At 57.6% G+C, this 57,671-nt stretch carries 45 protein-coding genes and 1 pseudogene (2 of these 46 cut by a window edge); 9 read left to right on the top strand and 37 right to left on the bottom strand.

Features of this window, described 5'->3' with window-relative positions:
• The 7 genes from H7B67_RS07710 to H7B67_RS07680 all read right to left on the bottom strand — a co-directional run.
• Positions 1-659, bottom strand: partial view of a polysaccharide deacetylase family protein gene (locus H7B67_RS07710; protein WP_185119192.1) — the 5' portion only. It extends 166 nt beyond the left edge of the window; the window shows 659 of its 825 coding nt (coding positions 1-659); its start codon is at positions 657-659; its stop codon lies beyond the left edge, outside the window.
• 23 nt (positions 660-682) lie between these two features.
• Positions 683-1,366, bottom strand: coding sequence for a DUF1961 family protein (locus tag H7B67_RS07705; protein WP_185119191.1), 684 nt, complete (start codon positions 1,364-1,366; stop codon positions 683-685).
• Positions 1,363-3,957, bottom strand: a complete 2,595-nt coding sequence (locus tag H7B67_RS07700) for an exo-rhamnogalacturonan lyase family protein (protein ID WP_221468684.1) — start codon at positions 3,955-3,957, stop codon at positions 1,363-1,365. Before H7B67_RS07700 ends, H7B67_RS07705 begins: the two co-directional genes overlap by 4 nt.
• 181 nt (positions 3,958-4,138) lie before the next feature.
• Positions 4,139-6,478 carry a helix-turn-helix domain-containing protein gene (locus H7B67_RS07695; RefSeq protein WP_245363263.1) on the bottom strand — a complete coding sequence of 780 codons (2,340 nt, stop codon included), beginning with the start codon at positions 6,476-6,478 and terminating at the stop codon, positions 4,139-4,141.
• Positions 6,479-6,624: 146 nt separating this feature from the next.
• Positions 6,625-8,232 (bottom strand): extracellular solute-binding protein, encoded by a 1,608-nt coding sequence (locus H7B67_RS07690; protein WP_185119190.1) that lies wholly within the window; start codon positions 8,230-8,232, stop codon positions 6,625-6,627.
• Positions 8,233-8,306: 74 nt separating this feature from the next.
• A complete protein-coding gene (locus H7B67_RS07685; RefSeq protein ID WP_185119189.1) occupies positions 8,307-9,191 on the bottom strand; it encodes a carbohydrate ABC transporter permease in 885 nt (294 codons plus the stop codon).
• A gap of 35 nt (positions 9,192-9,226) precedes the next feature.
• Positions 9,227-10,204, bottom strand: coding sequence for an ABC transporter permease (locus tag H7B67_RS07680; RefSeq protein WP_185119188.1), 978 nt, complete (start codon positions 10,202-10,204; stop codon positions 9,227-9,229).
• A gap of 302 nt (positions 10,205-10,506) precedes the next feature.
• On the opposite strand from H7B67_RS07680, the gene H7B67_RS07675 reads away from it, so the two are divergent.
• The gene (locus H7B67_RS07675; protein ID WP_185119187.1) at positions 10,507-12,510 is read left to right on the top strand and encodes a beta-galactosidase; all 2,004 of its coding nucleotides are present in this window, start codon (positions 10,507-10,509) and stop codon (positions 12,508-12,510) included.
• Positions 12,511-12,713: 203 nt separating this feature from the next.
• Here the strand turns inward: H7B67_RS07675 and H7B67_RS07670 are convergent.
• The 4 genes and pseudogenes from H7B67_RS07670 to H7B67_RS07655 form a co-directional block, all read right to left on the bottom strand.
• Positions 12,714-14,980: pseudogene (locus H7B67_RS07670) on the bottom strand (rhamnogalacturonan lyase).
• Between the two features lie 267 nt (positions 14,981-15,247).
• Entirely contained in the window at positions 15,248-16,216 is a 969-nt protein-coding gene (gene pfkA, locus H7B67_RS07665) for a 6-phosphofructokinase (RefSeq protein WP_185119186.1), read from the bottom strand.
• 36 nt (positions 16,217-16,252) lie between these two features.
• Positions 16,253-17,278 carry a tetraprenyl-beta-curcumene synthase family protein gene (locus tag H7B67_RS07660; protein ID WP_185119262.1) on the bottom strand — a complete coding sequence of 342 codons (1,026 nt, stop codon included), beginning with the start codon at positions 17,276-17,278 and terminating at the stop codon, positions 16,253-16,255.
• Positions 17,279-17,359: 81 nt separating this feature from the next.
• Entirely contained in the window at positions 17,360-17,710 is a 351-nt protein-coding gene (locus tag H7B67_RS07655; RefSeq protein WP_185119185.1) for a hypothetical protein, read from the bottom strand.
• Between the two features lie 141 nt (positions 17,711-17,851).
• On the opposite strand from H7B67_RS07655, the gene H7B67_RS07650 reads away from it, so the two are divergent.
• Positions 17,852-19,192 carry a multi antimicrobial extrusion protein MatE gene (locus tag H7B67_RS07650; protein ID WP_185119184.1) on the top strand — a complete coding sequence of 447 codons (1,341 nt, stop codon included), beginning with the start codon at positions 17,852-17,854 and terminating at the stop codon, positions 19,190-19,192.
• Positions 19,189-20,349 carry an MFS transporter gene (locus H7B67_RS07645; RefSeq protein WP_185119183.1) on the top strand — a complete coding sequence of 387 codons (1,161 nt, stop codon included), beginning with the start codon at positions 19,189-19,191 and terminating at the stop codon, positions 20,347-20,349. Before H7B67_RS07650 ends, H7B67_RS07645 begins: the two co-directional genes overlap by 4 nt.
• 77 nt (positions 20,350-20,426) lie before the next feature.
• Here H7B67_RS07645 and H7B67_RS07640 read toward each other — a convergent pair whose 3' ends face one another.
• The 4 genes from H7B67_RS07640 to H7B67_RS07625 all read right to left on the bottom strand — a co-directional run bounded on the left by H7B67_RS07640 (position 20,427) and on the right by H7B67_RS07625 (position 25,008).
• The gene (locus H7B67_RS07640; protein ID WP_185119182.1) at positions 20,427-21,770 is read right to left on the bottom strand and encodes a hemolysin family protein; all 1,344 of its coding nucleotides are present in this window, start codon (positions 21,768-21,770) and stop codon (positions 20,427-20,429) included.
• Positions 21,771-22,033: 263 nt separating this feature from the next.
• Positions 22,034-23,359, bottom strand: coding sequence for a replication-associated recombination protein A (locus H7B67_RS07635; protein ID WP_185119181.1), 1,326 nt, complete (start codon positions 23,357-23,359; stop codon positions 22,034-22,036).
• Between the two features lie 90 nt (positions 23,360-23,449).
• Positions 23,450-24,505, bottom strand: coding sequence for a CotH kinase family protein (locus tag H7B67_RS07630; RefSeq protein ID WP_185119180.1), 1,056 nt, complete (start codon positions 24,503-24,505; stop codon positions 23,450-23,452).
• A gap of 170 nt (positions 24,506-24,675) precedes the next feature.
• The gene (locus H7B67_RS07625) at positions 24,676-25,008 is read right to left on the bottom strand and encodes a hypothetical protein (protein WP_185119179.1); all 333 of its coding nucleotides are present in this window, start codon (positions 25,006-25,008) and stop codon (positions 24,676-24,678) included.
• A gap of 353 nt (positions 25,009-25,361) precedes the next feature.
• On the opposite strand from H7B67_RS07625, the gene H7B67_RS07620 reads away from it, so the two are divergent.
• The 3 genes from H7B67_RS07620 to H7B67_RS07610 all read left to right on the top strand — a co-directional run bounded on the left by H7B67_RS07620 (position 25,362) and on the right by H7B67_RS07610 (position 27,426).
• Positions 25,362-26,051 carry a flagellar hook assembly protein FlgD gene (locus tag H7B67_RS07620; RefSeq protein ID WP_185119178.1) on the top strand — a complete coding sequence of 230 codons (690 nt, stop codon included), beginning with the start codon at positions 25,362-25,364 and terminating at the stop codon, positions 26,049-26,051.
• Positions 26,052-26,133: 82 nt separating this feature from the next.
• Entirely contained in the window at positions 26,134-26,793 is a 660-nt protein-coding gene (locus tag H7B67_RS07615) for a DUF2642 domain-containing protein (RefSeq protein WP_185119177.1), read from the top strand.
• A gap of 117 nt (positions 26,794-26,910) precedes the next feature.
• A complete protein-coding gene (locus H7B67_RS07610; RefSeq protein WP_185119176.1) occupies positions 26,911-27,426 on the top strand; it encodes a ferritin in 516 nt (171 codons plus the stop codon).
• A gap of 78 nt (positions 27,427-27,504) precedes the next feature.
• On the opposite strand, the gene H7B67_RS07605 is transcribed toward H7B67_RS07610, so the two are convergent.
• From H7B67_RS07605 to H7B67_RS07520, 18 genes are all read right to left on the bottom strand, one after another.
• Positions 27,505-28,287, bottom strand: a complete 783-nt coding sequence (locus H7B67_RS07605; protein ID WP_185119175.1) for a tRNA threonylcarbamoyladenosine dehydratase — start codon at positions 28,285-28,287, stop codon at positions 27,505-27,507.
• Between the two features lie 72 nt (positions 28,288-28,359).
• Positions 28,360-30,186, bottom strand: a complete 1,827-nt coding sequence (aspS, locus tag H7B67_RS07600) for an aspartate--tRNA ligase (RefSeq protein ID WP_185119174.1) — start codon at positions 30,184-30,186, stop codon at positions 28,360-28,362.
• A 35-nt stretch (positions 30,187-30,221) separates the two neighbouring features.
• Positions 30,222-31,472, bottom strand: coding sequence for a histidine--tRNA ligase (gene hisS / locus H7B67_RS07595; protein ID WP_185119173.1), 1,251 nt, complete (start codon positions 31,470-31,472; stop codon positions 30,222-30,224).
• An 824-nt stretch (positions 31,473-32,296) separates the two neighbouring features.
• Positions 32,297-35,293: an S-layer homology domain-containing protein gene (locus H7B67_RS07590; protein WP_185119172.1), complete on the bottom strand. Its 2,997-nt coding sequence runs from the start codon at positions 35,291-35,293 to the stop codon at positions 32,297-32,299.
• A gap of 197 nt (positions 35,294-35,490) precedes the next feature.
• Entirely contained in the window at positions 35,491-35,667 is a 177-nt protein-coding gene (locus tag H7B67_RS07585) for a hypothetical protein (RefSeq protein ID WP_185119171.1), read from the bottom strand.
• Positions 35,668-35,736: 69 nt separating this feature from the next.
• Positions 35,737-36,180, bottom strand: a complete 444-nt coding sequence (gene dtd / locus H7B67_RS07580) for a D-aminoacyl-tRNA deacylase (RefSeq protein ID WP_185119170.1) — start codon at positions 36,178-36,180, stop codon at positions 35,737-35,739.
• A 38-nt stretch (positions 36,181-36,218) separates the two neighbouring features.
• Positions 36,219-38,411 (bottom strand): RelA/SpoT family protein, encoded by a 2,193-nt coding sequence (locus H7B67_RS07575; protein ID WP_185119169.1) that lies wholly within the window; start codon positions 38,409-38,411, stop codon positions 36,219-36,221.
• 120 nt (positions 38,412-38,531) lie between these two features.
• Complete coding sequence (locus H7B67_RS07570; protein WP_185119168.1) at positions 38,532-39,983, bottom strand: sensor histidine kinase; 1,452 nt, start codon at positions 39,981-39,983, stop codon at positions 38,532-38,534.
• Entirely contained in the window at positions 39,980-40,663 is a 684-nt protein-coding gene (locus H7B67_RS07565) for a response regulator transcription factor (protein ID WP_185119167.1), read from the bottom strand. Before H7B67_RS07565 ends, H7B67_RS07570 begins: the two co-directional genes overlap by 4 nt.
• Positions 40,664-40,689: 26 nt before the next feature.
• A complete protein-coding gene (locus H7B67_RS07560; RefSeq protein ID WP_185119166.1) occupies positions 40,690-41,856 on the bottom strand; it encodes an ABC transporter permease in 1,167 nt (388 codons plus the stop codon).
• On the bottom strand, positions 41,853-42,557 hold the full coding sequence (locus tag H7B67_RS07555; RefSeq protein ID WP_185119165.1) for an ABC transporter ATP-binding protein: 705 nt from the start codon (positions 42,555-42,557) through the stop codon (positions 41,853-41,855). Before H7B67_RS07555 ends, H7B67_RS07560 begins: the two co-directional genes overlap by 4 nt.
• Complete coding sequence (locus H7B67_RS07550; RefSeq protein WP_185119164.1) at positions 42,557-44,140, bottom strand: efflux RND transporter periplasmic adaptor subunit; 1,584 nt, start codon at positions 44,138-44,140, stop codon at positions 42,557-42,559. Before H7B67_RS07550 ends, H7B67_RS07555 begins: the two co-directional genes overlap by 1 nt.
• A 704-nt stretch (positions 44,141-44,844) precedes the next feature.
• Positions 44,845-45,357, bottom strand: a complete 513-nt coding sequence (locus H7B67_RS07545) for an adenine phosphoribosyltransferase (RefSeq protein ID WP_185119163.1) — start codon at positions 45,355-45,357, stop codon at positions 44,845-44,847.
• A 130-nt stretch (positions 45,358-45,487) separates the two neighbouring features.
• A complete protein-coding gene (recJ, locus tag H7B67_RS07540; protein WP_185119162.1) occupies positions 45,488-47,941 on the bottom strand; it encodes a single-stranded-DNA-specific exonuclease RecJ in 2,454 nt (817 codons plus the stop codon).
• 122 nt (positions 47,942-48,063) lie between these two features.
• A complete protein-coding gene (locus tag H7B67_RS07535; RefSeq protein ID WP_185119161.1) occupies positions 48,064-49,008 on the bottom strand; it encodes a cation diffusion facilitator family transporter in 945 nt (314 codons plus the stop codon).
• A gap of 45 nt (positions 49,009-49,053) precedes the next feature.
• Positions 49,054-49,962, bottom strand: a complete 909-nt coding sequence (gene secF / locus H7B67_RS07530) for a protein translocase subunit SecF (RefSeq protein WP_185119160.1) — start codon at positions 49,960-49,962, stop codon at positions 49,054-49,056.
• The gene (secD, locus tag H7B67_RS07525) at positions 49,952-51,202 is read right to left on the bottom strand and encodes a protein translocase subunit SecD (RefSeq protein WP_185119159.1); all 1,251 of its coding nucleotides are present in this window, start codon (positions 51,200-51,202) and stop codon (positions 49,952-49,954) included. Before secD ends, secF begins: the two co-directional genes overlap by 11 nt.
• 157 nt (positions 51,203-51,359) lie before the next feature.
• Entirely contained in the window at positions 51,360-51,638 is a 279-nt protein-coding gene (locus H7B67_RS07520; protein ID WP_185119158.1) for a post-transcriptional regulator, read from the bottom strand.
• A gap of 176 nt (positions 51,639-51,814) precedes the next feature.
• Between H7B67_RS07520 and spoVB the strand changes: the two genes are divergently transcribed.
• Positions 51,815-53,392, top strand: coding sequence for a stage V sporulation protein B (gene spoVB, locus H7B67_RS07515; RefSeq protein WP_185119157.1), 1,578 nt, complete (start codon positions 51,815-51,817; stop codon positions 53,390-53,392).
• Positions 53,393-53,402: 10 nt separating this feature from the next.
• On the opposite strand, the gene H7B67_RS07510 is transcribed toward spoVB, so the two are convergent.
• Positions 53,403-53,765, bottom strand: coding sequence for a YetF domain-containing protein (locus H7B67_RS07510; protein ID WP_245363262.1), 363 nt, complete (start codon positions 53,763-53,765; stop codon positions 53,403-53,405).
• A gap of 190 nt (positions 53,766-53,955) precedes the next feature.
• Between H7B67_RS07510 and H7B67_RS07505 the strand changes: the two genes are divergently transcribed.
• Both H7B67_RS07505 and H7B67_RS07500 read left to right on the top strand, forming a co-directional pair.
• Positions 53,956-54,360 carry a TIGR04086 family membrane protein gene (locus H7B67_RS07505; protein ID WP_185119156.1) on the top strand — a complete coding sequence of 135 codons (405 nt, stop codon included), beginning with the start codon at positions 53,956-53,958 and terminating at the stop codon, positions 54,358-54,360.
• Positions 54,361-54,435: 75 nt separating this feature from the next.
• Complete coding sequence (locus H7B67_RS07500; protein WP_185119155.1) at positions 54,436-55,308, top strand: phosphatase PAP2 family protein; 873 nt, start codon at positions 54,436-54,438, stop codon at positions 55,306-55,308.
• A gap of 129 nt (positions 55,309-55,437) precedes the next feature.
• Here H7B67_RS07500 and yajC read toward each other — a convergent pair whose 3' ends face one another.
• The 3 genes in view from yajC to queA are tightly spaced (at most 32 nt apart) and all read right to left on the bottom strand, a layout consistent with a single transcriptional unit that may run on beyond the window.
• Positions 55,438-55,773: a preprotein translocase subunit YajC gene (gene yajC, locus H7B67_RS07495; protein WP_185119154.1), complete on the bottom strand. Its 336-nt coding sequence runs from the start codon at positions 55,771-55,773 to the stop codon at positions 55,438-55,440.
• A gap of 23 nt (positions 55,774-55,796) precedes the next feature.
• Entirely contained in the window at positions 55,797-56,936 is a 1,140-nt protein-coding gene (tgt, locus tag H7B67_RS07490; protein WP_185119260.1) for a tRNA guanosine(34) transglycosylase Tgt, read from the bottom strand.
• 32 nt (positions 56,937-56,968) lie between these two features.
• Positions 56,969-57,671, bottom strand: partial view of a tRNA preQ1(34) S-adenosylmethionine ribosyltransferase-isomerase QueA gene (queA, locus tag H7B67_RS07485; RefSeq protein WP_185119153.1) — the 3' portion only. The gene runs 347 nt beyond the window's last position; 703 of the gene's 1,050 nt are visible here — the last part of the coding sequence; its start codon lies beyond the right edge, outside the window; the stop codon is at positions 56,969-56,971.

Raw genomic sequence — 57,671 nt, 5'->3', positions numbered from 1 at the left:
ACGATCTCGATGTTGGTCGCGTACCAGATCTCTTCTCTGCCCCCGACATAGGAGCAAAACCGTTCGATCTGCTCCCAATTGCCGTCGTTGTCGAATTCATAGCTATGCCCCCAGACGTACATCAGGTATAAATATTGCCGCTTATGCAAGCCGACGAACGTCTCGGCCAGTTCCATCAAGTCGCCGTTATGATGGCAAGTCGGCTTCCACTCCAGCCAATCGTCCGGCAAGCCGAATTGTCCCGTGCTCGGAACGACGCGGGCGTACTCGATGCCGAGCCCGGGAAGCATGGCTTGAATCCGGCGGTCGTAGGAGCCGTTCGGGTAAGACATTCCCCGAACCGCGTAGCCGACGATGCTCTCCAGCCGCCTTCGATCCTCCATCACCTCGTGAACGATCGTTTCGTTGGGACAGCGCGCGATGGTCGGGTGGGTAACCGTATGCGCGGACACCTCATGCCCCGAGTACAGGGAACGCGCTTCCTCTTCCGCGATGCGATCGTCCGTGCCCAGCAAGCCGGAATTCAGGTGGAACGTTCCCTTGATGCCGTTGCGGTTAAACACCTCGACCAGTCGGCGATCCGCCGATCTTCCGTCGTCATAGCTCATCGTCAGCGCTTTGTGCCTGCCTCCGGGGAAGCACAGCAGAACCTTGTTCATTCGATCCTCTCCTTCGCCCCGCTTTAAGGGGCGTAAACTTTGACATTCGCGTATTCGGCGATCAGAGGAGCCATCTGGCGGAAACCGATTCTCCCTCTGCCGTGCGGGGGTCCTCCGAGCGAAGAGTCGTCCTTCCAGCGGAAAAGAGGCAGCTCGTTCACCGAGACGGCAATTCCGGTTCCCTGTTTAACGATCAGCATGCGGTAGGGCTCCTTCACGTCCGCCGTGCCCGGTATCGGATCCGCCCCTTGGGCCGCCAGATGGAAGCCGTAGCTCTTGCGCAGGTTGCACGTATGAAGCTTCCGTTCTTCCTCCCGCATTCGGCGGAAGTAGGAGAGATGATAAGCATGGATATCCCCGTGGTGGTATTGGTCGTAGATCCCCGTTCTCCTAGCCAGCGCGGGATCGAACAAATCCATTCCTCCGTTCCCTCTCGCGCAGAAGAACAGAATCGCGAGGCCTGGCTCCCTTAGAGGGAGGAACTCCCAGGAGATCGCCAGCTCTTCGGGAAACTCTTCGGGGCACCAGAACACCAGATTCGCGAGCTGTCCCTCGGCCGGATCGCGCAAGCTCTCCAGCCGCATGCGGCCCAGCGGAAACGATACCGCGCCGTCCCCCTCCATTCGGAAGCCTTCCGCGTCGGACGGAGAGCTCAACGGATTGCGGTAAATCAGTCGCCATCCGTCCGGAATACGACTTTCGTTCATATCCCGCTCCTCCCTTCCGGAAGCTCGCTTGCGATGAGCTCCAACGCGATGATCGTATTGAGCGACCACTGCGCCGCCTCGTTCGTGTTGATCCAGTCGATCTCGCTCAACCGATCGACGTGCGCGACCTCGCGCGTCTCGCCCTGCAGGTCGATTACGGCATACTCGTTGGCGAGCAGAATGTCCCATACGGTCTTCGCCGTCTCGCTATCTTGCCGATAATAAGCGCCGAACGCCGCGATTCCCGCGCTCAGCACGGGATGCTCGAAGCGCGTCCCGCTGACGGCTCCCTTCGTCAGAAGGTCCTTCCGCTCCTGCGTCTGATTGTAATAAACCCCGAATTCGGCGAGCATGTCCTCCCACTCCGGATCCCGAAGCATGTCGGCCAGCTCGAACCACGCCTGCGGCCCTCCCATGCAGATGGCCAAGTGCCGCCCCCAATTGTCGTCGCCCATCGGCGTCAGCTTGCTCGTAACCGGATCGTAGCCGTAGGTCGGGCCGGAGATCAGCCGGAAGTTCGCGCTCTTGAGGCAAGCGATGCCCGTCAGGATCTTGTCGCGGTAGACGGTATCCTCGTAGCGCTCCCAACGGGTCATCCAGTTCGAGCTGAAGGCCGCCCAGTCCGGTCCGACTCGAATATGGGTGGGATGTTCGTCCGGGGGGAAATAGGCTCGCATGGGATCGAGCCGGACCGTGGCGAAGTCCGCGTCCTTGACGTCGTCCAGCAGGTCTCCCGTGCGTTCGTCCGCCGTCAAATAATAATAGTAGCGATGCAATCCGGCCATCGCGATGCGCGCTTCCTTGCATCCGCAGCCCCAATGGACGACGTTATGCCTTGAGCCCAACCCCGCATACTCCCCGATGTGGTAGGCGTCCACCTCGCTCGTATGGCGCGTCATCGCCTCGGCCATGCGGAACAGATCCTCTCGGCCGGAGCGGAGAAACATGGCCCATAGCCACATGTTCGGAGCCAGCTCCGTATTCTGCCACGCGCAGCCGCCGAGATCGTAATTCCAGACATGGCGGACGGGATCGTAGCTGTGCATGACATCCCCGAAATCCCAGAAGCCGTACCAATCCCTCTGCTCGATCTCCCTCTGGTAGTAAGCGACGATGCCGTCCAGCCTCTCCTCCAGCCTCGCCAGCTCCGGCTTGCTTCGGTCCGGAAGGCTCCATATTCCGAACGCCTTGGCCTCGTGATAGTAAGAAGGCTCGCAAACGAGCAAGGAGGGATTGCGGCACTCCCGCAGCATCCTCTCAAGCCGTTCCTCGGCCGGCGTCTCTTCCTCCGCCCATAACAGCAGCTCGCTCGTATTGGCGATGCCGTAAGGGGTGGCGCGCAGCTCTTCGGCTCCCTCGTAGGACGATTCGACGTGCGTCTCGGTGTCGTAATGCCGCAGGTCCATCGCCGGGCCGTCCGGAGACCAGAACCAAACGGCGAAGTCGGCCCTCAACCCCGCCGCGCCGCTTATCTCGAAGCCTGACGGATTCTTCTCCCAGAAACGGCGGAGGCCGACGGCGAGACCTCCTCCTTCGCCTCCGGCATAGGCAAGGCCGCCCGCGCGCCGGCCGTCGGCCGCCTTGACCCAGCTGCAGCCCGGCTTCGTCCGTTTCGAGATTCGGTAATGCCGGGCGGAATGCTGAGCGAGCCGGAAGCTGTCCCAGGTTGCCGAGTCGTCCAGCAGGCCGAGGAAGTAAGAGTCCTGCTCCGAATCGAAGCGAACGGTCACTCCGCGGGTTTGGCTCTCGAACAGCTCGCGGTACTTGCCTTTCGTCCTCCGGGTATGCAAGGTCTTCGGCGATTCCGCGAACCAGCCCCGATCGCCGGCGAACCGAATATGACGGTTATAAGGGGCCCCACGCATCGGAACCGTGAACCGGATGCCCAAGCCGCGTATCGCATCCTGATGAGGGTTGCCGTCATAGACGAACGTATGAACGATCCGAATCGTCTCAAGCCCCGCGTACACGTAAACCCGAAGCGTAAAGGGAAGCCACTCCCGCCCGCTCGCGACGGAGCGGTGCCGTCCGTCCAAGCGGACGACGGCCCGGATCGGCCCTCCCTGTTCCACGACCGCCCGGTGGACCCGGCTCTCGAAGGGCTCCTCACGGACCGTTCGCGCGCCCGACGCTTCGCTGCACGATTCTTGCAGACAGACCAGCGCGCCTCCTTCGCACAAGGCTCTCCCTTCGCGTTCGATGCTTCGCAGCCAATGGGAACCTTGCTTCCCTAGCGATAGCCGGATGAGCCCGGTGTCCAGCACGATCTTCTCGTCCGTCTCGGTCACGCTAACCGCCTGGGTTGAGGAAGTCTCCGCCTCTCCCTTCAGAAGACGGAACTCCTTCGCTTCTCCCGCGAGTCCGGCAGCCGCATGGGCCGACCACTTCACGGTTCCGTCCGGCCAATACGCGGCGGGCCAGCTCTGGACCCCGCAAGATCGTCCATCCTCCGATACCAGGCTAAGCTTCTCGTCCCGTCTCAGCTCTCCTTGCTTCCAAGGAACCCCCCATGTTACCCCGACCGGAAGCGAAGCGCCCTCGCCTAGCCATCTCAACCGAACGCCCTTAGGACCTGCCGCCTTGCTGTCCATGACTCCATCTCTCCTTTGAGTGCGTTATGGGCTTCATTCTAGGAGAGCTCCCGCTTGCGGACAATCGGACATTATTGCCGATCGCCGGAAGGGCGCTTTGGACATTTCGGATCGCATTTGCACATTGTTGCTCCTCCGCGTCTCTTTCCCTTTTCCCCTTCGCAAGAAAATGAAGTTCGGTTCAACCGTGCCGGCTCAGTTCCCGATATCGGGACGGAGTCATTCCCTCCATCTTCTTGAAGATTCGATTGAAGTAGCTATGCTGATAGCCGACCCGCTCGGCGACCTCGTTGATCCTGAGCTCCGTATCCCGAAGCAGCTCCTTTGCCTTGTCCGTCCGCAGCTCCGTCAAATAATCGATGAAGTTTTTGCCGGTAACCTGCTTGAACGCCTTGCTCAGGAAAAACGGATTGCAGCCCGCATGCTCGGCGCAGTTGTCCAGCGAGATATCGGCCATGTAATTCTCTTGAAGATAGATCATCGCCTGCTCGATCATTCTCTTCACCTGGGCGTCCGAGCGGCTCGCCAGCTCCGTCTGGAACGGCAGCAGCACCTTCCTGCGGAACCAGGCCAGCATTCTTCTCGGCTCCCGGATTTGGGAGAGCTCCTCGTACAGGTTCTCTCCCTTGAACAGGCGGCCCGGATGAATGCCGGACACCATGATCGCATGCTGGACATTGCCAAGCAGATGAAGCATCCCTTGCTGAACCTCGTATTCCTTGGCCCCTTCGCAGGAAAGCGCGGCTAGGAACGATTCGAGCAGTTCCTCCGCCTCCCGCTCCCGCCCCGTGCGCAGAGCCTGGATCAGCTCCCGCTCCAGCGTAAACGGATACCGCAGCTCCTCCGGGGCGTCTCCGTTCGAATCGACTTCGTCCATATCGATGATCTGATTGACGTTGGCGAAGTTTCGGTAGCCGGCCGCCTGCTTTGCCCGCTCGTAAGCGAGAGGAACGTCGGAGACGCGGGCGATCGGACGGCTGACGGCGACGGCGATCCGCAGATTCAGGATCTGGTTGATCGACTGGGTGAGCTCTTCCCCGAACGATTGCAGCGAAGCCTTGTAATCCTCCCCGTTCGGCACGACGGCAAGCAAGCCGGCGGTCAGGTCGTGGAAGTTGACCGTGCTGCTCTGCTCGAAGCGCCGGTCCGCCAGCTCGCCGATCATGTTGACGGCGGCGAACGTAACGAGCCCTTCGTCGCCTTCCCGGAACCGGGCTTCCTGGGCTCCGATCCCGATCAGCTGGATGTAGAAGACGATCAGGCTGCGGTCCGTCAGCTCCCACTTCAGCTGCTCCATGCGCCTAAGAAGATCCTCTTCCGAATAGGCGTACAGATAGCCTTGCAGCAGCTGATGCAGGAAGCTCTCCTTGATCTGAGGCAGCTGCTTCGCCAGCTTCGTGTTCAGCTCGAGGCTCTCCTCGTGAAGACTAAGCCATCTGCGCTCGATAAGGGCGAACTCGTCCTCGCGGCCTTGCCCATTCCCCGTCTCCCCGAACAGCGTCACCAAGCGGCGCACCGGGGAATAGATCCTGTGCGAGGCAAGCCACGCCAGAGCGGCCGCGACGATCAATACGGCAAGGCTGACCGAAATGATGACCTTCGAGATCGTGACGACGGGCGAAGTAATGTTCGATATGGGCGCGGCCGACACGTAGATCCATTCGTCCGCGATGCGGGACAAGCTTCCGAACGACACGGTATACGTGGCCCCCTTCCAGTCCAGGAAGAACGATCCGTTCGTCCGCCCGTCGGACTCTACCTTCTCGCGAAGCGCGACCGCGAAAGGAGAATCGTAAGCGCTTCCATTTGCGGAAACATACAGATCCCCCGTCGTTTGCATGAGCAAGGTCTCCCCGTCGTTATACGGCGTCATCGTCTTCAGGAGATCGGCGAACTTGTCGCTGTTGAACCGGAACGCCAACACGCCGTAAGGCTGAAGACTGCCTCCGGGGATGCGGTGAACGAGCGCGAGGTCTTTATCGTTCGGACGCTGGGCATCGAACGCCCACTGCGTCCAAAACGTCTCGGCGGGCCCCCGCAATAGAGGCTCGTAAACTCGCGACGCGGAATCTTCCCCGAGAACTCCGTACTCCGGGTTGAACAGCACGGAATTCTCCCGGCTTACGTAGAGCTCCGCCTGTTTGACCATCGCGTTGGAGCCTTGCATCGCGATCAGCGTCTTCGTCAGATCGATCGTCTTCTCGAAGCTGCGGACGAAATCCATCTCTTGAAGCTCGCTTCCGAACTTGTTGTCGAACGCCCAATGCGACAAGAGAAGCTCCAGGTTGCCGAGCTGATCGTCGATGATCTTCGATCTTTGCTCGATCTGCTTGTAGTGCATCTGCAGCAGCTCGTTCTCCATCCGCCCCCCGGCGATCTCGTAAACGAGAGCCCCGGTAATGAGACCGGGAATGCCGGAGACGAGAAAGATCATGATCAGGCTCTTCGTATAGAAGCGCCCCATTCGGGCCGAGGAACGTTCGATCCCCCTCGCCAACCCTGCTCTTAGCGTAGACAGCATTCGCTCACCACCCGTTTGTCGTTATCGTCGCCCGCGGGCTATCCCTTCAAGAATACCCCATACGGAGGGGACGGGGAAGGCAAAAAAAGGGGCGGCAGCCGAAGAAGGCCGTCCGGAAACGCTCCGGACGGCCTGATTTCTCATCCCTATCCCTTGTTGTTCGCGGCCGCGTACAATTCGTTCATTTCCTTCGTCAGATCGTCCCCGCCCGATTTCTTCCAGGTCTCGAAAGCGGACAGAAGCCCGGCTTCGTCGGTTTGGCCGACGATGAATTTAATGCGCGCGTCGTTGATGATGTTGTCGAGCTGCTGGCCCTTCTGCGAGTAGACGGTCGAGATGAACGGCTCGGCCGGATTCGGCACGATGTATTGCTCCGCTTCCTTCTGGATTTTGGTCGTTTGGAGGCGAAGCGGCGTTTGCTTGACCTTCAAGCCTTGATCGGCCGGAATGAACGTCAGCATCTGGTTCAGCCCCTCGACCTCCGACTCGAGGAGAGCGGTGTCTTTGCTCTGAACGATATCGCTGCCGTCGAGCGTATAATGCTTGCCTTCGATTCCGTACCCGGCCAGAGTCTGAAGCTCCGGCTGGTTCATCCGGTCAATGAACGCGAGCACGCGCTTCAGCTCCTCCTCGGTCTTGACCGTCGACTTCGGAATCGCCAGCATGCCCGCGAAGCCGGAAGTCGGCAGCGCGCGGAGCCCGTGATCGCCGATCACGCCGATCATATTGTCCACGTAGTGAACGTCCGGGTTGTCCTTGCCTTCCAAGGCAAGCGCCGCGTGGATCTTATCGTCCAGGCGCGCCGCGTTGTCGGTAACGTCGACGATGACGCCGGCCTGATTGTTGACGACGGGATCGTTCCACTTCGCGCTGTCGAACACGGCGAAGTCTTGGTTGATCAGCTTTTCTTCGTACAGCTTCTTCATGAATTTGAGCGCTTCCAGATATTCCTTCGTCTGATGCTCCGGCACCAGCTTGCCGTCTACGACTCCCCACTTGTTCGGCGCCCCAAACCACAGCTTGATCGTATCGAAACCGCTCGCCCATTGCCCGGTCCACTTGACGAGCACCATGCCGTACGTGTCGTCCTTGCCGTTCTTGTCCGGGTCCTTCTCTTTAAACGCTTTCAACATGTTGTAGAAATCGTCTATCGTCTTCGGGGGCTGCATGCCTACCGCTTCCAGCCAATCCTTGCGGTAATTGATGCCGTTGCGGCCCAGCGCACGTCCGCGGTAGATGCCGTAATTCTTGCCTTCGACGGTCGAGTTGTTAAGGATGACCTCGTTCGCCTGGCTCAAGTACTCGTAATCCTTCAGATACCCGGTCAGATCCCAGAACGCGCCGTTCTTGGCGGCGTTGACGAAGCTGGGATTTTTGACGTCCGGCACGTAGATAATCGTAGGGAGCTTGCCCGATGCGAGCGTAATGTTGAATTTGTCCGCGTAGGAAGCGTTAGGAACCCATTCCAGGTGAATGTTCGTGTTCGTTCTCTTCTCGATCTCCGTGGTGACCGGGCCGTCGTCCTTAGGGTAGTTCGTCTTGAAGATCGGCAGCATGATGCTTAAGTCAAGCGGCTTCTCCGTTCCGGCCTTCTGACCCGCGGAGCCGGAGGGCGAAGCCTTCGGAGAAGCGGCCGATTCCGAATTCGAATTCGAGTTCGAGTTCGAGTTGTCTCCCCCGCATCCGGCCAGGGACGCCAGCGCAACCGCGCTTGCCGCAAGAATGGTCCACGATTTCAACTTTCTTTGTCTCATTTGTGTTCCTCCCTTTTTAAAATAAACGAATGAATGAAGTGCATCCTTGCAGGCCAATCGATATCGCCATCCGTTCACCCCTTGACCGAACCGATCAACACTCCCTTGGCGAAATGCTTCTGAAGGAACGGATATACGAACAGGATAGGAAGAGTGCCGACGACGATGACCGCCATCTTGATCGATTGCTGGGCTTGCTGAACGTAATTGTAATCGACGCTGTCGGCGCTGCCCGCGGCCATCTGGGAGAGCAGCACGATCTGCCTGAGCATGACCTGAAGCGGCCACTTCTCCGGATCGTTGATATACAGCAGCGCGGAGAAAAAGTTGTTCCAATGCCCGACGGCATAGAACAAGGTGAACGTGGCGAGAACGGGCATCGACAGCGGCAGCACGATTCTCCACAGCAGGCTCAGGTCCGAGCATCCGTCAATCTTGGCCGCTTCCTCCAGCTCCGGCGGGAGCTCCTGGAAGAAGTTCTTGACGATGATGAGGTTGAACGCGCTGATCGCGCCGGGCAGCATGAGCGCCCAGTACGAATCGAGCAGTTGCAGCTCCCTGACGACCAGATAGGTCGGGATGAGGCCGCCCCCGAACAACATGGAGAATATGATCAGGTTCATTATCATATTTCGTCCGGCGACGTTCTTTTTGGAGAGTCCGTAAGCCATCGTAACGGTGAAGACCAGGTTGACGAGAGTTCCGACTACGGTCACGTACATGGAATTCATCAGGCTGTGCAAAATGGTGTCGGTCGAAAAAATGTACTTGTAGGCCATCAGCGAGAACGAGTGAGGGACGATGAAGAATGCCCGCTGCGTCAATTCCGTATCGCTCGCGAACGAGCCCGCTACAACGTATAGGAACGGGAGAACGGCGGCGATGCCGATGGCGGACAGCACGATGTAGTTCGCGGCGTCGAAGACGGTTCCGCCGAAGGTCCGGTACGTTTTGTTCAAGGGTCTGCCTCCTTCTCACGGGATCCGAGGGTAGATCAATAGATGCCGGTTTGTCCGAAACGCTTGGCCAGCCAGTTCGACCCCAGCACGAGGATGACTCCGATGACCGCCTTGAACAGGCCGACGGCCGTGCTGTAGCTGAACGCCCCTTGCGTAATCCCCATCATGTAGACGTAGGTATCGAACACCTCCGCCACTTCGCGGTTGAGCGGATTCAGCATCAGGTAGATCTGCTCGAAGCCGTTGTCCATCACTTCCCCCATCCGCAGAATGAGCAGGATGACGATCGTGTTGCGAATCGACGGGAGCGTGATGTGCCACAGCTGACGCCAGCGATTGGCGCCGTCCATGATCGCCGCTTCGTACTGCTCGACGTCGACCCCGGCCAGCGCGGCCAGGAAGATAATCGTTCCGAAACCGCTTTCTTTCCAGATCGTCTGAAGGATGATCATCGGCCGGAACCAGTCCGGGCTCGCCAGGAAGTCGATCGTGCTTCCGGTGTACTTCTCCAGCAGCCCGTTGACGATGCCCCCTTGGGTCGTCAGGAATACATAGGTAAGGCTGGCCACGATAACCATGGAGATAAAGTGCGGCACGTAGATCAGAGTCTGGATCGTTCGTTTAAAGTACGCTCGGCGAACCTCGTTCAGCAGCAGCGCGAGAATGATCGGCACCGGGAAGTAGAAGAGCAGGTTGTAGAACGACAGGATCAACGTGTTGCGCAGCAGCATGACAAACTCGGGATTTCCGAAGAAAATCTTGAAATGCTCGAAGCCGACCCACGAGCTTTTCCAGAAGCCCAGAAACGGCTGGTAGTCCTTAAACGCAAGCAGAATCCCCCACATGGGCACATACTTGAAAATAAGGAAATAAAGAAGGCCCGGAGCCAGCAAGAGATAAATCCATTTGTCCTTCTTCAGCTTGGCCCACCTTCTCGTTCTGCCCAACGAAGCAGTCGGCGCGGCTGCCGCGACGGATCCGCTGCCTGGATTCGGCTCGGTCCTGATCTTCATTTCTTGTCACCTCCCTGAGATCGCGTCCATGAATGCGGAATGGTTGTTTGCGGTTGCGGCCCGGCGAGTTCCGAGCCGTCCTTGGTGTTCATTATGCGTCCCCGGCCGCTTACCGCCAATTAGACATTTTTGACGCTGCCGAAAGCCGCGTAACGGCGCCTGTTCCGCCCTTCCGTCAATAAAGTGCTAATCCGTTAAAACAGTCAAAAGCCGAGGCGGCGGCCTCTCAAAATCGTCCAATTGCCGTTCGAATTCCGCAAGTCTATAGTAGAGGCGACTACTCATGGAAAGCAGGCGATGTAGTGGCTGACAAGCTGTATCACGGGGCCGCCTGGTACCCGGAGCTTTGGGACGAGAGAACTCTTCTTCAAGATGCGGAAGAAATGAAGAAGGCTGGTATCAACGTCGTGCGGCTCGGAGAGTTCGCATGGTCCAAAATGGAGCCGGAGGAAGGGCGAATCGAGCTCGGCTTCTTCGCCCGGATAATCGGGCTGCTTAACGACAATGGGATCGAGACGGTCATGTGCACCCCTACGGCAACGCCGCCGATCTGGTTCTCGCACGGCCACCCCGAACGGATGCACGTGAACGAGAAGCTGGAGAGGATGCAGCACGGCTCAAGGCAGCACGCCTGCACGAATCAGGCCTATTACCGGAGCAGGGCGGCCGCGATTGCCGAAAGGCTCTCCCGCGAGCTCGGGCGGCTGCCCGGTCTTGTCGCCTGGCAGCTCGATAACGAGTTCAAAGCCCACGTCGCGGAATGCTTCTGCCCGGAATGCCTTTCGCTCTGGCGTGAATGGCTGCGTTCCCGCTACGGCACGATCGATAAGCTGAACGAGGCTTGGGGGACGGACATTTGGAGCGAACGCTACGCCGGCTTCGGGCAGGTGCCCAGTCCGGGTCCGGCTCCGTTCCTTCACAACTCCTCTCTTCGAACGATGTACCGGCTATTCTCCATGGAGAAGCTCGCCGAATTCGCGGACGAGCAAGCGACGATCCTTCGCAAGCATTCGGACGCCCCGATCACGCACAACGGGAGCGTCGCCTTCCACGCGGATAACGAGCGGCTGTTCCGCGGGCTCGACTTCGCTTCCTTCGACACGTACGCCACCTGCGATAACGCGACGGCCTATCTGTTCAACAACGATCTATGGCGAAACTTCAAGAGAGGCAAGGGGTATTGGATCATGGAGACAAGCCCCTCCTACGCGGGATCGCTTACGAGCTGGGCCAAGCCTCACCCGAACGGGTACTTAAAGGCGGAAGCCGCGGCCGCTTACGCCCTGGGGGCCGAAGCGTTCTGCTATTGGCTCTGGCGCCAGCAGCGAGCCGGCTGCGAGCAGCCGCACGGCTCGGTTCTCAGCGCATGGGGCAAGCCTACCGTCGGCTACGCGAACGTGCTGGAGGTGGAGGAAGCCCGAAAGCGGCTGGAGCCGGCGCTCGCGGATACCCGGCCTGCCCAAGCCGAGGTCGCGCTCGTCTACTCGGATCGGGCGAAGGCGTTCCTTCTGACGGAGCCGCACCGCCGAATGAACCATCGCGGGCTCATGACCGGCTTCTACGAGCGGCTGCTTGCGGCCGGTCTCCACCGGGACGTCGTTCCGGAGGGCGCGGAGTTAGACGGTTACAAGCTTCTGTTTACGCCGTTCCTTCCTTATCTCTCTCCGGAATTGACGGAACGCGCGAAGGCTTTCATGCGGGACGGAGGCGTCTGGATCGCCGGGCCGCTGACGGGAACCCGCACGGAGGAGCATACCTTGCACACCGACGCGGCACTGGGAGAATTGGAGAAGCTGGCGGGCGCGGAAGCCGTCTACAGCTATCCGATGGACGAGAGCGCAAGCCGCGGGCGGGCGTTCGGGCTGTCCGCCCCTTTATCGATGTGGAGCGAGGTGTTCGAGCCGAAGGATGCGACGGCCGTCGGGATCGTCGAGGAAGGCTTGACTCCCGGTTTCGCCTTCGCGACCGAGAAGCGCATCGGCAAGGGGAAGCTCGTGCTCCTTGGTTCCATGCCGGCCGGGGAGGAGGGCGAGCGTCTGCTGGAGAAGCTGATGCTGCACTATGCCGACGAAGCCCATGTCTCTGTCCGCAGCGACGTGTCTGGAGGAACGATCGTGGCTCCCCGCCGTGGGGACGGTTACGATCTATGGGTCGTCGTCAACATGGACGGTTCCGGCGGCAGCGTCACCCTGCCGCGTCCCGGTTGGGACCCTTCGACCGGGGAAGCTTTACCGCCAGGCGAATTGCGGGTCGGGCGCTATGAGTTCAAGATCGTGCGGTTCAATAGGGAGGAAGGCGGAAGATAAGAAGATCGTCTCGAATGAGACGATCTCGGCGAAGGACTGATACTTTGGCGTGGGGATCGTCTCGAATGAGACGATCTCGGCGAAGGACTGATACTTTGGCGTGGGGATCGTCTCGCATGAGACGATCTCGGCGAAGGACTGATACTTTGGCGTGGGGATCGTCTCGCATGAGACGATCTCGGCACGGTGTCGGGCGATCCCGCCTAACCTTCTTCCTCCCCGCCGCTCCTCTCCTCCTCGAAGTCGGAAAGCGGAACTTGAGACCAATCGATATCGGAGGCCATATAGAAGCTCGGATAACACGGCTGGTTGTAAACCACGTTCTGCCATGCGATTCCGACGCGGTATTGAGGATCGTGCATCAGCGTGTACAGCTTGCGATCGGTCAGCTCGGTGCTCGTATAGATTCGGATCGCGGAGCTGTCTTCGTTTCTCACGAGAAGCTCCTCCCTCCAATCGCCGAACAAGTCGGCCACGAGGCACGGATTGCCCTTGGTTCCGTTGTTCGAACGCGCTCCTTCCGCCGACAGCAGACGTCCCCGCCGCCAATCGACTATGGAGACGTCTTCGTCGAAGGAGCCGACGATAATCTGGGTCGTCATGTCCGGGGCCCATTTGATGCTCATGTTCGTGCCCGGTGCTCTCGAATCGATCTTTTCTCCCTTAGCCGTCAGCAAGCCGCCCGTATCTTGGCTGTGAATGTCTTCGCTCGACCAGAGTTGAAGCCCTCGGATGGCGGGCTCGACCTGTCCGATCATGCCGCGGCCGACATCCCCGCTGGCGAACGCCCCGTGCAGCACCTCGCCGGTCGCGGCATCGCGCAACGTGTAGCCGTATGGAGCGTGCTTGCCGTTCTCGTGCACCATGAAGATCTCGAGGCCCGGTCGATCCGGATCGATGTTCGCCACGTGCAGAGCGTCTCCGTGGCCCAGCTTGGCATAAGCGCCCGGATCCGAGCTGCCCGCGGGCAAGAATCCCCCCGAGCTGTAAAGGATCGAACCGTCATGATCGATCGTCGCCGCGCCGTAAACGATCTCCTGGCAGCCGTCGCCGTCCACGTCCGCCACGCTCAAGGAGTGAGCGCCTTGACCCGCGAGGCTGCCATGGCTTGGGCTGTCCCCGTCCTTAAGCCCGAGAGTGTCTCCGAACGGATTGTTCATTCGAACCCAGCCGCTGTCGACGTACCAATGTTCCCGCAGCTGCGTGCCGTCCCACGCGTAGGCGACCGCGGCGGCTCTCGAGTAATAGCCACGGGCGAACACCGCGTACGGATTCGCGCCGTCCAGATACGCCACTCCGGCCAGGAAACGATCGACCCGGTTGCCCGGCTCGATCCTTCGCCAAGAATAATCGCCCCACATGAGTCCGTCGTCATGTCTCCCCGGCTTGTAGCGGATCGTTTGCAGCTCCTCTCCCGTTTCCCCGCGGAACACCGTCAAGTATTCAGGCCCGCTTAAGATGAAGCCCTCAAAGGCGCGAAGCCGGTTCCTCTCGCTGCGGGAAGGAGCGTATTCGTCCAAGAAATACGCCGCCAATCGCTCGGCGTCTTCCCTGGACAACGGGTACTCGTACTTTCTGTCCATGCCGAAGCATTCCTCGAGGGTGGAAGGCCAACGCCCGGCAACGACCTCCTCGTGCTCGCGCCACCTAAGAAACATCCGAACGACATGCTCCTCGTAATCGTCCCGGCTCATCCGGTAGTCGTCTTCATGGCGATAACCCGCTTCTACGTCTTGGGGGAGAAGGGTAATGTATTTCTCGGACAGCGGATCGCCCGCCCCATCGTATCGGATAGTCCGGGTCCCCGGAGCGGTCTTCAGCATCAGCTCCGCGCGCCCGTCGCCATCGAAATCGTAGACCAGAAACTGGGTGTAATGCGCTCCCGCCCGAATATTGACGCCCAGGTCGATGCGGTACAGCAAAGTACCGTCCAGCTTGTAACAATCGAGATAAACCGGTCCGGTGTAGCCGGAATGGGAGACGTCCTTGGAATTGGAAGGATCCCACTTAACGAACAGTTCGTACCGGCCATCCCCGTCGACATCCCCTACGCTCATGTCGTTCGCCGAATAATGGAATCTCTCGCCCGCCGGCGTCACGCCGTCCTCCGGCTTCGCCAGCGGCACCTCTTGATAAAGGTTCGTCCATGGCTTCGCTTCCCGGCTGCGGTCCGTCTCCTTGCCCCCGTTAACCGCTCTAACTTCGTATACGGACTCCGGAGTGCCCTCGCGGTCCAGATAGTTCGCGCTATCTCTAACGACCGCCAGCGGCAGTCCATCCGGTAAACGCGGAAGTCGGTTCCCGTCAATCCGCGATCCGAATAACCCGTCGCCTCCTCGCGCAAGAACCTCCAGCTCAAGAATACTCCTTCCGGAACGGACACCGCCAAGAGACCGCGGTCTAACCGTTCCAAACGGATTCCTTGCACAAGCTTCCCCGCTTTCTTGCCAGCTTTGAAGGCCTTCTTCATGGATTAACCTCCGTTCCTTCTGTTCGCTTCGCCAATGGGCAGATTCGGCGTGTCTTTAGCGTAGAACGGAGCGCGTTTGCCGGCAATCGGACATTTTTGTTCGCGGTTTCGGACCTGCCGAGGATCGCTTGGACTTTCCCGTGCGTCTCGTCCTTTTTTGCATAAAGCGCCATTTACGCAAAAACCGTCCTTCCGAGGCCGGCAGGAGAAATTCTCCCGGCTTCCGAAAGACGGTTTCCAGTCCTTATATTCGATTGAGCGACGGCGTTATTGCGCCAGACGAATGGCAAGATTGTATAAGTCCATATCGAAGCTCTTCTTGGTGGAGACAACCTTGTCGATATCCGTCGTGACCAGCTCGCCCTTGATAATGCCGCACGCCTTGGCGGAATCCCCTTCGGTCAGCCTCTGAACGGCGAAATCGCCGAGACGGCTGGCCAGAATCCGGTCGTTATGCGTCGGAGTGCCTCCGCGCTGAATATGGCCGAGAACCGTTACGCGAGGCTCGATGCCGCAGTTGCCGGTAATCTCGCGGGCGATATCCTCGCCGCGTCCGGCGCCTTCCGCCACGATAACGATACTGTGGCGCTTGCCGTTCTGGAAGTTCTCCTTCATCCGGTTAGAGATCTCCTTGATATCGAACGGGACTTCCGGAACGAGAATCGATTCGGCTCCGCTGGCAAGTCCGGCATAGAGAGCGATGTCTCCGCAATGGCGGCCCATGACTTCGACGATGGAAGAGCGCTCGTGAGAGGTCATCGTGTCGCGCAGCTTGTTGATGGCATCGACGACAATGCTGACCGCCGTATCGAAACCGATCGTGAAGTCCGTGAACGGAATATCGTTATCGATCGTTCCCGGCAAGCCCATCGTCTTGATGCCGAGCTTGCTCAGCTTGTTGGCGCCTTGGTAGGAACCGTCCCCGCCGATGACGACAAGCCCGTCGATGCCGAGCTTGCGCAGCACTTCCGCACCGCGCTGTTGGCCTTCCGGCGTCACGAACTCTTTACAGCGGGCGGTCTGCAGAATCGTGCCTCCGCGCTGAATAATGTCGCCTACGCTGCGAAGATCCATCGGACGGAGATCTTCGTTCAGAAGACCTTGATAGCCGCGCTGCACCCCGTATACTTCCAATCCTCGGAACAGCGCGCTTCTGACGACCGAACGAACGGCCGCGTTCATGCCTTGGGAATCTCCGCCGCTTGTGAGAACGGCAATTTTCTTGACTGCGCTCATGGTATTGCTCCCTTCAAGTATGTGTCTCTCTCCACTTTACATGGCCTTGCGTATCCAATGGCTGTTCAGCCAGAAGAACACTCTTGTCCAAGGACTGCCTTTCATCAATTGCTTGGCGGTATTCCGAACTTCGGCCTGATCTCTGACCTTGGGATCGGACAGGTACAGGGCGACCAGTCCTTCCACGATCATCCGATGGAAGCTAGAGAACGGCAGCCGGTCTGCCGATGCCCGCGCGGCTTGTACCATGCGCAGCATCCGCCTGTCTAGCTCTTCCTGGCTCTCGAAATAGCTGCAGAAGTTCAAATCTCCGCCCACGGCATCCTCCGCCTGATCGATCAGGTAATCAAGCAGAATATGAAGTCCGTTGATCGATGGAAAATAAAGCTCCCTAATCGCTTGACTGTCGGCGGGCTTCAAGTTCTCGTCGCTCGCGGCGAGGAAGAGCATGAACATCCCTAAGGTCGAACCGGTAGCGGCCGCGAACTCGTTCCACAGCAGCTCGGGATATTGGCTCGAATGAAGCTTCCACCACTCGAGAAGTCTCGGTTCTCTCTGATCGACGGCAATATGCTTATATACCTGAAGATCGCCGTAGAGCGATACCAAGTACCGGACTTCCTCTTGAACAAGGTGATAGGAGGGCAACCGAGAGACGCAGGATTGGCATTTCAAGACAAGCTTGTGCAGGTACCCGCCGTCGTCCTGCTCCTCGCGCAGCTCGTAATAATTCGCGAGCGGCGCATCCGGCGTTACCGCGTCCAGCATGCTGCGGTGCAGCAAGCGGAAATCGTCCGGATCCAGAGAGGTGCTTCGGTCGCACAAATTGTCTAAATAGTCGCTTATGGTTTGCAGGGCAACGATTAGAGGAAGAAGAATATCCTTGGCATCCAGATTGGCTGCGGCATATACCCCTCCGCCTATGCAATGAAATTCCTTCGCCGTCATGCTGTCGATCGCTTGTTTGCGAAGCTCCGAATCCGGGATCTCCTCCGCGATCCTTCTCCAGCCGCTCAGCTCTCGCTTCACGTCGGGAAGAACGTGCTTGTAGACCCGAGCCATCAAGGCGACCGGGCCACGGGGAGATCGGCCCGCGAGCAAGTTGTTATCGGTCAATTGCTTACCTCCAGCTGCTGATAAGACTCAGCTGTGCAGACGAGTCTCTACTTCGAAATCCTGCTCCGTACGATACCAGATATTCAGATCGTTTATGCGGCTGGCAAGCTCGGCGATCGCAGCGTTCAATCGACAGGATCGAACGAAATCCTCTTCTTCGAAGAGCGCATCCTGAAGCTCCCTGATCCGCCTCTCGAACTCGAAGATCCGATCCGGAATCGTTCCTCGAATCGATTCCCATGCTTCCAGCACGGCGATCCGCTCGCTCCCGCTCATCCGTTCCCACGGAAGGGATAAGCTCGGAACGGCAATGCCAAGACGGTTATCCGGCGCAAACTGAGCGTCCGCCCAATCGCGCTTATCAACCCGCTGTCCCATAATCATCTCCTGTTCCCATGTCATTCTCTAATTTATCATTTCGGAAAGTCTAAATCCAGTCAAAATCTCTCTTAAACATCCCCTCTGCGGGAGGGAACCTGTTATAATTACTCCGTTCGTGTTTATAAGGAGATGGAACTTTTGTCTGCGAAGCCCGAGTACGTCACCATGAAGCGGCTTTTTTTGTTTTTTATCCCGCTCGGCTTATCCGCCTTGCTGATCAACTTGTCCCACGCCATCATCAACGGCACGCTGGCGCGCGCCGCCAATCCCGAGCTTATCATCGCGGGCTACGCTACCGCTATGAGCTTGCTCACGGTTACCGAGCGGCCCGCGGTTCTCTTCCGCGAGACTTGCTCCGCTTTGGTGCGCGACCGGCGCTCGTTCGCCGCGGTAAGGCAGGTCGCGTTCATCGTGTTCGGCGCTTCCCTTATCTTCGGAGCTTTGGTCGCCTATTCGCCCGTCGGAACCTGGATCTTCGGAGGAGCCTACGGAGCGGATCCGGAGACGACCGAAGCTTCTACCGACGTCTATGCCGTCCTGATGTTCCTCAGCGTATTCTCCGGCATTCGCTGCCTCTATCAAGGGATCATTATTTACAAGATGAGAACGAAGTGGCTCACGATCGGGATGCTCTTCCGATTGGGAGGCATGTTCGCTCTCTCCCAATATATTCTCCACGTCGGAGTGAGCCACTCCCGGCAAGGAGCGATCATCTTCGTGTTCGGCATGGTCATCGAGGCGGCCGTCAGCTGGCTGGAGGGACGCAAGCTGGCGAAGGAGCTCCCCGATTCCGCTTCGGATTGCGAAATCAGGCGGCCCAAGCAGGTGCTGAACTTTTATAGCCCGCTGCTCTTCTCCTCCTTTATCGTCGTCTGGGTACCGCCCATTCTGAACGCCTTGCTCGGGCATACGGACCAAGGGGCTCTCTCGATCGCCTCCTTATCGTTAGCCAATAGCTTCATGGGCCTCGTGCTCGGCTTTTTTACGTATTTTCACCAGATCTCTCTGCAATTCCACCGGACGCATCCGCATCTGGTCAAGCGGTTCGTTCTTTGGATGGCTTTCGTTCCGGGGGTGATCGTCGCCTCCTTCGCCTACACGTCTGCCGGAGAGTGGGTATTCGCCTCCGTCTTCGGGGTGAAAGGAGCTTTGTTGGAATCCAGCGTCCATGCCTTAAGAGCTTTCCTGCCGTATGTGCTCGTCTTCCCGTGGCTCGATAGCGTAAACGGAATCATCCTGTCCCGAAGCCAGACTAAGCTGATGTTCGGGTCTCAGACGGCCAACGCGGCCGTAACCGTCGCTCTGATCGTTACGCTGACGCTAGCGCTGCCCCAGTGGGCGGGAGCTCTCGCCGCGCTGTCCCAATCCGGGGGAATAGCCGCCGAGCTCCTCGTGCTGCTCTGGCTGATCCGGCGCTATTCCAGGGGCGAGTCGAACGATAAGCTATCCATACTTCCAAGCAAGGAGAGACAAGCATGAAAAGATGGCTATCCGGGCCGGGACAGCTGACGGTTCTCCGCAGCCTTCACTTTGTGAACTATGCGACGATGGTGCTCGTCGTCACCTATTTCCCGCTCTACTTCTACGATATCGGCTTTACCAAACTGCAGATCGGCGCCATCTTCTCGATCGGTCCTCTGCTGTCTATTTTCTCGAATCTGCTGGCCGGCGTCGCCGCCGATAAATCCAAGGCGCTGCGGCGGGTGCTTAGCTTGATCTTCCTGGGTCAGATCTTCGCGCTCGCGCTGCTGCTCCCCCAGAAGGAGTTCGGCGTCGTCTCCGTGCTTATGGGAGTATTCTATTTCTTCCAAACGCCCGTCAATTCGATGATGGACAGCGTCACTTTGCTTGCCGCGGAGAAGCTGAACCGTTCCTTCTCGGCCATTCGCATGTTCGGCTCGCTCGGCTTCGCCGTCTGCGCCATCCTCTTCGGATTCCTGCTCAAGGCAAGCGGCTCCGATCTTACGCTGTGGATCGCCCTTATCACCGTGCTTTGCTCTCTGGTTCTCTCGTTTGCTCTGGGCGATTTTCAGAAATCCGCGACTCCGTTCCGATTCGGCAGCCTATGGAGCGTTCTTAAGCGAAGAGAGACGCTTGTCTTCTTCGGTCTCGTCGCCCTCGTCTCGGTGTCGCACCGGATGAACGACGGCTTCCTCGCCGTGACGATGAAGGAATTCGGAGCCTCCGAGTCGTTGATCGGAGCCTCCTCCCTCGCTTCCTCCTTAAGCGAGATTCCGATGTTCTTCCTGCTGTCCAAGTATGGGCATCGCTTCAAGGAGCTCCCGCTTCTCGCTTTCGCCAGCCTTATGTACGCTCTCCGGATGGTGCTGCTCAGCATCTCGAACGAGCCGATCGCTTTCGTCGCCATTCAGACGATGCACAGCGTCACGTTCGGCATTTATTACATTACGGCACTGAGATATCTCCAATCCATCGTTCCCGACGAGTACCGCTCCTCCGGTCAAGCTCTGTTCGGGATGGTATGGACGGGATTGGCCGGGCTTATCGCCGGAACGCTGGGCGGCTGGCTCTACGACGCTTACGATCACGCCGCCGTATTCCGGTTGGGCGGAGTCTTCGCCTTCATGGCGGTTGTCGGCTTCCTGGCCGTGCACCTTCGTCGTTCGAAGGCATAAACGAACGCAATAAGGGGCGACCCCTAAGTCATTGACTTAAGGGTCGCCCCTCTTGGCATCTTATGAGAATAGAAAAGTCAACCCGTAACGGATTCCTGAGGCTCCCAAGCGCTCACTTGCTCGTCGCGGACAACAAATATTCTTGAAATGCGGAGGTGATCGGTCTCTTCGATAATGAACCGAATGCCTTCCTCCACTTCGACCGTCTGGTTCTTCCGTGGCGGATTCTCGATCTGGGAGTATACCCAGCCTCCGATCGTATCGTAGTCTTCCGTCGGAATCTCCAGCCCGAAGTAACTGTTCACCTCTTCGATCAGCATCATGCCGCTGATCGAATAAGTCTGATCGTCCTTCTTCTCCATGTCGGGGCGCTCTTCGTCGAATTCGTCCTGAATCTCGCCGACGATCTCTTCCATGATATCCTCCAGCGTAACCAGACCGGAGGTGCCGCCGTATTCGTCGATCAGGATCGCGATTTGCGATTTGTTCTTCTGCATGAGCTTAAGCAAATTGCTGATCGGCATGCTCTCCGGAACGGTCAAGAGCGGCCGCAGAAGCTGGCGAATATCTTGCACGGAGCAATCGGCATCCTTGAGCAAGTCGCGAATATGCACGAATCCGATGATGTTGTCCTTGTCCTTCTCGCAGACCGGATAACGGGTGTGCATCTCTCTAAGGACGGTAGCCCGGTTCTCTTCGAACGGGTGGTTGGCGTACAGGCAGATCATTTCGGTGCGCGGGATCATGATTTCGCGGGCATTGGTCTCCGCAAAATCGAAGATATTATCGACAAGCGTTAGCTCGGTTTTGTCGATGAGCCCGCTCTTATGGCTCTCCTTCATCAGGATGCGAATTTCTTCTTCCGTATGCGCCGAAGAGTCTTCCGAGGCGGGTTCGATCCCGATCAGCTTCAGCAATCGATTCGCCATGCCGTTCAAAAGCCAGATAAAAGGGCTCATAATCTTGCGGAACACGATCAGGGGCGCGGAAGCCCACAACGTTACCGTCTCGGCTTGGCGAATGGCCAAGGTCTTGGGCGCAAGCTCTCCTAATACGATGTGCAGAATGGTGATCAGCGTAAAGCCGATGATAAAGGCGAGGGGATGAATGAGACTCTCCGATAACCCGATCCCGCGAAAGACAGGGTCAAGCGCTCTTGCGATCGCCGGTTCGCCGATCCAGCCCAAACCCAGCGAGGCAAGCGTAATGCCGAGCTGACAGGCGGATAAATAGGCGTCGAGATTGCCGGTCAGGCGCGAAGCGAATTTAGCCCGCGGATTCCCTTCTTGAACGAGGGTATCGATTCGGGTTCCGCGAACCTTGACCATCGCGAATTCGATGGATACGAAGAATCCGTTGAGGAAAACCAATGCCAAAATCAAAATAATGTCCACGTAAAGCGGAAAGGGGTCAGGGTCCAAATGGTTCCTATCCTCCGATTCAGAGGATAGGTACACCTCCTTCATATTAAAAAAGATAAATGATGGAAAAAGAAGATACGGCTAACTTAAGCTTAGACGATGATCCTGCAAGCGTCAAACGCCGTTTCCACCCGTAAACGGCCGAGGGAGCGCCTTACACTTGCGTGAACCGGAAGAAGAGGCCGATTTTGCACCGAGAATCGCCGCATATCCGCCGTCAATCCTCCTCAGGAGCTCCCAAATCGGATAGCTTGTCCCTATTTTCAAGGATTCCCCTGTCCGCTTCGTCCCTGCCGCAGCTCTTGATTGTGCTTGATCTTCTTCTCCGTGCCTTGTTCGGACGCCTCGTAGAAGCGACGGCCGCGGATCGCGTCCGGCAAGTACTGCTGGTCCACGTAATGGCCTGGAAAATCATGCGGATATTGATAGCCGACATGCCCAAGCTTCTTCGCGCCGCTATAATGGCCGTCTCTTAAGTGCAGGGGCACTTCTGCCGACTTCAGCGTCTCGAGAGAGCTCATGATATTGCCGATCGTCACCGCGATCGAATTCGACTTCGGGCTCTCGACCGCGAACAAGATCGCTTGGGCGACGATATATTTGGACTCCGGCCAGCCGATGCGGTGATACGCCTCCATGGCGCTGACGGCCTGAACCATCGCTTGGGGGTTAGCCAGCCCGATATCCTCGCTGCAGGCAACCGTCAATCTGCGCAGGAAGGTCATCGGGTCCATCCCCAGCTTCTCGACGGCGTAAAGGAACCAGAACAGAGCGGCGTCGCTGGACCCTCTTACGCTCTTGTGGAAGGCGGAGAGGACATCGTATTGGGTCGATTCGTCCGCTTGCACGGTCGGCTGGCGAATCGATTCTTCGGCGATCTCCACCGTTACGCGAACGGAGCCGTCCATCTCGGACGGCGTCGTGATGGCAGCCAGCTCCAGGGCCGTCAGCGCCCGGCGAATATCGCCGTTCGCCATCGACGCGATATGCTGCAGCGCCTCTTCGTCCACCGTCAGCTTCATGAAGCCCAATCCTTTGACGGGATCGGCCAGCGCCCTTCTCATCGCCTGCAAGGAGTGCTCCTTGGTTAACGACTGCAGACGGAACAGCGTCGAACGGGACAAAAGCGCCCCGTTCACGGAATGGTACGGGTTCTCCGTCGTCGCCCCGATGAAGATGATGATTCCCTTCTCCACGGCCGGCAGCAGCGCGTCCTGCCTGGCGCTGTTGAAGCGATGAACCTCGTCCAGGAAAAGGATCGTCTTGCGCCCGTACATTTTTTTGTTGCTTTCCGCCTGTTCGATGACCTCGCGGACATCCTTCACCGAAGCGTCAACGGCATTCAAGCGGACGAAATCCCCTTCCGTCCGCTTCGAGATAATATGCGCCAGCGTCGTCTTCCCGCAGCCCGGAGGTCCGAACAGCAGAATCGAGGAGACGGCATCTCCTTCGATCGCCCGCCGGAGAAGCTTGCCGGGTCCTACGATATGCTCTTGCCCGATATATTCATCTAGCGTCTCCGGTCTCATCCTGTCGGCCAATAGCCGGGCGCGCGGCTCCGATTCCGCCTGATAGCTGAACAAATCCAACTCGCTCTCCCGCCTTTCTGTTCCTCCATCATATCAGAAACGGCAAGGAATCGAAAGAACGAAGAGGAACGCACGTTCCCGTCCGAAGCTCTACATTTTCCGAATGGCCGCCGACACGATCGAACGTCTCTCGCGAATATATTGGCGAATGACTTCGGCTTCTCCCATGAATTCGGCTCTCGTCCACCGCCGGTACGGATCCTCCCGCAAATCCGGCCAAATATTCTCCAGCATTCCGTTAACGACCGGCATGAGCGCCCTCTCCGTAAAGGGTCCTTTTATGGCATTCGAGAGTATGCTCCGGTATTTTCTTCGCATCTCCGGGTTCTCCAGCAGCTTGACCGTCAGATAGTTGTAGCCCTTGACGTCGACCAGATCGCTGGATACGATTCTTCCGTAGCAGTTGCGCCCCCAAGTGCCCTCATAATCCCAAGGAATGATTCTGTATTTCCCCGTCTTCGAATGCCGATAGATGGCGTAGTTCTGCTCGAAGCCGTCGTAATTGCCCGTCAGCACGGCTCCGCCAAGCCATCTTAAGTAGTTCGAGGTGTCGAGCCTCATTCTCAGGAAGTTGTGCAGCCGGCTTCCGCTTCTCTCGTTGAACCCTCGAATAAAGGAGACCAGCCTGCTTTTCTCGGACGAACCGCCCGACCGATACTCGTATCCCGATAACAGCGAGCTCTTGTTCCGATTCGTCTCGGGCACCCGAAGGCCGAAGTCGGCATTGTTGTTGATGGCATAGAATAAGGAAGAATAGCCGATTTTTCTCCGCCTGAAGAATTTCCGCTCGACTCCCTCGATCTCCAAGTACACCCCCAAGGGCTCCCCGTTCCGCTGCAAGAGAACGTGCTTCGTTCGGGGACTCGGCACCCCCATAGTCGGGAGAAAATGAAACGACAGCGCGTTGCGAATCATCGAAGGGTCGTCAAACTCGGCATTGTAATGAAACGACTGCCCTTCGCGCACGACTTCGTAGGAGCGCTTGGGATAGCCTCTCGTATGTCCGCCTCTGTATCTCACCTTCACCGATGCCGATTGCCCGTTCGTTCTCATGACGGCCGGAACATACCGGTCGTTCCATAAATTTCGTTCCAGCTCTACGCTCTCCGAATCTCCGATGAGAAGATTCCGCACCGGTAGGGTCATGCCGTCTCCGCCTTTCTGTGGGCAGGGCTAACGTTCCTGTATAGGGTATGAACACCCGTCATTGGCGGAAACGGCATTCGTCTATTCGCTTTCGATTGACGGACCAAGAGACAAAAAAACCGCCATCGCGGCGCGATCGACGGTTCTAATGGTAGTCCTTCTATATCCTATTATTCTTCGCCGGTGCGGCCTTTGGAACGGCTTCCGCTGTGGCCTTTGGAATGGCCTCCGCTGCGGCCTTTGGAGTGACCGCCGCTATGGCCTTTGGAATGGCCTCCGCTGCGGCCTTTGGAGTGACCGACGCTGTGGCCTTTGGAGTGACCGACGCTGTGGCCTTTGGAGTGACCGACGCTGTGGCCTTTGGAACGGGAGCCGCAGGAGCATCCGCTGGACTTGCCGCTAACATAGCCTCCCCAATCGCCCCAGGTATCGTTTAGGCCGCTCGTCGATTTTACGTACGCCGCGGAGCTTGTCCCATAAAGAGAACGAGAGTATAAGCTCACCTCAATACACCTCCTAATTGCTAAGGATGGTTCAGTCTATGTTCCGAGATTTAAATTCGATAGAGACAAGCGCAGAATCAACGGCAAAAGAGGCCTTCCTATCCTATTATTTCGTGGAATTTCAAAGCACCTCGGACAACCATCCGTATCTCTCCACCGACGGTACACATAGTATTAGAGTATAAATCCACATCCCACACAAGTTCAAAGGAGGGATAGAGCGAAGCAGAACAGGCGCGGAAGAATAAGCGACGCTGCAGGATGGTTAATCGGTCGGGTCATTCGCGATGTCGACAATCTGTCAAAAACAAAAAGCGAGTAGAAACCTCAACTTGCGGAAGGAGAATATACCTATGAACATTATGGATTATGGCGGTTACTATCAAATGCAACACGGAGGCTACCATTCTCGTTCATCCAGCGCTAAATCCCAGGCCAAGCAAGCCGTCAGCCTGATCGGCCGTCATGTCAAGATCAACCGGGGAGGCCCCGATGTCGTGGAGGGGCTGCTCATCGCCGTTCCAAGCGATTATCTGGTTCTCGCCTCTGCAGCGGGAATCGTTTACGTGAACGGAGGTCACGTGAAGAGCATCACGGAAGGCTCCAAGTCGATCCGTCGCAGCGGGTCCCACAGGTATATCGCCGCATCGAGCTTTAAATCGTTGCTTAACAAGCTTAATCATCAATTCATCCAGATCAATCGCGGCGGTCCGGAGAAAGTCGAAGGCTTCCTCGCCGAAATCAGTTCCCAATTCCTGCTCGTCATCGCCGGCCGCGAATTCGTCAGAGTTCCGATTTTCCACATCAAGACCGTAAACGTCACGACGCATGGACACAAGAGCGGCAAGAGCGGGGGCAACAAGAGCGGAGGCCATCAGAGCGGCAACAAAAGCGGAGAGCACAAGAGCGGAAACAAAAGCGATCATAAAAGCAGTCATAAAAGCAGTCATAAAAGCAGCCATAAAAGCGACAACAGAAGCCATCGGAAGAGCGAAGGCCGCCATTCCGGCAGCGAAGGCAACCGGAGAAGCGGGAAGTATTAAAGGCGCCTCCTGACTCGTTCGAATGAGAGGGGTTGACCTATCCGGATAATCCCACAATAAAGGAGGTGCCCTTGCCAACCCCATGGAAAACTATCTGAACCAGTCGGTCGCCGTCAGCGTGTCCGGCAAGAAACTACCTATCAAGGGCACTTTGATCGATATCGGAAGCGATATATTCGTGATTCATAACGGCTATCGGTTTCAATATATCCCCCTCCTCCACTTGCAGATGCTGACGCGGCTCCATGCCCTCGAGTCCGCCGATTTCGGAGTGCCCGAGGAACCGCCGCTCGATCCGACAACGGAGCTTTCCTATCGCAAAGTCCTGCTTAATGCCAAAGGCATGTTCTCGGAGATCTATATTGGAGGCGACAGCTCCGTTCACGGCTATATCACAAGCATCATGAACGACTTTTTCGTCTTCTACTCGCCGATGTACCGTTCCCTCTACGTCTCCATGCGTCATCTCAAGAGCCTGATTCCTTATGATCCGCTTACGACCCCCTACGCGCTCGACCAGGAGAAGTTCCCGATCAATCCGACCCCGACCTCGCTCGCCCGAACGTTCGAACAGCAGCTCAAAAAATTCGAAGGCGAATTCGTCGTGCTCGACCTTGGAGAACATCCCGGCAAAATCGGGCTTCTGAAATCGGTTCGCAGCAATGTAATCGAGCTTGTCGCCGCCGATGGCTGCAGCGCCTTCATTCATCTCGATCATATCAAAACCATTCATAAGCCCTGACGGATAACCGCCCGGAAGCTGATCGCGCAGCTTTCGGGCGGTTTTGTCGCGGGCAGGTTGTTCCGGTTTACTCGAATGCGGTGATTGTCATATAATGGAGGGCAGGAGGTGTCACCCATGTTGAACCAAACTCTTTTGGACAAGCTTAACGATCAAATGAACTACGAGTTCTACTCTTCGCAGGTTTACCTGGCCATGGCCGCCTATTGCTCCGCCGAGAGCTACGACGGCTTCGCCAACTTCTTCGTGGTGCAAGCGGAAGAAGAGAAATTCCATGCCATGAAGATTTATCACTTCATCAACCAGATGGGCAAGCGCGCCGTCGTGACCGGCATGCCGAACCCACAAGTCGAATACGAATCCCTGCTGGACGCCTTCGAGCATTCCTACGCCCACGAGCAGACCGTCACCAAGCGCATTTATGCGCTGTCGGACGCCGCTTGGGAGGATCGCGAGCACGCGACGATCAACTTCCTCAAATGGTTCATCGACGAGCAGGTGGAAGAAGAGGATACGTTCGATTCGATTATCCAGAAGCTTCGCCGCATCGACGTGGATAGCAACGCCCTCTATATGATGGACGCGGAGCTCGCCACGCGCTCGTTCACGCCTCCGGCCGGGGAAGCCGAGTAAGCCTAATTGAGGGTTACGTAAGACAGAAAGCCTCCATCCAACCGATATCCGGTTAAGATGGAGGCTTTTTTATCGTGCTTATTCGCCTTCCGATTGACTCTTTGCCTGCTTCTTCTTGCCGTTCTCGACCAACTCGCGGAATACGACGCTGACCATGATCAGGCCTGCGACCGGAGGCACGAACGCATTGCTCGCAGGAGGCTGCTGCGCTTTCCGGATCTCCTTCGGCGCGGTGTCCGGCACGATCCGCTGGGTTACGTCCTCAAGCGGCTTGAGCGGCTCCTCCTTGGAGAAGACGACCTTCACGCCTTTCTTGATTCCTTCCTTGCGGAGCTTCGTGCGGATGACGCGGGCGATCGGATCGACGCTCGTCTTCGAGATGTCGGCCACTTCGAACCGGGAAGGATCCGTCTTGTTGGCCGCGCCCATGCTGGAGATGATCGGGATCTTCCGCTGGAGGCATTGCTTGATCAGATGGATCTTGTAGGAGATCGTGTCGGACGCATCGATGACGTAATCGAGCGGATACTTGAATAGCTCCTCGTACGTCTCTTCCGTATAGAACATCCTAAGCGACACGGCATCGCATTCCGGGTTGATCAGCTTGATTCGATCCCGCATGAGATCGGCTTTGGGTTGGCCGACCGTCGTCGTCAGCGCGTGGATCTGACGATTGATGTTCGTAATGTCGACAACGTCCTTGTCGATGAGTATCAGCCGGCCGACCCCCGAACGGGCCAGCGCTTCGGCCGCGATAGAGCCGACGCCTCCGATCCCGAGGACGGCGACGGTGCTTCCCTTCAGAATTTCCAGCCCTTCCGGGCCGATGGCAAGTTCGGTTCTCGAGAATTGGTGAAGCATGCCGAGATTCAACTCCTCTATCCATAGTCGAAAGCCGCGCTCCGGCCGGAGCCGGGAACGCGGCGAATCCCATTAAGCTTGATTATCCGATTCTTCGGATGCCGCCGGAGCGGCCGCCTTGGCTTGCGCGGCAATCGCCTTGGCCGACAGGCGAATGTGCAGGTCCTCGAGCTGGCGATCCGTAACGGCGGACGGAGCGTTGGAGAGCAGGTCGGTCGCGCTCGCCGTCTTCGGGAATGCGATCGTCTCGCGCAGGTTCGTGCGGCCGGAGAGCAGCATGATCAGGCGATCGAGACCGAACGCGATGCCTCCGTGAGGAGGGGTGCCGTATTCGAAGGCGTCCATGAAGAAGCCGAACTTCTCCTTGGCTTCCTCCATCGTGAAGCCGAGCGCGGAGAACATCTTCTCCTGCACGTCGCGGCGATAGATCCGCATCGAACCGCCGCCGACTTCATATCCGTTGAGGACGATATCGTACGCTTGGGCGCGAATCGCTCCCGGGTCGGTGTCGAACAGGGCCAGGTCGTCGTCATGCGGACGGGTGAACGGATGGTGCAGCGCCACGTAGCGCTTCGCTTCTTCGTCCCACTCGACCAGAGGGAAGTCGACGACCCACAGGAACTTGAACGCGCTGTTGTCGATCAGGCCCAGATCGCGTCCGACCTTCAGGCGCAGGTTGCCCATGACGTCCGCGGCCGTCTTCAGCTTGTCGGCGGAGAAGGTGAGCAGGTCGCCTTCTTCGACGTTCAGGCGCTCGGTCAGAGCCGCGATCTCTTCCGGCTTGAAGAACTTGACGATCGGTCCCTTCCATTCGCCGTCCTTCACCGTGATCCAAGCGATTCCCTTGCCGCCGTAGCGGGCAGCGAACGGCTGAAGATCGTCCAGCTCCTTGCGGCTCCAGCTTGCGCAGCCTTTGGCGTTGAGAGCCTTGACCACTCCGCCGGAAGAGGCAACGGAGGCGAACACCTTGACGTCGCTGCCCTTCACGATGTCGGTGACGTCCTTGATCTCCAGATCGAAGCGAAGGTCCGGCTTATCGGAACCGTATTTGTGGATCGCGTCATGATACGTAAGGCGTTGGAACGGAGTCGGAATCTCGACGCCGATCGTTTCCCGGAACAGGCGCGCCATCAGCTCCTCCATCATGGAGAGCAATTGATCCTGGGACAAGAAGGAAGTCTCGATGTCCACTTGGGTGAATTCCGGCTGGCGATCCGCGCGGAGGTCTTCGTCGCGGAAGCAGCGCGCGACTTGGTAGTAGCGCTCGAGGCCGCCGATCATAAGCAACTGCTTGAACAGCTGCGGAGATTGCGGCAGAGCGAAGAATTCGCCCGGATGAACGCGGCTGGGCACGAGATAGTCGCGAGCGCCTTCCGGCGTGCTCAGCGTCAGAATCGGCGTCTCGACGTCGATGAAGCCTTGCTCGTCGAGATAATCGCGGAATACCTTGGTCGCCTTGGAGCGAAGACGAAGCGTCTTCTGCATCTCCGGACGGCGAAGATCCAGATAGCGGAACTTCAAGCGAAGGGATTCGTCGACTTCCACTCCGTCTTCGATCGGGAACGGAGGCGTCTTCGCGCTGTTGACGACTTCGACTTCTTGAACTTGAATCTCGATCTCGCCGGTCGCGAGGTTCGGGTTGAACGTCTCCGGATCGCGTTCGACGACCTTGCCCTTGACGGCCAGAACGTACTCGTTGCGGGCGCGGCTGCCGATATCGAGAGCTTCTTTATTGAAGTCCGGGTTGAAGACGATTTGCACGATACCGGAACGGTCGCGAAGGTCGATGAAGAGAAGGCCGCCGAAATCGCGCCAGCCTTGCACCCAACCGTTCAGAATGACCGTTTCCCCGACATTTTGTTTCGTTAACGTGCCGCAATCATGGTTTTTGAGCATCATGGTTATGGTTCCCCTTTGTCCTAAATATGCTTGATTCAGCTTCCTCGAACCGCAGACTCCAACTCGTCCAGCTTCACCTGACGCTGCTCTTGCGAGGCAAGATGCTTAAGGGCGATCTCGCCGCGGTCCAGCTCGTCGTCGCCCAGAATGGCGACATAAGTCGCGCCCGCGCGTTCCGCGGCTTTGAACAGGCTCTTGGTCTTGCGACCTTGAAAGTCCTGTTCGACCGCGAGCCCGGCGCTTCTTAAGCGTTGAACGATGCCGGCAGCCTCGCGCGCCGCCCGATCTCCCAGCGTGATGAAGAAGACATCGACGGGCGAGCCGTTATCCGGCTTGACGCCTTGGCTCTCGAGCAGCATGAGCGTGCGCTCCAAGCCGATCCCCAGGCCGACGCCCGGACGATCGTCCCCGCCGATATCCGCGACGAGGCCGTTGTAGCGGCCGCCTCCGCCGACGGTATCGATCGCGCCGATCCCTTGGGCCTTGTATTCGAACGCGGTGTGGGTGTAATAATCGAGCCCTCTCACCAAGCGGGAGTTGATGCGATAAGGGATGTCCATCGCGTCCAGGCAAGCGCGAACCGTCGCGAAATGGGTCTCGCAGGCTTCGTCAAGGCTGTCCAGGATCGAAGGCGCATCCGCGAACTTGTCTTGATCCACCTTGCAATCCAGCACGCGCAGCGGATTACGCTCCATGCGGGACTGACAATCCTTGCATAGACTATCCTTCATCGGAGTCAGGAATTCGAGCAGCTTCGAGCGGAAAGCCGCCCTCACCTCGGGCGTGCCGACGGAATTGATCTCGACGGTGACACCCTTAAGCCCTAGCTCCTTATAAAAGTTGTAGCCCAATGCGATAACCTCGGCGTCCAAGGCCGGATTATCGGAACCGATCGCTTCCACTCCGAATTGGTGGAACTGGCGATAACGGCCCGCTTGCGCCCGCTCATAACGGAACATCGGACCGATGTAATACAGCTTCGACAGGTCCGGGTCCCCGTACAGCTTGTTCTCCACGTAGGAACGAACCGCTCCCGCCGTTCCTTCCGGACGCAGCGTCATGCTTCGGCCCCCGCGGTCCTCGAAGGTGTACATTTCTTTCTCCACGATATCGGTCGTCTCTCCGACCCCCCGCTTGAACAGCTCCGTCATCTCGAAGATCGGAGTCCGGATTTCGCGGAAGTGATATCTCCGGCACAGCTCTCTTGCCGTCTTCTCGACGAACTGCCACGTCTCTACGCTGCCGGGAAGCACGTCCTGCGTGCCCGGAGGTTTCTGGAACGCCATGGTTGATCCTCCCTTTCTCACTCTTCCATCTGCCACTTCAATGCGCAAAAAAAGCCCCCGTCCCTGCAGGACTTTCTCCTGTCAGGGACGGAAGCTTAGGCTCTCTTCCGCGGTACCACCCGTCATTCGAACGGTGCGTACCCACTCGCTATCCGAGTCGGCCGCGCGCGTTCGCGCTCGATCCGGTTAACGCCCGGCAACGCCACGAAGCTAATGAGCCGCTATTCCGCATACGCTCGCTTGCGCTTGCGCGGAAAATCGGGGCCGTTCGCATCGGGTTCTCGGGGAGGTCATTCGTCCGGTCATCGTCGGAAAGCTTGCAGCCTAAGGGCTTTCCTCTCTGGGGGCTTGGGCCCGGAGTACTTCATCCCGTCATGGAATCAATGGCTAGATACAATTGTTACTTATTCTAAACCAGATCGGCGAGACATGTCAACTTTCCCCGTCGTCGCAGGAGCGTTGAACGAACATGATTTTTCATGCTTATTTCCTGTCTTGTGTGGCAATTGGCGCAATATAGTTGAAATTTCATGTTTATTCCTCATGTTGAACACTCCGGAGCCGAAATATACGTGAAATTTCATGTTTATTCCTCCAGGTGGGCGTTTCTCAGCAAAATGTACATGATTTTTCATGTTTAAACCTGGCATGGAGACGCGTTCCGCAAAAAGAAAATAACCTGCCGAACGATCCGACAGGTCCAACGTGAAAATATATTGAAAAAAAGGGGGTCACTTTGTATAGTAAAGAACTTGTTTTAAAGAACGATGTAAATAAGATTACAGTTTGATTACAAAAGTGGAAGCGTTATTTTGAGCTGATAGTTACGGAAGTTCAGGAGCCGGAATTTCAGGGCCTGGATTTACAGAATTAGGAGCCCCTGAATAGAAAATTACCTGGGATACATTCGTTCGGAAGTCGCCGGACACCGCAACGCAATAAACGATGTAATTGCCTTCCGGCATAGTAACCGTCTCTGCTCCCTCGCGAATGGTTGCATAAAGCCCTTTGTTAATCACATAATCTGCCGTCGGAATACCACCCGATATATCATACGGCTGAATTAAGTAAAATAAGGAATATTCGCCCTCATCGAAATTCGGCGACAACATGTTAGAAATCGGATAAACCGAGAACGGCCCAAGGATTTCGTCCATCCGATAGAAGGCAAAGCGATCACCTAAACTCACTCCGCCGTCATTAGAAGCGACCGTGTACAGGTAGTAGGTTTTACTTTCATCCAACTGGTCCTCCGTCAAAGAGAAACTGCCGTCTCCCAGCGCCTCCATCGTTCCTCGGCCCGCGGCTCCTTCCACGCCTTTGATGATATCCTCGCTCGTTAGGTCCATTAATCTGTCCAGGAGAATATAGTATATCTCGTCAGCCCCAGTGGAATCGAACCTGCCGTTAATGGTAGTCCCTTCTCTATAAGTACCGGATATTGCAGCTTCAGGCTTCGATGGCCTCTCGACGGGATTCTCTTCGATCAGTGTCGTAAACGTATGTTGCGCTACGGATGTAAGGCCGCCGCTTGCGGTTTCTCCCATGACATAAAGCGTATATTTAGTCTCGGAAGTAAGCCCGCTAGCGGAAATATAAGAAGGCGAGGTTGTCACGGGCTTCTCGTCCTCCAAGACAAAACCGGGGAGCATCGAATCGGGAAATACCACGTCTTCAGGGTTGATCGCGACCGGTTCGCCTTCGAGAACCAAATAATATAGCTTTGTCACATCAGCAGAAGAACTGACGGAGAAAGTAAATCCTTCAGAGGAAATTTCGTTTGTTGCTAAGAAATCGACTGTCGTCGGCTCCTCGGCATCTGTCTCGAATGAAACAGACTGAACCGAAGACTCCTTGCCCGTCGCGCTGCGCTCGAAGGCATAAAGCACGTAGGACGTATCCGGGGTCAATCCCGAGATGTCAAGGCTCGACTCGATCCCGCCGCTAAGTGGCGCGAAACCGTACCTGACGGCACCTGTACCTTCTTCGATCGCGGCTGGCTTCGGTTGAGCGGCACCAGCAGGAAGAACCGCGTAATATACCGTTCCCGTGACGGACGCCGTTACCGGGAAGAAAGCCGACGTTGTCCCGACTTCGGAAACCGTTACCGTCAAAGTTACCTCGTCAGGAGGCGTTGTCGGCTCCTCGGCATCGGTCTCGAACGTAACGGACTGAACCGAAGATTCCTTGCCGGACGTGCTGCGTTCGAAAGCATAGAGCACGTAGGACGTATCCGGAGTCAATCCCGAGATGTCAAGGCTCGAGTCGATCCCGCCGCTCAATGGCTCGAAACCGTACCTGACGGCACCGGTCCCCTCTTCGATCGCGGCTGGCGTCGGTTGAGCGGCACCAGCAGGAAGAACCGCGTAATACACCGTTCCCGTGACGGACGCCCTTACGGGGAAGAACGCCGACGTTGTCCCGACTTCGGAAACCGTTACCGTCAAAGTTACCTCTTCGGGAGGAGTTGTCGGCTCCTCGGCATCGGTCTTGAACGTAACGGACTGAACCGAAGACTCCTTGCCGGACGAGCTGCGTTCGAAGGCATAGAGCACGTAGGACGTATCCGAGGTCAATTCCGAGATGTCAAGGCTCGAGTCGATTCCGCCGCTAATCGGCGCGAAACCGTACCTGACGGCACCTGTCCCCGCTTCGATCGCGGCTGGCGTCGGTTGAGCGGCATTCGCAGGTAGAACCGCGTAATATACCGTTCCCGTGACGCTGCCCTTCACCGTGAATGCAGCCGTCGTTTCGCCGATTGCTTCTTCCATGGCATTCACCGTCAGAACCGGAGCAGGCTCAACCGGCGGCGTTACCGGGGGTGCCGGCGTTGTCGGCGCGGACGAAGTCGAGCCCGCCGGAGGAGTCGTTACCGTCACCGGAATCGGCTTGGATTCGTCGTTCTTTACATCGTTCCCGTAAACGGTTTTCAGACCTTCGACCTTAATGTCCGGGGTCTTCGACGTGTCGATCGTGAAGCCGTCGTGCAGCTTGATGATGAGCGTCTTCTTGTCTTCGGAGAGCGTAAAGCTATCCTTCTTCGGGTCGAGCGCCACTCCGTTGATCTTGATCTTGGACAGGTCGATCGACTTCTCGTCGATGCCCGTGCTCAGTTCAAGCTTAAGAGTATTCCCCTCGGCGAAGTCCGCGCCCGTGACGCTCAGCGGTTTCGCTAATTCTAGCGTTCGCGCCGTCTCAAACGAACCCGTTACGAGCAAATCCCGCGTTGCATTGCTCTGCCCCGCGAATCCGGAGCTCCCGCTATTCAACAATTTAAGCTCAAGCGCCAGCGCGACGTAACCTTTGGCCCAATCGGATACGGTATTATCGGAGACCTTCGGTGTCGAACTGACATCGGCCTCCTTGCCCAGAACCCGAACGAGGAAGGTCGCGAGCTGCTCCTTCGTGACGGTACCCGCGGGGTTAAAGGTCCCGCTGCCAACCCCGTCCGTAATGCCGGCCGCTTTGAGCGCCTCGATGAAGGGCAAGGCGTATCCGCTCGCAGGGTCGTCTGCCTTTACGTCCTTGAAGCTCGAAGTCTTCAAATCGACGTCTACCTTCAGCCCCATGATCAATGCCGCGACCTTCGCGAACTGCGCGCGGTTCATCTCGTCACGGACTCCGAATTGGGTGTCGGAGATCCCGTTGAAGATGCCCGCTTCGATTAATGCGTCGAACTTCGCTTTCGTTGCCGCGTCCAAATCCTGCAGATCCGTGAAATCCGCCGACGTTTTCGCCGAAATCGGATCGACTCCGAGCGTCGGGACGGATCCCAGTCCCAGCGCAAGCGCCGCAGACCAGATAATGGCTTGCTTTTTCAAACTCCCATCCTCCTTTTACTATAATTTTCCGGTAAATTCACTCAAAAAAAACGACACTTCGGGATGCTTAGACAGCGTCGTTTTTTTCCTAATGATATATATCGGACAAAAACCCCCGTATTGTGAGCCTTTAGTCCCCTCTATATTAAAAAAGAAGGGAGCGCGGCCCGTTCGACGGGCCAGCCCCCTTCTACATCCTACCCTCTCGACATCGGCGGGTGCCTTCGGCCGTAGCCTGCCCCGCTTCTTGCGTCCTCTCCGAGCTCTCCCGCGAATTCGGTGCCGGTTTGAATCGCCAGCGCCTCCCTGCGATCGATAGGTTCGCCCTCGCGCATCGATCTCTGAAGCTTCGCTTCTTTGGCGGATTGCCTCACTGCTGTCGACTTCCTTTCCATTCCAAGGGATCGACATGTAGTGTTGCCAACCTGGCGAAGCTTCAACCGTCATTCCGGGCTGTCCAAAATCAGCGTTACCGGCCCGTCGTTGACGAGCGAAACGGCCATCATGGCTCCGAAAACGCCGGTCGCGACCTCGAAGCCCTTCTCGCGAAGGAGTCCGTTAAAGCGGTCATACAGCTCCGAAGCGATCTCCGGCTTCGCCGCGCCCAAGAAGTTCGGGCGTCTGCCCTTCCGGCAATCGCCGTATAGGGTGAACTGGGAAACCGATAGAATCGCGCCCCGGACTTCCTCTACGGACAGGTTCATTTTCCCCGCGTCATCCTCGAAAATGCGCAAGCCGGCCACCTTGTCCGCCATCCAGGCCAGCTCCTTGTCCCCGTCGCCCGGCGCGATACCGACCAGAAGCAGAAGCCCGTTGCCGATCTCGCCCACGATCTTCCCTTCGACGCGAACGCTCGCTTCCGATACTCGTTGCAATACGACTCTCACTTTAACGCCAACCTCCGGCCTTCCCTCATTCTATAAAGCTACTGCATCATCCGCTGCACGGAGAAAATGTCCTTGACTCTCTTGATCTTCTCCACGACGGTGTGCAAATGATCTTTGTTGCGGATCAGGATCGTCAGATGCATGATGGCGACCTTGTTGCGGTCCGAACGTCCGGAGACGGCCGCCATGTTGGTCTTGCTCTCCGATACCGCCTGCAGCACCTCGTTCAAGAGCCCTCGGCGGTCGTGTCCGAGCACCTCGATCTCGACGCTGTAGTTCGCCTCGACCGACTCTTCCCACTCGACCTCGATCACGCGGGCGGCCTCTTCCCCTTCCGCCGCTTGCGGCAGATTCGGGCAGTCCGTCCGGTGAACGGACACGCCTCTTCCGCGCGTGATATACCCGACGATATCGTCTCCGGGTACCGGATTGCAGCATCTCGCGAACCTAACGAGCAGGTTCTCGACCCCTTTGACGACGACGCCGCTCACCGGACGGTTCTTGCGCACGGCCGCAACGGGCTTGGCTTCCTTCATGACCTCGTTCGTGAGCTGGATCTGCTGAGCCTCTTCCGCTTCCCGGCGCATTTTCTCCGTCAGCTTGGTGCAGATCTGGGCGGCCGTAATGCCGCCGAAGCCGATCGCGGACATCATGTCCTCGATATCGTTAAACGTGAACTTGCGGGCGGCCTCCAGCAGCTTCTCGTCCGTCATGAATTCCGACGGTTCGAGACCGATGCGCTTCAGCTCGCGCTCGAGCGATTCCCAGCCCTTCTCGACGTTCTCCTCGCGCTTCTCCTTCTTGAACCACTGCCGGATCTTGCTGCGGGCATGCGAGGATTGCGCGATCTTGAGCCAATCTTGGCTCGGGCCGTAAGAGTGCTTGGAGGTCAGAATCTCGACGATGTCGCCGGTTTTCAGCTTGTGATCCAGCGGCACGATGCGGCCGTTGACCTTCGCCCCGATCGTACGGTTGCCGACCTCCGTATGAACGCGGTAAGCGAAGTCGAGCGGCACCGAGCCTGCCGGCAGCTCGAATACCTCGCCCTTGGGCGTAAAGACGAAGACGAGATCGGTGAAGAAATCCATCTTGAGCGATTCCATGAACTCGGCCGCGTCCCGGGTCTCCTGTTGAAGCTCGATGATCTCGCGGAACCAATTCATTTTGTCCCCGAAGGACCCTTGAACGACCCCTTGTTCCTTGCCTTCCTTATAAGCCCAGTGAGCCGCGATCCCGTATTCGCTTGTCCTATGCATCTCCCACGTGCGGATCTGCACCTCCGTCGGTTCTCCCGTAGGCCCGACGACGGTCGTATGAAGCGATTGGTACATGTTCGCCTTGGGCATGGCGATGTAATCCTTGAAGCGCCCCGGCATCGGCTTCCATAACGTATGAATAATGCCTAAAGTCGCATAACAATCCTTCACGTTATCGACCAGAATGCGAATCGCGAGCAGATCGTAGATTTCATTGAACTGCTTGTTGCGGGTGGTCATCTTCTTGAAGACGCTGTAAATATGCTTGGGACGGCCGGAGATATCGCCTTGAATGCCCATCTCCTCGAGCTTCTCCCGAATCTTGTTGATCAGATCCGAAATGTACTGCTCTCTCTCCGTCCTTTTCTTCTTCATTAGATTGGCGATGCGGTAATATTGCTGAGGATTGAGGAACCGCAGGGCGATATCCTCCATCTCCCACTTGATCGCGCTGATCCCGAGCCGGTGGGCGATCGGACAGTAGATCTCCATCGTCTCGTGGGCAATGCGTCGCTGGCTTTCCTCGGATTGATACTTCAACGTGCGCATATTGTGCAGCCGATCGGCCAATTTGATGAGGATGACCCGGATGTCGTTCGCCATCGCGACGAACATCTTCCGGTAATTCTCGTTCTGCTGCTCTTCCTTGGAGCGGAATTGAATCTTCTCCAGCTTGGTCAGGCCGTCTACGAGACCGGCGATCGTCTCTCCGAAGTGCTCCTTCAAATCTTCGACCGTAACCTTCGTATCCTCGACGACATCGTGGAGCAGCGCCGCGATCACCGTTACGACATCCATCTGCATGTTGACCAGGATTTCGGCAACGGCGACCGGGTGTAGAATATAGGGTTCTCCGGATTTGCGCAGTTGTCCCCGATGAGCCTCGTCCGCGTAATCGAACGCTTCTCTCACCCGCTGCAAATCCTGGTCTTTCATATAGGTTGAAGCTTTCTCGAGCAGTTGCTCCATGCCCATTGCTAGTTCCTTTCCGCAGGCGTGAGGCGCCGCCAGTGTACCATGAAGTTATTCCTTACATTATGCCTCTTGGCGGCAGGAATCGTCAACCGACGCCCGGTAAATACGTCCTATCCCATTCTACTCGGAGAGCATCTCGCGCGATATGTTCGACCGCGCCGTGGAGGGAGGCTCCACCGTCGGCAATTCGAACCAGAAGCTCGTGCCTTCGCCCAAACGGCTCGCTACCGTCGCGTGGGTTCCGTGTTTTTCCAGCACGTGCTGAACGATCGACAGCCCGAGTCCGCTGCCGGAATGGGCCGAGCGGGCCTTGTCCGACTTGTAGAACCGCTGCCATACCTTGCCCAGGTTGGCCTCGGCGATGCCGACGCCGTGGTCGTGAACGCCGATGACCGCCGTTTGGCCTTTTCTCTTGATCGAGACCTCGACCGACTTGCCGTTCGGGGAAAATTGGATCGCGTTCAGCAGCAGATTCGACAGAACCTGGTCAATCCGATGGGGGTCGGCTCTCACCCATACGTCCTCTTGATCGCCGATCAGCTCGAAAGAGAGATTCCGCCGGGCAAAATCCGGATCGAGAGCCGCAAGCAACCGCCGAATCCATTCCGTGATGTTGTAATCCGCCGGATGGATCTCCATTCGTCCCGCTTCCATGCGCGCCACCTCGAGCAGGTCGTTGACGAGCCGATTCATGCGCCGGGTCTGCTCGCGGATAAGGCCGAGATAGACGCCGCTCCGTTCCGGAGGAATCGCTCCGTCGATCATCGCTTCCGCGTACCCACTAATCGAGGTTAATGGCGAGCGAAGATCGTGGGACACGTTCGCCAGGAACTCGCGCCGCATTTTGTCGAGACTGGCTAGCTCCTCCGACATATGATTGAGAGAATCGGCCAGTTCCCCGAGCTCGTCCTTCGGCTTCGTCTGCAGCCTGATGTCGAACCGTCCCTTGGCGATCATGCGCGCCGCCTCGCTCATCTTGCGGATTCGGGACGACAGCCTGCCGGAGACGATAGCCACGATGATAAACCCGACTACGAAGGCGGTGATCATGACGGAACGGAACGTACCGTTAAAAAAGAACAGAGGACGGGGTTCGACCGTCGTGCGGATAACGAGGTACGCTGCATCCATGTCCTCCGTGCCGTTGATGAGCGTCGCGGAAAGCCTCGAACGGGATTCCGCTTGGGAGGGGACATCCAGGAAGGGCGACCCTTGGCCGAGAGCCTCCAGCGCCGCGTTCTTGTCCTCCTCCGCCAGCTCTTGATCCGATTGAAAGCCGGTCTGCAGAAGGATCCGCCCTTGTCGGTCGAGAACGAACAGCGTCCGGTTCATCGGACCCGAAGCCATGCGCAGCGCGGAGCGCATCATGCCAGGGTCCCAATTCTCCCGGTAAGAGCTTCTAACGAGGGCCGCCGCGACTTCCAGCTGATCCTTCTCGAATCGAACGTTCCGGTCGTTCAGCTCGGTGCGGACGAACCAAGAGGAGAAGAGCGACGTGGAGGCGAAAGAAATCACCAGAACGGCAAAAAAGGCGAGCAGCAGCTTAGCGGTGATGCCATTCCACCGTATCATGCTCCGCTCACCTCGAACTTATAGCCGACTCCCCGTATCGTGTCGATCCGGTAATGCTCCGTCGATCCGATTTTCTCCCGAATGCGTTTGATATGAACGTCCACCGTTCGCGGGTCTCCTTCGAAATCGTAGCCCCAAACCCGATCCAGCAGCTGTTCGCGCGTCAGCACCCGGTTCGGCATGGAGGCAAGGGTGTGAAGCAGTTCCATCTCCTTCGGCGGCAGCGTCATCTCCGTCCTTCCGCATTGGACGATGTAGCGGTCCAGATCGATCACGAGGTCCGCGTATTTAATCGGCTCCCGGGCGAATCCCGGCTTCAGCCTGCGCATCACCGCTTTGATTCGGGCCAGCAGCTCCTTCGGATCGAACGGCTTGACCAAGTAGTCGTCCGCGCCTAGCTCGAAGCCCTTAAGCTTGTCGTAGCTCTCGCCCTTGCCCGTCAGGATGATGATCGGCGTGGATCGCTGGCTTCGAATCTGCTTGCATACGGCGAACCCGTCAAGTCCCGGCAGCATCAGATCCAGGATGACGAGATCCGGCGTCTCGGAGAGAAAGAGCTCGATGCCTTCCTCTCCGTTCGCCGCGACCTCGAAGCCGAAGCCTTCCCTCTTGAGATACAGTCCGATTAGTTCGCTTATATAAGGATCGTCTTCGATGATGAGAATGTTCGCGATAGCCATATCGGGCTGCACTCCTCGGTTATTGTTTATTGTCTCAGAGCGTCTACCGGATTCAATCTCGATGCCCGTCTAGCCGGCAGGAATCCGAATAACACGCCTACTCCCATAGAAAATAATAGCGCCAATACCATAATATCAACCGACGGCGACGCCGGCGAATCCATCAGCTTGCCGGCCAAGTCGGAGCCGCTGGCGCCGACGATGACCCCGATGAGTCCCCCGAGGCCGCCTATCATCGCCGCTTCGACCAGGAACTGGAACAGAATGTCCCTCTGCTTCGCTCCAAGAGACTTGCGAATGCCGATCTCCCGCGTCCGTTCGGATACCGAGGTGAGCATCATGTTCATGATCCCGATTCCGCCGACCAGCAGCGAGATCGCCGATACGTAAGTAAGCATCGTGGACATGGACGTGGACACTTCCGTGATCGTCTCCAGCAGGTCCGCTTGGTTGAACACCGTGTACGCATCCTCGTCGTTGCGGAAAAAGGACTGAAGATTGAATTCGAGCATCGTCTGGACGAAGTCTACCTTATCGCTGCTCTCCACCTGCACGTAAATCGTGCGGATCGCATCCGTCTTGAGAGCCACACGCGCGGTTTCGATCGGGATGATGACGACGTTGTCGCTGGAGCCGTTCGTGGTCGAACCCTTCGATTCCAGAACTCCTATGATTTTGTAGGAGCTGCCGTTTAAGCTGATTTTCTGCCCGACCGGATCGCTGATGGACAGTTCGCTGGCCACTTCCGAGCCGATGACGGCGACTTTCTGGGAGAAGGCTCCGTCGATATCCTTGATAAAGCGGCCCTGGGCCACCGTATAATCGCGGACGTCGGCGAACGAAGCCGTCGTCGCCTGGACGGAGGCGCTGTACGTCGTGGTGCTGTACTTGGCGGTCACGCTCCCGGAGATGACCGGAGCATACGCTTCGACTCCGTCGATGTCCGTCAGCGTCTGCGCATCCTCCAGCGTAATGCTCGTCACCGCTCCGCGCCCGACGACGTTCGCCGTAAGCATGTTCGTTCCGAGTCCTTGCATCTGGCTCTTGACCTGCTCGGCCGTTCCGTTCCCGATCGCCACCATGATCGTGACCGAAGCGATGCCGATCATAATCCCCAGCACCGTGAGCAAAGTTCTCATCTTCTGAGAGCTTACGCTGTGCCAAGCCATCTTGACACCTTGTGACAACTTCACGATGCTTCATTCCTTTCTTCTGTCAATTTCCCGTCTTGTATGCGGACGACGCGCTTCGCTTGCGCGGCAACGTTCGGATCGTGAGTGATGATGACGATCGTGTTGCCTTCCGCGTTCAAATCCTTCAGCAGCTGCATGACGTCGCGGCTTGTCTTGCTGTCGAGCGCCCCCGTCGGTTCGTCCGCGAGCAGAAGCGGGGGAACCCCCGCCAATGCCCGCGCGATCGCGACGCGCTGCTGCTGGCCCCCGGACAGCTGGTTCGGGACGTGGAACATTTTCTCTCCGAGGCCGACTTTCGTTAAAGCTTCTTTCGCTCTTGCCCGGCGTTCTCCGGACGACAATCCCCGATACACGAGAGGCAGCTCGACGTTATCGATGGCCTTCAGCTTGGGCAACAGGTGAAAGCTCTGGAAAATAAAGCCGATCTTCGTATTCCGAATGGTCGCCAGCTTCCTCTCGCTCAGCTCCTCGACTTCCTTCCCGTCCAGGAAGTACTTGCCGCTCGAAGGTTGGTCCAAGCAGCCCAGCACGTTCATCAGGGTCGACTTCCCGGAGCCGGACGGTCCGATGATCGCCAGGAAGTCGCCGTAATTCACCGTAAGGTTAATGCCGTCCAACGCGTTAAAGGTTTCGCCCGCCAGCGTATATTGCTTGTAGATATTCTCCAGCCGGATTAGAGGAGCCTGCTCGATATTGCTCATTAACGCCCGCCTCCTCCGCCGAAGCTGGCGCGGGTCGTACCGCCACCGGCTCCGCCGCCGCCCGAGAAGCCGCCGGCGCCACCTCCGGGGAATCCGCCGCCGGTGCCGCCGAAGCCGCCCATTCCTCCCATGCCGCCCATCATGCCGCCCATTTGGGTCGTTGTCGAAGAGGAGCTGACGACGACAGGGATGAGAACGGTATCGCCTTCGCTAAGTCCGGTGAGAACTTCGACCTGGGAGTCCGTCGTGATGCCGACGGTGATCTCTTGCATCTTAAACTCGCCGTTCGATTGGTTCATCATAGCAGCCATGCCGCCTTGACGTCCGCCGCTCTGTCCTCCGAAACCTCCTTGGCCGCGCGTTCCGCTTTGACTGCTTTGACCGCTTTGACCGCTTTGACCTCCTTGAGGCGCATCGCTCGACGTCGCACCATCCGCGGGCGCTCCGCTCGGCATTGCTCCATCTGCAGGTGCCCCGCTCGGCATTGCTCCATCTGCAGGTGCCCCGCTCGGCATTGCTCCATCTGCAGGTGCCCCGCTCGGCATTGCTCCATCCGCAGGCGCTCCGCTCGGCATTGCTCCGTCGCCTTCGGAAGACGTTCCGCTTCCCGCGCTCGTCGTACCGCCCGAGGAGCTGCTCATACCGTCGTTAGGAACGCGTACGAAGTACCTGCCTCCCATCGACTCGACCGCGTCTACCGGAACGATCAACGCGTCCGTCTTCTGTTCGATAATGACCGTGACGTCGGCGGACATGCCCGGCAGCACGTTCTCGATTTCGTTCAGCGAGACGATGACGGGGAACGTCGCTACCCCGTTCGACGAAGTGCCGTCCTTGGAGATCTCCGTCACCGTTCCGGTAATTTCTTGCCCGTCGAGAGCCTCGATCGACACGTCCGCTTCTTGGCCTACCTTGAGCTTGGTAATGTCCAGCTCGTCGGCCGAGATGGTCACTTCCAGCTTGTCGTAGTTGACCAGAGTAAAGGCGGCCAACCTCGCTTGCACTTCGTCGCCGGCCTTAATGTCCACGTTCGTTACCGTGCCGTCGATCGGAGCCACTATCGGATCCGGCGCTTCCGCCTTCTCCTCGTAATCCTGAATTTCCAGCTGCGTCTGTTCGATGTTCAGTTGAGCCGACTTGATGCTCATCTCCGCGGAAGCGATCTCCTCCTCGGTTCCTCCCGAGATCTTAAGATTCTTCCACTTCGTCTGCGCCTGCTCCAGCGTCATCTGCTGCTGCTGCAGGCTGAGCTTCGCTTTATTCAGGGACAGGGTAACGTCCTCTCCTTCGAAGGTCGCCAGCACGTCCCCTTTCTTGACGACGTCTCCTTCTTCGACGTTGACCGCGCTTACCGTGCCCGCCTCGGCGACGATCGCATCCTCCGTCTCGCTGACGGCTACCGATCCCGATCCGGACACGCCTTGGGTGATCGTTCCCTTGGTTACGCGAGATTGCTGGAAAGTCTGTGCCGCAGCCACCGCGTCGTCCTTCGTAAAGTACCAGTACCCTGCGCCTCCGGCAGCTCCAAGAACGCAAACGATGACTACCCAAGTAATTATTTTCTTAATGCGCTTCTTCTTCATCCCGCGAAAGCCTCCCAAATTCAGATCCTTCTATGTAGAAAATATTAACTGAATACTATCACTCCTAAATGAACGGACGATGAATTCCACCTTAAGCTCAGATGAAAACTCTGGCAGGCATTTCCGGAGCGCGAAAAACCGCATGGGAACGGCGTTTTTACGGGAGGGCAACCGAGTTTGGGAGTAGAATGAAACGGGCCGGGGGCAGTTCGATTAGGGGGAAAATAGATCTTCTGCTGAAATAATCCGGTTAAAAGAAAGCCTCAAATTAGTTGTAAAAAGACGCCTTAGCTCTGACTGAACATAGCAACTTGTTCAGGTTATAGGTGCGATATGGAACTTGGACTCCGGGGGAAAAGCGAACGGAGGGAGATGTTGTTTGGCAGAAAGTTTGGGAAGCGCGAGGCGATGTTCCGGACTTCAGTTGAGTAGCCACGACTCTTCTTTCGCACGCAAGATGCGAACCCGGGCTCCAGTTGAGTAGCCACGACTCATCTTTCGCACGCAAGACACGGACCGGGGCTCCAGTTGAATAGCCCCGACTCATCTTTCGCACGCAAGACGCGAACCCGGGCTCCAGTTGAGTAGCCACGGCCCAACTGCAGCTCTCAAGACGTGGATCCGGCTCTCGACGCAACAAAAAAGACCCGCGTCTCGGCAGACAAACCTTTGCACCGAGAGACGGGTCTTCGCATACCGCTATCTCAATACTGAACGAGGGAGCGGCAATCGATGCCGGCCAGCTTCTCGCGGCCGTCCAGATAGCTAAGCTCGATCAGGAAGGCAGCGCCGACGATCTCGCCGCCGAGCTGGCGGATCAGCTGGGTAGCCGTGGCGATCGTGCCGCCCGTCGCGAGCAGGTCGTCCGCGATAAGGACGCGTTGGCCCGGCGCGATCGAGTCCTTGTGGACGGCCAGCTTATCCTTGCCGTATTCAAGATCGTAGGAGGCTTCTACCGTCTCGCCGGGAAGCTTGCCGCTCTTGCGGATCGGAACGAAGCCGACGCCGAGAGCCAGCGCGAGAGGAGCGCCGATGACGAAGCCGCGAGCCTCGGGCCCGGCGACGACGTCGATCTGAAGATCCTTCACGAGTTCTTTGATCGAGTCGATCGCCGCTTGATAAGCCTTGCCGTCCTTAAGCAAGGTGGTAATGTCTTTAAACCGAATCCCGGGCTGCGGGAAATCGGGAATCACCCGAATGTAATCCTTGAAATTCATTCTTCTTAAGACTCCTTCCAGATCGGATCATGAATAGAATTATACACTTCGCGCGGATGAATGGCTATGCTTGCCCTATCCTATGCCTTGCTCTTGCCTTACTCCTGCCTTGCTCTAGTCTTGCTCTTGCCTATCCCTGAAGCAGCCATTTTTTGAGCTCTTGAATCGGCTTATGCGCTAACGCCGACAGCTCGGCCTGCTCCTTCGCCCGGCGGTAGCGTTCCGACAAATCAAGCTCCTTGCGAGGAGGAGACGCGACGCAGGAGAAGGTGGATCGGTTCATCGAGAGAAAACCGAGCTCGAGAAACACTTCCTGCATCATCCTAACGGTAGCGAGCGGCCAGCCCGTCGATTCGGATACCCGCCTTAAGAATCCGTCCGGGGCATCGATCCAGCTCTCTTGCTTGCGGAACATCGTGTAGACCTGCCCGAATTGCACCCGATCGGGGAAGGGTCTCCCTCTCTCCGTTCCGGCGGCTTCCCCCGCGAAAAGAACGATTTCCTCTAATTTGTCGCGATATCGGGCGATCATCCGCTTAAGGCCGTCGGCTTGGTCCATCGAATCGGGCAGCCCGGCGAGAACGAGAGTCCACCCGGCCTGGGCATCCGCTGGCGCCTTTTCCTCCGCCGGGGCTTCATATTGCTCCAACTGCCGCAGCAGCGGCCCTTCCCGCTCTTCGGTCAGTGACGTATATGCCGCGAGATAAGCTCCCGCGCCGACAAGCCGTTCCAGCTCGCTAAGCTCCGCGCGGGGAGGACAGAGAACGAGCAGCCTCCGCCCTTCCTCTTCGAGCAGCTTGCCGACCTTGGCGAGGATCGGTTCCCCGCGATGATCGCGCACGGCGGGCTTGCTTTTCTTAAAGTCCTGCAGCATGAACTGCACCCGGCGGCTGCCGTTCCATTCGTTGACGGCGAGTTCGCCGAGCAGATCCATGTCGGCACCCGAGCGGAGCAGCGGCAGGGATTCCGCCATTCCGAAGCCGACCGCCTCCAGGCGGCGACCCTTCTCGACCGCGACCAGACGAACGTGGTTGCCTTCCTTGCCAAGCGCGCGAGTGTCGGCAACGGACACTTCCCTTAACACGATCCGGGGAGTCGGGTTGCCGTTGCCGAACGGCTCCAAGCTCTTGAGACCTTCCGCCGCCTCCAGGGTGAGCTCGCCTATCGAACAGACCAGATCGACTTTTTTGCTCGGAATCCAATCCTCGGCCGATATTCTCTCCTTGGCCAGCCGGGATAGCCGAATTCCGAGCTCCTCCACATTCTGCCGGATCAATGTCATTCCGGCAGCCGCTTCGTGGCCTCCGAAATGATCCAACAAATCCGCGCATTCGGTTAACGCATCGTAGAGATTAAAGCCTTCGATCGAACGGGCGGAGCCTTTGCACTTGCCGGTTGCGGGATCGTGCGCGAGAATGATGACCGGCCGGTAATAGCGCTCCACCAGCTTCGAGGCCACGAGTCCCGCGATCCCGGCGTTCCAGCCGTCGCCCGCAAGCACGATGGCCTCCGGCATTCGACCGTCCCTCTCCGCAATCTGCGCCTGCCAAAGCTCCTCCGCTTGAACGACCGTTTCCTCTACGAGCTGTTGGCGCTCCTTGTTCAGTTCGTCCAATTTCTCGCTTAGCTCTCTCGCTTCCGCTTCGTCCTCCGTCACCAGAAGCCGAACGGCCCCGTCCGCCCGTTCGAGCCTGCCTCCCGCGTTCAAGCGAGGAGCGAGACCGAACGCGATTCTTCCGCTGGTCAGCTTGGAGAATTCCGTTCCGCTCGCCTCGGCCAACGCCCTGATTCCCGGAGAGGGATGGTTGACCATGCGACTTAATCCCAGTCTGACTAGGGAGCGGTTCTCTCCGGTGAGAGGCATCAGATCGGCCACGGTGCCGATCGCCGCGACATCCGCGAACGCGGGCTCGATCTTGCCGAGCATCGCATGCGCCAGCTTAAAAGCGACTCCCGCTCCCGACAGCCCTTTGAACGGATATCGGCAATCCTCCTGCTTCGGGTTGACCAGCGCGATAGCCGCCTCGGGCAGCTCCGCCGGAGGCTCGTGGTGATCCGTCACGACCACGTCGATGCCTCGTTCCCGGGCATAGGCGATTTGTTCCGCCGCGCTGATCCCGTTGTCCACCGTAACGATCAGCCGGATGCCGGCTTCCGCCGCGAGATCGATCGCTTTCGGATTCAAGCCGTAGCCTTCCAGGCTGCGATGCGGGATGTATGTATCGAAGACTCCGTCAAGCCGCTTCAGAAGCCTAATCATCAGAGCGGTCGAGGTTACCCCGTCCGCGTCGTAATCCCCGTACACGCGAATTCGCTCCCGGTCCTTCAGCGCTCTTCGGATCCGTTCCGTCGCGATCTCCATGTCCTTCATCAAGAACGGATCATGGAACTGCTCCTCGCCTGCGTTCAGCAACAACCGCGCCTCTTCCGGAGTCCGGTATCCGCGCGACACGAGCAGCCGGGCAATGAGCGGCGGAAGCTTAAGCGCCGAAGCCAGCTCCGCCGCCTCTCGTTCGTCGGCTTCTTTCAACAGCCAACGATAGGATTTTCTCATGCCGTACTTCTCCTCCTTTCTCGTTGCCATGCCTATCCGCCAAGCGGTTTAGACAAGTTCAGCTCCGCCCGAACCGAGGCTCTCCGCAGAGAATTCGAATCTCTTCCCTGCGGATCAAGCCGTCGATTCGGCGGAGCTGTCCCGCTTCCTCATTATTGCACGAAGGCTCCCAGTTCCTCTTCCTGATGATTGGACTTATAAGGATATCCGGGATCAAAAGGCTGAACGTGAACGTTCGCATCTGTAATATGCAAGAATCTCTTGGTAAGCTGCCTTCTCACCCGATGGGCGATATCCTGGCCTTCGAAGACGGTAATTCTCGGATTCACGCGGATCGTGAGATCGACGATAACGTAATGGCCGAGCTCTCTCGCCTTGAGGCCGTCGACCGCGACGACTCCGTCTACTCTTTGAACCGCTTCGAGCAGGGTTTGCGCGTCGACCTCGTCCAGGGTGTCGGCATCCGCGGAACGGATGACCCCGTGCACGAGCTGATAGCCCGACTTCATGACGAACACTCCGATAACGATTCCCGCAGCCGGATCGAGGAAATACAGCGATGGGACGTCGAAAATATCGCCGGTCATCGCCCCGACCGTTCCGACCAGAGCCGTCAAGGAAGCGAAGATGTCCGAACGGCTCTCCCCGCGGGAGGAATCCGCCCTCATTCCGAGTCCCGATTCGTACTTTCTTCGATAGCGTACGAGTCCTTCCCGCACGACGATTCCGAAAATAATGACAGCCACCGCGCTCCAGCCCGGCGCCTCCTCTACTCCCCTGATCATTCGGCGAAGGGAGGAGATGGCGATCTCTATTCCTCCGACTAGAAGCAGCGCCGAGAACACGATTCCGGCGACCGCTTCGGGAGGCAATTTGCGTTTATCCAGATGAGCCCGAGGAGCATGACCGACTCTCCTCATCTCCAGGTATGCAGTCGTTGCCGCTGCCGTATCGGCAGCCGAATGGCAGGCATCGGCGAGCAGCGCCTTGCTGCCCGTAATCCATCCGGCCCCTCCCTTGAGGATGGAGAGCCCCAGCAGTCCTAATGCGGACATGCCGGCCCCGTGCTCCGCGCCAGCGAACCGACTCTGAGACATATCGAGCCCTCCCCTGATCTTGCTATATTACGTATTCGTTAACCCTTACGACGCGTTCTGCGGCTTCGCCGTCTTATGAGGCTTCGCTTTGCGGCGAAGCAAGTGCCAGAGCGGGCTGGCGATAAAGATCGAAGATGCGGCGCCGATAAGCAAGCCCAGGATCATCGCGAGCGAGAACATCTTCAGCGCTTCGCTTCCGAAGGCGAACAGGCAGATGGCCGCGAACGCGACGGTAATGACCGTATTGATCGAACGGGTCAGCGTCTGGCTGATGCTCGTGTTGACGACTTCCGTCAGATCGGCGTCCGTCTTCAGCTTCGCGAAACGAAGGTTCTCGCGAATCCGGTCGAAGATTACGACGGTGTCGTTGATCGAATACCCGATAATCGTGAGGATCGCCAGAATGAACGGCAGATTGACCTCAAGACGGAAGAAGGAAAAGATCGAGATGACCATGAACGCGACGAACAGAAGGGAGATGACCGCCGAGATCGCGAAACGCCATTCGAAGCGAATCGCCACATAGATGACGATGCCGACGCTCGCTATCAGGATGCCGTACAGGGCATTGAGCTCCTGTTCTTTAGCGATCTCTACGTCTACGATATTAATCTCGAAGGAAGCCGATTCATCGAATTTCGATTTGAAATCGGCATCCAGCTTCTGCTGCTGCGCTTCCGTAAGCGCTTCTTCGAAGCGGATCGAGATGCGCTCCTCGCCGGAGGTGAACGTATACTTGCCGAAGTCCTCGGAGTTCAGAAACTCTTCCACCTTGGCCTTCTCGACAGGCTTGCTGACCGAGATGTCCACCGAGGAACCGGATTTGAAGTCTATTCCGTAGTTCATGCCGAATACGGATATGGAAACGATCCCTGCCAGGACAAGAATGATCGCGGCAATGAACACCGGGCGGGCCGCTTTGACGAAGTTGAAGTTCTGCCACTTATAGCGCACGGATCTCACTCTCCTTTACGCCATAATACGAAGGCTTGTTGAATCGGCCGCTCTTCACGATGAGCTGCAGCAGGAACCGCGTCAGGAAGAGGTTGGTCACGATGTTGATGATGATCGACGCCAGATGCACGACGGCGAAGCCTTTGACCGTGCCTTGGCCGATAAAGTACAGAACGGCGCCGACGATGATGTTCGTGATGTGCGCGTCGATGACCGTGCGGAAGCTGTTCTTATTCCCCGAACGAAGAGCGGACGAAACGCTCTTGCCGTTGCGAATCTCGTCCTTGATACGCTCCGCCGTAATGATGTTCGTGTCGACGGCGATCCCGATCCCGAGAATGAAGGCCGCGATGCCCGGCAGCGTCAGCGTGGCGTTCATCATCCAGAACACCGCGAGCAGCAGCCAGACGAACACGAGGAGACAGATACAAGCGATAAAGCCCGGCAGACGATAGAATACAAGCATGAACAAAAGAATGACGATGGAGGCGACGATGCCGGCAAGCGCGGTTTCCTCAAGCGACTTCTGGCCCAGCGTAGCGCCGACGCTCTGCGAGTACTTCTCCGTCAGGCTAAGCGGAAGCGCGCCTAGATTGATAACGTCGGCCAGCTCTTTGGCTTCCGCGATCGTGCGTTGGCCGGAGATCGTGGCGTTCCCGTCCGTCAGCGGCTGTTGAACGACCGGGTCGGACAGCATTTCGTCGTCCAGATAGATCGCAAGGTTCTGACCGACGAGACGAGTCGTGATTTCCCCGAATTTCTCCTTGTCCTTCACTTTGATCGAGATCAGCGGGTTGTTCAAATTATCGTAAACGACTTCGGCCGCGCCTTCGACGAAGTCGCTGCCGAGCAGCTCGACTTTGCAGTATCCGGCATCGGCCGCGCAGCCGCTCGCGCTGCGGAACTCCAGCTCGGCCGGCTTCTTCATCATCTCGCGAACGGTCGCCTCGTCGGACACCCCCGCGATCTTGATGCGGATACGGTTCTCTCCTTCCGTCGTGACTTCCGGCTCGGAGACGCCCGTCTTGTTGGCGCGGTCCTCCAAGCTCTTCGCGGTCTCAATCAGAGATTCCTTGGAGACGGGTCCGCTGCCCGTGAGCGGTTGCGCCTCGTACAGAATCTCGAAGCCGCCCTTCAGGTCGAGCCCCAGCTTTGTCGAATTGAGCAATCCGGGGCTTGTCCATATCATTGCCCCGAACGCCACAACGACGACAAGCACGAAAGTGAGCAGTCGTTTCATTATGCGTTGCGATCCCCTTTCAATTCTCAATGTTCCTATTATACCTACGCGCCAAAAAGGAAGTCAATTTGTCGAAAAGCGAGCAGCCTCTGCCAATATAAAGAAGGCAGCCAAGCGGCTAAATCGCCCGGCTGCCTTGCTTTTCGAAGAATGCTCCTTAACGCTTCTCTCCGCGATATAAACTTAAAGTGATGAAGTTCATATATTGATTGACCTTAAGGGACATGATATCGTTCACGACGGCATGCAGCGGCGGCGTCCCCGATTTGTAATATCTGTCGCTGACGCATTCCCAGATGTCTTGTCCCGTGACCTGCTCGTAGCCGATCATCCGAAACTCCTCCGCCTTATCCATGCAGAGCTGCTCGATCATCCGGTTCTTCTCCGCTTCGCTAAGCACGTCGTCCCGTCCCTCTTCTACTTCGCGATCTTCCATGCGCAAGCCTCCTCGTCTTACCGTGTACCCCCCAACATCGTCACTAGTTAACTTCGATGCCCGTGCTTCGAAATCCTCCCTCGAAGCCTAAAATCTAATTCGGACAACTCCAGTCATGAAGAAGCGCCGATGAAGCATAAGCATGTACTAATACTCGGCCGTGAGAAGGGGTTGCCATGTCCAAACGCAAGCAATCGTTCATTCAAGGAGCCATGATCCTGCTGGCGGCCGGCTTGCTGAATCGGCTACTCGGCTTCGTGCCGCGGATTGCGCTTCCTCGCATTATCGGCGCCGAAGGAGTAGGGCTCATTCAGCTCGTCTATCCCTTCATGATCGTTATCCTGACGATCATTACCGGCGGGATTCCGCTAGCCGTCGCTAAACTGGTCGCGGAAGCCGATTCTCGCGGACAAGCCGGGAGGATCAAGCGTATTCTCCGGACGGCGATGGGGCTGTCTCTCGGGGCCAGCCTCGCCACCGCGGCCGCTTGCCTCGCCATGGCCGATTGGATCTCGACGACGATCATGACCGATTCCCGGGTCGGAACCGCATTCGTTACGATGATTCCGGCGCTACCGCTCATCGCGGTCTCTTCCGTATGGAGAGGTTACTTTCAAGGCAAGCAGAACATGATTCCGACCGCGATGTCCCAAACGACGGAGTCTCTCGTCCGGATCGTGCTAACTCTGCTGCTGACTTCTCTGCTGCTTCCATGGGGACTTCACGCCGCGGCTGCCGGAGCGATGGCCGGGCTCGTCATGGGGGAGCTGGCCGGTCTGCTTATCCTGTGGAGACAGCTGAGGATCGACTCCCGAAGCCGATCGTCCAAGGCGGAAGGGGAGGCGGGTCCCCCGGACGCTTCTTCGCCGGACGAAGAGCGCGCCATGCCGCGTCATTTGTTAGGAATCGCGCTTCCGGTAACGGGCAGCAAGCTGATCGGTTCCCTATCCTATCTGCTCGAATCCATTCTCACGGCCAAAAGCCTGGTCGCGGCCGGAATCGCCGTCTCCGTCGCCACTTCCTTGTACGGCGCGCTTCAGGGCATGGTCATTCCGCTGCTGATGCTGCCCGGAGCGCTTACCTACTCCCTTGCCGTCTCCCTGGTGCCGGCATTGTCCGACGCCGCAGCCCAAGGGGATTGGCCGGGCATTCAGAAGCGGCTGCACCAGTCGCTCAGGCTCGCGGTCGTGTCGGCCGCCCCATTCATCATCCTCATGTCCTTGCTTGCCGGCCCGATCTGCTCGCTCCTGTACGGGGACGATTCCATGGCCGGGATGCTGAGATGGCTGGCGCCGGTTGCCGTATTCGTCTATATGCAAGCTCCTTTGCAAGCGGCGCTGCAGGCGCTGAACCGTCCGGGCACCGCTCTCGTCAACACCTTCGTCGGCGCGCTGGTCAAGCTTTTTCTTATCGTGCAGTTAGCCAGCCGTCCGGACCTCGGCATTCAAGGAGCCATCATCGCTGTGGCCGTCAACATGGTCTTGGTTACCCTTCTCCACTGGTTCAGCGTCGCCAGGCTTACCGGCTTCCGGCTGATGCCGACCGATTTCCTGAAGGTAGCCCTCGCGATGATCGTCACCGGGGCCTGCGCTTTGGCGATTTGGAATTGGGAAGCTCTATCCAACGACACGCTGCGGCTAGTCGCCGCCTCGTTCGCCGCCGTTGTCGTTTATGTCCTTCTGCTCGTCTGGCTTAAGCTGATCGATCGCTTGGATGTCGCGAGAATTCCCGTGCTTCGCCGTTTATTCCGGTAATGCCTCCGGCTTATTTTTTCTTATTGACGTAAAGCTTGCCATGCTGGTCGACGCTGCAGAAATAGACGTTTTTAAAGCTGCGAATCCCTCTCTGCCGAAGTTCGTTTTTGAGCCAGAAACGGGTTTTGCCCAGCTTCTCCAGATTGTCGTCCTGGACTTTACCGTCCACGATAAGGGCGACCGGCAGCGGTTCGAATCGGAACTTCGCCTTTGGGGAAGCGCCGGCAGAAGCAGGAGGAGAGTCCGCGGAGGTCATCTTTTCCCGGGAAATGACGGACAGCTTGCCGATTTCTCTTTTGCCCATGATGCGGATCACCAGAAACACGAAGACGAACGTCAACGCCGTGCGAAGCAATAAGGACGTCAGCTCCAAGTCCCGATCCCTCCGGTTCTGTGAAGGTTAGTGCCCAGGCGCCTGTTATTGTCACCTTGCCTCATGTCGCTCATTCAAGCGGATGCCGTGGAAAAAATGGCAGTTGCGAGGACGTCCGGCAAGCTTCTTGTACTAGCTTTCCGCCCGAGGCCATAGGCTGATACAAAATACTTGTAAAGGAGCGTGTCTCATGAAGTCCATTCCTCAAGTATCCGGCTTCCGCATCGCTTCACCTATCGTATCCGGGATCCTATGGGCCATCATCTGGCTGGCGGCCGGAACCTTGCTCGTGTCCTTGCTGCTCTATAGCTCATCCATGAACGAGAACGAGATCGTCCCGTGGGTATTCGGCGTGCACGGGTTCGCTTCCTTCTGCGGAGGATTCGTGTCCGCCCGGCGATCCGGAAGAAGGGGCTGGTACATCGGCCTCGCCACCGGTTTCCTCTATGCGCTGATCGTGCTGCTCTCAAGCTATCTGGCCAACGATATCGGCTGGACCGTGAGAATTCTCTCCATGCTTGGGATTTGCTGCGCGGCGGGCGCTTTCGGTGGAATGTTGGGGGTGAATACGGGATCGGCAGGGAAACGCAGGTAATAGGGCTTCGCGTTTTTTCTCCCATTTATGTTATACTATGGTCCGTATTTCCAAGCGGATTGCGGGGGAGAAATCTTGGTTCTGTTTCATTCCATGACGACCATATCGCTCTACACGGCCGGACTCGTCGCGCTTCTCCTTTGGTTCGGGACAGGCCGACAGCCGTTGGCGGTCGCCGGCGTATTCATGCGGACGCTATTCTCCTCCTGGCCGCGATTTTTGTTTTTTATTTCTTTGCTCGCCATTCTGCTGCTCAATAAGTTCGAGCTTAAGCTCGAAGCGCTGTTTCCGGTTACCTACGACCTGACCTCCGCGCTGACAGGTTGGGAAGGCAGCTGGCAAGCCGCGCTGCAGTCCGCGGTTGCCGCGGATGGGTTAACCGCTTTCTGCTCTGTCTTCTACCTGGTCGTGTTCCAGGCCGTCATGATTGCCTCCATCGCCATTTATACGTATCAAGGCAATCTTAAACTTTACTACGCCTTCTGCGTTTCTTTGCTATTGAATTACTTTATCGCGTTGCCGTTCTTCCTATTCGTCCCGGTCGACGAAGCCTGGTCGGTATCTCCTGGCATCCGATTTCTGATGCTGGACGTATTCCCCAGGTTCGAGACCGAGTATCGGCGCCTATCGGGTCTCGACAACTGCGTCCCGAGCCTTCACACCTCCATCTCGGTAACCATGGCGCTGCTCGCGGCCAGGTCGGGCAATCGGAGATGGGCGGTTTTTGCCGGGTTCAGCGCCGCCGTCATTCTGTTCTCCATTTTCTATCTCGGAATCCATTGGTTCACGGATATGGCTTTGGGCTTGTGCCTCGCCGCCGTCAGCGTCTTCATTGGCATTAAAGTCGGAGAACGGGCGGATCGAGTCTCCGGCGTCAAGGCCGACAGCTCCAAATCCAAGGTTCAGAGTAGGCCGGTCCATACGGCTTCCCGCTCCACGAGCTCTTAAAGCCTGGCGATTAGTTGATAATGCTTCCGAACGGCTTGTAACGATTGCTGACACGACAAAGCCCCTCCCGGTCGCTTCGAGAGCGCATTCCAGGAAGGGCTTTTGGCTGTGTTTGCCGAAGCGGCGATCTTAGGATTCGGCGCTTGCTTCCGCCTTCTCCGCCTTCGTTTCCGCTTTCGCTTCCGCCTTGGTCTCGGATTTAGCCGAAGCCGGAGATGCTTCCACCACGTTGTTGATCGCCGAGCGATCGAACGTCAGCTTGGTGACGTCGTTCACCTTCAGGACGACCGTATCGTCCGTAATCTCGGCGATCGTTCCGTGAAGGCCGCCGATCGTCGTGATCTTGTCGCCTTTCTTCAAGGCGCGCAGCATCGCGTTGCGAGCTTTCGTCTTCTTCTGTTGCGGACGAATCAGCAGGAAGTAGAAGATGACGAACATAAGCACGAATGGTAATAAAGTTGCCATCTAATGTCCCCTCCTCTCTTTACTTAGAAACCGCTCTCGTTGTTAGCCATCCCGTATTTCTCGAAAAACTCGTCTCGGAAATCCCGCAGCCTGTCCTGCCGAATCGCTTCCCTGACTTGCTCCATAAGATGAACGAGGAAGTGCAAGTTATGAATGGTCGTCAAGCGAAGGCCGAACATCTCATCCGCGCGAATCAAGTGGCGAATGTAAGCCCGGGAATAATTGCGGCAAGCGTAACAGGAGCATTCCGGGTCCAACGGACTGAAGTCGCTTACGTACTTGGCGTTCTTGACGACCAATCTGCCTTGGCTGGTCATCGCCGTTCCGTTCCGGGCGATTCTCGTCGGGAGGACGCAATCGAACATGTCGATTCCTCTCATGCTCCCCTCCACCAGGCAATCCGGTGAGCCGACTCCCATCAAATATCGGGGTTTATGGGTCGGGAGCAAAGGTACGGTCTCCTCCAGCATCTCGTACATGAGATGCTTAGGCTCGCCAACGCTCAGTCCTCCCATAGCATAACCTGGGAAATCTAGCGAAGTCAAATCAAGGGCGCTCTGCTTGCGCAAATCGGCATGCATCCCCCCCTGAACGATGCCGAATAGGCCTTGATCATGAGGACGCTTATGTGCTTGGAGGCAGCGTTCCGCCCAGCGGCTCGTTCTCTCGGTCGATTGTTTCACGTATTCGTAAGTCGCCGGATACGGCGGGCACTCGTCGAACGCCATCATGATATCCGAGCCGAGCGAGTTCTGAACCTCCATCGCAACCTCCGGAGAGAGGAACAGCTTGTCCCCGTTCAGGTGGGAACGGAAATGAACGCCTTCCTCGGTAATCTTCCGGTTCTCGCTTAAGGAGAACACTTGGAAGCCGCCGCTGTCGGTCAGGATCGAGCGATCCCAGTTCATCATTTTGTGCAGGCCGCCCGCTTCCCGGACGAGCTCGTGTCCCGGCCTCAAAAACAGGTGGTAGGTGTTGCTAAGGATAATGTGCGCGTTAAGGTCCTTGAGCTCCTCCGGACTAATGCCCTTGACGGTCGCTTGCGTTCCCACCGGCATAAAAGTCGGGGTCTCGATGACCCCGTGAGGGGTATGGACCCGTCCCAGTCTCGCTCCCGTCTGGGCGCAGGTCTTGATCAATTCGTATTTTATGGCTGACATGATTGCTATAGCCTCCTGGCATCTTCGGGTTGGGACTAAACGATAAACATAGCGTCGCCGAAGCTGAAGAAGCGATACTCCCGCTCGACCGCCTCGCGATAAGCATTCAGCACGGCTTCCCTCCCCGCCAAAGCGCTGACCAACATGACAAGCGTCGACTTGGGCAGGTGGAAGTTGGTGAGCAGAGCGTCGACCATGCGGAAATCATACCCCGGGTAGATAAAAATGTCCGTCCATCCGCTGGATTCGGAGACGGGGCCACCTTCGAAGCGCTGTCCGATCGTCTCGAGCGTTCTGGCCGAGGTGGTGCCGACCGCCACGATCCGTCCTCCCTCGGCTTTCGTCCGGTTCAGCAGCTCGGCGCTCTCCGCGCTGACCGAATACCACTCGGAATGCATCTCGTTCTCGTCGATATTCTCGACCGACACCGGACGGAACGTCCCGAGTCCGACATGCAGCGTAATCCGGCAAAGCCGAACGCCGGCTTCTTCGAGCTCTTGCAAGAACGCCTCCGTAAAATGGAGCCCTGCGGTCGGAGCGGCCGCGGAGCCCTCGTGCTTGGCATAGACGGTCTGATAACGTTCGCGGTCCTCCAGCCTTTCCTTGATATAAGGAGGAAGCGGCATCGTGCCCAGCTTGTCGAGAAGCTCGTTAAAGATGCCTTTATACCGGAAGCGGATATGCCTGGCCCCCATGTCGCCTTCCGCCTCGACCACCGCCGTCAGCAAGGGCTCGCCG

The sequence above is a fragment of the Cohnella thailandensis genome, from assembly GCF_014212135.1.
In the GTDB taxonomy this organism is placed as follows: domain Bacteria; phylum Bacillota; class Bacilli; order Paenibacillales; family Paenibacillaceae; genus Cohnella; species Cohnella thailandensis.
The sequence above is the reverse complement of the archived record's forward strand: the minus strand, read 5'-3'. Positions and strand labels throughout refer to the sequence as shown.

What these genes read in the sequence shown, in the direction of transcription:
- H7B67_RS07705 (WP_185119191.1), bottom strand. Translation starts at nt 1,366, where the DNA reads ATGAACGAAAGTCGTATTCCGGACGGATGGCGACTGATTTACCGCAAT.
- H7B67_RS07700 (WP_221468684.1), bottom strand. Translation starts at nt 3,957, where the DNA reads ATGGACAGCAAGGCGGCAGGTCCTAAGGGCGTTCGGTTGAGATGGCTA.
- H7B67_RS07695 (WP_245363263.1), bottom strand. Translation starts at nt 6,478, where the DNA reads ATGCTGTCTACGCTAAGAGCAGGGTTGGCGAGGGGGATCGAACGTTCC.
- H7B67_RS07690 (WP_185119190.1), bottom strand. Translation starts at nt 8,232, where the DNA reads ATGAGACAAAGAAAGTTGAAATCGTGGACCATTCTTGCGGCAAGCGCG.
- H7B67_RS07680 (WP_185119188.1), bottom strand. Translation starts at nt 10,204, where the DNA reads ATGAAGATCAGGACCGAGCCGAATCCAGGCAGCGGATCCGTCGCGGCA.
- pfkA (WP_185119186.1), bottom strand. Translation starts at nt 16,216, where the DNA reads ATGAGCGCAGTCAAGAAAATTGCCGTTCTCACAAGCGGCGGAGATTCC.
- H7B67_RS07660 (WP_185119262.1), bottom strand. Translation starts at nt 17,278, where the DNA reads ATGGCTCGGGTCTACAAGCACGTTCTTCCCGACGTGAAGCGAGAGCTG.
- H7B67_RS07655 (WP_185119185.1), bottom strand. Translation starts at nt 17,710, where the DNA reads ATGGGACAGCGGGTTGATAAGCGCGATTGGGCGGACGCTCAGTTTGCG.
- H7B67_RS07645 (WP_185119183.1), top strand. Translation starts at nt 19,189, where the DNA reads ATGAAAAGATGGCTATCCGGGCCGGGACAGCTGACGGTTCTCCGCAGC.
- H7B67_RS07630 (WP_185119180.1), bottom strand. Translation starts at nt 24,505, where the DNA reads ATGACCCTACCGGTGCGGAATCTTCTCATCGGAGATTCGGAGAGCGTA.
- H7B67_RS07620 (WP_185119178.1), top strand. Translation starts at nt 25,362, where the DNA reads ATGAACATTATGGATTATGGCGGTTACTATCAAATGCAACACGGAGGC.
- H7B67_RS07615 (WP_185119177.1), top strand. Translation starts at nt 26,134, where the DNA reads ATGGAAAACTATCTGAACCAGTCGGTCGCCGTCAGCGTGTCCGGCAAG.
- H7B67_RS07610 (WP_185119176.1), top strand. Translation starts at nt 26,911, where the DNA reads ATGTTGAACCAAACTCTTTTGGACAAGCTTAACGATCAAATGAACTAC.
- H7B67_RS07605 (WP_185119175.1), bottom strand. Translation starts at nt 28,287, where the DNA reads ATGCTTCACCAATTCTCGAGAACCGAACTTGCCATCGGCCCGGAAGGG.
- aspS (WP_185119174.1), bottom strand. Translation starts at nt 30,186, where the DNA reads ATGATGCTCAAAAACCATGATTGCGGCACGTTAACGAAACAAAATGTC.
- hisS (WP_185119173.1), bottom strand. Translation starts at nt 31,472, where the DNA reads ATGGCGTTCCAGAAACCTCCGGGCACGCAGGACGTGCTTCCCGGCAGC.
- H7B67_RS07575 (WP_185119169.1), bottom strand. Translation starts at nt 38,411, where the DNA reads ATGGGCATGGAGCAACTGCTCGAGAAAGCTTCAACCTATATGAAAGAC.
- H7B67_RS07570 (WP_185119168.1), bottom strand. Translation starts at nt 39,983, where the DNA reads ATGATACGGTGGAATGGCATCACCGCTAAGCTGCTGCTCGCCTTTTTT.
- H7B67_RS07565 (WP_185119167.1), bottom strand. Translation starts at nt 40,663, where the DNA reads ATGGCTATCGCGAACATTCTCATCATCGAAGACGATCCTTATATAAGC.
- H7B67_RS07555 (WP_185119165.1), bottom strand. Translation starts at nt 42,557, where the DNA reads ATGAGCAATATCGAGCAGGCTCCTCTAATCCGGCTGGAGAATATCTAC.
- H7B67_RS07550 (WP_185119164.1), bottom strand. Translation starts at nt 44,140, where the DNA reads ATGAAGAAGAAGCGCATTAAGAAAATAATTACTTGGGTAGTCATCGTT.
- H7B67_RS07545 (WP_185119163.1), bottom strand. Translation starts at nt 45,357, where the DNA reads ATGAATTTCAAGGATTACATTCGGGTGATTCCCGATTTCCCGCAGCCC.
- recJ (WP_185119162.1), bottom strand. Translation starts at nt 47,941, where the DNA reads ATGGCAACGAGAAAGGAGGAGAAGTACGGCATGAGAAAATCCTATCGT.
- H7B67_RS07535 (WP_185119161.1), bottom strand. Translation starts at nt 49,008, where the DNA reads ATGTCTCAGAGTCGGTTCGCTGGCGCGGAGCACGGGGCCGGCATGTCC.
- secD (WP_185119159.1), bottom strand. Translation starts at nt 51,202, where the DNA reads ATGAAACGACTGCTCACTTTCGTGCTTGTCGTCGTTGTGGCGTTCGGG.
- H7B67_RS07520 (WP_185119158.1), bottom strand. Translation starts at nt 51,638, where the DNA reads ATGGAAGATCGCGAAGTAGAAGAGGGACGGGACGACGTGCTTAGCGAA.
- spoVB (WP_185119157.1), top strand. Translation starts at nt 51,815, where the DNA reads ATGTCCAAACGCAAGCAATCGTTCATTCAAGGAGCCATGATCCTGCTG.
- H7B67_RS07505 (WP_185119156.1), top strand. Translation starts at nt 53,956, where the DNA reads ATGAAGTCCATTCCTCAAGTATCCGGCTTCCGCATCGCTTCACCTATC.
- yajC (WP_185119154.1), bottom strand. Translation starts at nt 55,773, where the DNA reads ATGGCAACTTTATTACCATTCGTGCTTATGTTCGTCATCTTCTACTTC.